The sequence below is a fragment of the Streptomyces sp. NPDC057963 genome (assembly GCF_042887155.1).
In the GTDB taxonomy this organism is placed as follows: domain Bacteria; phylum Actinomycetota; class Actinomycetes; order Streptomycetales; family Streptomycetaceae; genus Streptomyces.
The window spans coordinates 352,043-409,713 of the sequence record NZ_JBHVPX010000003.1; the positions used below are offsets into that span (position 1 = coordinate 352,043).

Sequence of the window (57,671 nt, forward strand, 5' to 3'; positions counted from 1 at the left end):
GCTGCCGCGTACCCCCAACGGAAAACTGGACCGAGCCGCCCTGCCGCTGCCGGAGGCCGCTCCACGGCCGAGCGGGCGGGCGCCGCGCACCCCGGACGAGGAACTGCTGTGCGAGCTGTTCGCGGAGGTGCTGGGGGTTGCCGAGGTCACGGCGGAGAGCGACTTCTTCGATCTGGGCGGGCACTCACTGCTGGTCGCCGGGCTCCTCGGCCGGCTCCGTTCCCGGCTCGGCATCGTTCTGAACATGCGTGCCGTGTTCGACGCGCCCACCCCTGCCGCACTGGCCCGGCTGCTCACCGCTCCCCGTACCGGTGACGCAGTGCGGGAGATACCGCGGCGCGACGCCGACGCACCGGCCCCGCTCTCCCCGCAGCAGACCCGGCTCTGGTTCACCGACCGGCTCTACCCGGACGCCGCCAACTATCTCGTCCCGGTCGCGCTGCGCCTGGTCGGGCCGCTGGACGGGAGAGCCCTCGATTCGGCGCTGCGTACGCTCGTCGAACGGCACGAGGTCCTGCGCACCCGGTTCGTGGAGACCGACGACGGCCCCCTGCAGGAGGTGCTCCCCGCCGACGTGCGGCCGTTGGCCGTCACGGCTCTGCACGGCGAACAGGACGTCGCGCGCTTCGTGGCGGAGCAGATCTCGGCTCCGATGGATCTGTCCGCGGGCGAGGTCTTCCGTCAGGCCCTGGGCCGGACCGGTGCCGAGGAGCACGTTCTGGTGCTGTGTCTGCATCACATCGTCGCCGACGACTGGTCGCTGGCCGTACTCGCCGACGAACTGACCCGGCTGTACCGCGCAGCGCACCGTTCGGCAGGGGTCTCGCCGCCGCCGTTGCGCGTGCAGTACGCGGACGTGGCCGCCTGGCAGAGCGCCCAGGACACGCGGGACGATCTCGCGTTCTGGCGTGCGGAGTTGGCGGGCATGCCCCAGGTGCTGGAGCTGCCGACCGACCGTCCGCGGCCCGAGCGGATCGACGTCCGGGGCGCTCGTCACGCGTTTCGGCTGGCACCGGAGCTGGTGGGCCGGGTGGCGCGGGTGGGCCGCACCTGCGGAGCCAGTCTCTTCATGTCCCTGCTGGCGGGCTTCGAGGTGCTGGTGGCGCGGTACACGGGCGAGCGCGACTTCGCCGTCGCCACACCGGTGGCCGGCCGGGACCATCCGGACACGGAGGAGCTGATCGGCTTCTTCGTCAACACTCTCGTGCTGCGGGCGACGCTGGACGACGACATGACGTTCGCCGATCTGCTGCGCGGGGTGCGCGAGCGGGCCCTCGCCGCGTTCGAACACCAGCAGGCGCCCTTCGACCAGGTGGTGGAGGCCCTTCAGCCGGAACGGGACCTCTCCCGCAACCCGCTGGCGCAGATCGTCTTCGCGCACCAGAGCGCCGCCACCGCTTCCTGGCGGCTGGACGGGCTGACGGTGCGCGAACTGCCCGCCGACACCCGTACCAGCAAGTTCGATCTCTTCGTCTCCCTGGAGGACCGGCCGGACGGCGGCATGGAGGGATGGATCGAGTATCCCCGGGCACTGTTCGATCCGGCGACCATCGACCTCCTGGCGCGCCACTACGTGGCTCTGCTCGACGAGTTGACGGACCGCCCCGGTCTGCCGCTGATGACACGCCCGCTGCCCGAGCAGCCCGTGGAGCACCGACTGCGCGGGACCGTCAACGACACGGCGTTCGACCTGGGGCACTGGACCGTCTCGGATCTGGTGGCCCGGCAGGCCACCGACCGGCCCCGGGCCGTCGCCCTGCGCACCGAGGCCGGCGAGGTCACCTACGGGGAACTGGATGCCCGTGCCAACCAGGTGGCACATCTTCTGCGGGCACGGGGCGTGCGCGCGGAGACCCCGGTCGCCGTCTGCTTCGAGCGCGGCACGGACCTCGTGGTGGCGCTGCTGGGCGTCCTGAAGGCCGGCGGCTGCTACGTCCCGTTGGACTCGGCCTATCCCGCGGACCGGATCGGCTTCATGCTCGACGACACCGGCGCGACGCTGGTACTCGCCGAGCGGGACCTCGCACCCCGGCTGCCCCGCCCCGTGCTCGTGTGGGAGAACATCCAGGAGCAGGTGGCACGGATGCCGGTGACGCCGCCCGGCACCGGTCCGGCGCCCGACCAGCTGGCGTACATCATGTACACCTCGGGCTCCACCGGGCGCCCCAAGGGCGTGGAGGTCAGCCATCGGGCCGTGGTGCGGCTGGTGCACGGCGCACGGTACGCGGAACTGACGCACGATCATGTCCTCGCGCTGCTGGCCCCGTTGTCCTTCGACGCGTCCACGTGGGAGCTGTGGGGAGCCCTGTGCAACGGCGCGGGACTGGCGGTGCACCCGCCGGCTCTGCCCGACGCCGGCACACTGCGCGCGCTGATCCGGCGTCACGGGGTGACCACCATGTGGCTGACTGCCGGACTCTTCCACTCCCTGGTGGAGAGCGACCCGTCCTGCCTGGACGGGCTGCGGCACCTGCTCACCGGCGGCGACGTGGTGTCCGCCGCCCATGTGCGCACACTGGTGGCGGCCACCGGCGTCGAGGTGAGCGACGGCTACGGCCCCACCGAGTGCACCACCTTCACCTGTGTGAAACGCAACATCACCACCGCCGACGGACCCGTTCCCATCGGCCCGCCGATCACCAACACGCGTGTCTACGTCGTCGACCGCCATCTCCACCAGGTCCCCACGGGAGTGACGGGCGAACTCATGGTGACGGGGCCGGGGCTGGCGCGCGGCTACCGGGGCCGGCCCGCGCCGACCGCCGAGCGGTTCGTCGCCTGCCCCTTCGAGCCGGGACAGCGGATGTACCGCACGGGTGACCTGGTGCGGCTGCGGGCCGACGGCGACGTGGAGTTCGTGGGCCGGGCCGACCACCAGGTGAAGATCCGCGGCTTCCGGATCGAGCCGGGCGAGGTCGAGGCCCGCCTCGGCGCCCACCCCGGTGTCGAGCGCTGTGTCGTCGTCGCCCGTGCGGACGGCGCGGGCGGCAAGCGCCTCGTCGCGTACGTGGTGGGCGCGGCCGCGGGAGACCGGCACGGACTGGCGGCGTTCTGTCGCGCGGCCCTGCCGGAGCACCTTGTTCCGTCGGCCTTCGTCGAGCTGGACTCCTTCCCGCTGGACCCGAACGGCAAGGTGCACCGCGCCGCGTTGCCGGACCCCGGTCACACGGTGTCCGAACGCCCCTACCGGGCGCCGTCGACACCGCAGGAGAAGGCGGTCGCGGAGATCTGGACCGAGGTGCTGGGTGTGGAGCGGCCGGGGCTCGACGACGACTTCTTCGATCTCGGCGGGCACTCGCTCCTCGCCACGAAGGTCGTCGCGAGGCTGGGCCGGCGGCTCGGCACCGCACTCGGTGTTCAGACCCTCTTCCGCTCCCCCACGCTCGGCGCCCTCGCCGCCGAGGCCGCCGCGCCGGCCGTGGCCGCGGCGCACATCCCGGCCTTCTGCGGCCCCGCGCCGCTGTCCCCCGCGCAGTTGGGCCTGTGGTTCGCCGACCGGCTGGCCCCCGGCAGCCCCGAGTACCTGATCACGCGGGCACTGCGGCTGACCGGACCGCTGGACGTGGCCGCGCTGCGGGCGGCGCTCGACACGGTGGTGGCACGCCACGAACCGCTGCGCACACGCTTCCAGGAGCACGACGGCAGCCCCGTGCAGGTCGTCTCCGAACCCGCGCCGGTCCCGTTCCCGCTGACCGACGTCACCGATACCGAGGCGTTCCTGCGCGCCGAGGCCGCCCGCCCGTTCGACCTGGCGCGGGGGCCGGTGTTCCGCGCGTCCCTGGGCCGTCTCGGTGCCACGGAGCACGTGCTCGCGCTGAGCGTCCACCACATCGCCGCGGACGGCTGGTCACTGGGGCTGCTGGCCCAGGAGGTCAGCGCGGCGTACGGCGCCTTCCTGGCCGGCCGGACCCCCGATCTGCCACCGCTGCCCGTGCGCTACGGCGCTCACGCGGCCTGGCGGGCGGACCACCCCGGCGACCTGGACCACTGGCGTACGGCACTGGCCGCCATGCCGCAGGTGGCGGAGCTGCCCACCGACCGCCCCCGCCCGCCCGTCCGGGACCGCACGGGCGCCCTGCACACCTTCACGGTGCCCGGCCACCTCGCGCGGCAGGTGGACCACCTGGCCCGCGCCCACCGGGTGACCCCGTTCATGGTGCTGATGGCCGCGTTCCACGTACTGGCCGGGCGGTACACCGGACTCAGCGACTTCGCGGTGGGCACTCCCGTGGCGGGTCGGGAACACCCCGACACCGGCCGGCTGATCGGGCACTTCGTCAACACGGTCGTGCTGCGCGCGGACCTCGGCGGCGACCCCGACTTCGCCACCGTACTGGGGCGGGTCCGCGAGTCGACCGTGGCGGCCCTCGCCCACCAGGACGTCTCCTTCGACCGTGTCGTGGAGGAGCTCCAGCCCGTACGGGACCTGTCCCGCAACCCGCTGGTACAGCTGGTCTTCGCCCTGCAGAGCGGCATGGACGAGCTGTGGGAACTGAAGGGCCTGACCTGCGATCCGCTGCCGGTGCACTCCCGGACCAGCAAGTTCGACCTCTTCCTGGCGCTGCGCGAACTGCCGGACGGCTCCCTGGCCGGCAGCGTCGAGTACCCGGTGGCGCTGTTCGACGCGGCGACCGTGGAGCGGCTGGCCGGTCACTACACGGCGCTGCTGGCCGAACTGGTGGCGCGTCCCGGCGAACCGGTGGACGCGGCGTCGATGCTCGGCCCGGCCGAGGAACATCATCTGGTGCGGGGCGTCAACGACACGGCCGTCGCACGTCCGGCCCATGAGACGCTGCACGAACTCATCGCCCGTCAGAGCGCCCGTACCCCCGGGGCGGTCGCGGTCGAGTACGGCAACCGGCGGCTGCGCTACGCGGAGCTGGAGGAGTGGGCCAACGGCCTGGCGCTGCGGCTGCGGGCACTGGGCGTGGGCCGGGACGTTCCCGTCGGCGTACGGATGGACCGCTCGGTGGAGCTCATCGTCGCGCTGCTGGCGGTGCTGAAGGCGGGCGGCTGCTTCGTACCCATCGAGGCCGACGCGCCGGACGCCCGGGTTCTGGACGTCCTCGGCGACGCGGGCGCACCGGTGTGCCTGATCAACGACGGGGCGGCGACGCCCGCGGGCTACGACGGCGCCTTCGTTCCGGTGCGGCCGGCGAGCGCGCCCCATCCGCCGCGGACCGACGCTTCGGCCGACGACCTGATCTCCGTGTACTACACCTCGGGTTCCACCGGGCGTCCCAAGGGAGTGGCCAGCACGCACCGCGGCTGGGTCAACCGGATGCGGTGGATGCAGGACACCTACCGGCTCCGCGCGGACGAGGCGGTGCTCCAGAAGACCACGCTGGTCTTCGACGACGCGGCCGTCGAGTGCTTCTGGCCGCTGATGGTCGGTGCCCGCGTCGTCCTGCTGGAGCCGGGCCTGCACCGCGACCCGGTCGCCATCCGGGACGCGGCCGTGCGGCACCGCGTCGCCGTCCTCCAGTTCGTGCCGAGCATGCTCGCGCTGTTCCTGGAGAGCGTGCGGCCCGAGGACCGGGCGGGGCTGGGCGCGCTGCGCCACGTCGTCTCCAGCGGCGAGGCCCTCACCCCGGAGCTGCTGAAGGTGTTCACCCGGACGCTCGACGGGGCCGTCCTGCACAACCAGTGGGGCGCGACAGAGGTGTCGATCGATTCCACGGCCCGGCACTGCTCCGTCGAGGACTGCGACGTACCGGGTTCCGTCAGCGTCGGCTCGCCCATCGCCAACAACGAGGTGCACGTCCTGGACCGGTATCTGCGTCCGGTGCCGGTGGGTGTGCCCGGAGACCTGTACATCGGTGGCATCGGCCTGGCCCGCGGCTATCACGCGGACCCCGTCAAGACGGCCGCGGCCTTCCTGCCGAGCCCCTTCACGGCCGGTGCACGGCTCTACCGCACGGGCGACCGGGGGATCCGGCGCGCGGACGGAGCGCTGACCTTCCTCGGCAGGCAGGACGACCAGGTCAAGATCCGGGGCATCCGGGTCGAGCCGGGCGAGGTCGAGCAGGCGGTACGGGAGCTGCCGGGCGTCCGCGACGCGGCGGTGACCGTGTGGGCGGCCGACGCCGGCGACAAACGGCTGGCGGGCTACGTGGTGCCGCAGGAGGGCTGCGACCTGACGGTGGCCGAGCTCCGGGCCCGGCTGCGGGAACGCCTGCCCGGCTACCTGGTGCCGGCGGCGCTGGCGATACTGCCCCGCCTGCCCACCACGGCGAGCGGGAAGACGGACCGCAAGGCGCTGCCGCCGCCGGACCCGACGGCCATGGAGGGCGTCGCGTACCGCGCTCCGCAGGGTGCGGTGGCGGAACTCGCCGCCGAGATCTGGGCGGAGGTGCTCGGCGTGCCCCGGGTCTCCGCGGACGACAACTTCTTCGATCTGGGCGGCCACTCCCTGCTGGCCACGCGCGCCGTCGCCCGGCTGAGGGCGGCTCTGGACGCCGAGATACCGCTCAGCCTGATCTTCGAAGCGAGGACCTTGCAGACCACCGCGGAGGCGGTGGAGCGGCTTCTGCTCGCGGAACTGGACGCCGTCGAGGCGGACGAACGGGAGACATCATGAGCACCGCACCCTCACCCCAGCACGCTCCCGCTCTGTCGGACCGGCAGCGCTCGCTGCTGGCCGACCGGGTCGGGGCCGCGCGTCGCGCCCCCGCCAGGCGGATACCGTCGCTGCCCGCGGACAGTCCGGCACCCGCGTCGTTCGCGCAGGAGCGGATGTGGCTCATCGACCGGCTGAACGCCGACACCCACGCGTACAACGTCTACCACGCCCTGCGGATCCGCGGCGCCCTGGACGCGGCGGCGTTGCAGCGCGCCCTCACCGGTCTGACGGAACGTCATGCCGTGCTGCGCACCGCCCTGGTGGCCGGTGAGACCCTCCCGCTCCAGACCGTGGCCGATCCGGCCGCCGTGGCCCTGCCCGTCGTCGACCTCGGCGAACTGGACGGCACGGCACGGGAGACGGCGCTGACGGACCGTCTGCTGCGAGTCAGCCGTGCCCCGTTCGACCTGTCCTGCGCGGAGGTTCTGCGCGCGGAACTGATCAGGATGAACCCCGCCGAGCACGTCCTCGTGCTGGCGCTGCCGCACACCGCCACCGACGGCTGGTCGACCACGGTGCTGGCCAGGGACCTCGCCGCGCTCTACGCGGGCGGCGACCCCGCCCGTGGCGAGGTGACCTACCGGGACTACGCGGCCTGGCAGCGGCAGCGGGTGGCCCAGGTGGAGGAGGCGGAGCTCGGCTTCTGGCGTACCGCACTGGCGGACCAGTCGCAGGTACTGGACCTGCCCACGGACCGGGCGCGGCCCCCGGTGTCCGACTTCGCCGGCGCCAACCGCAGGCGCCGGCTGGACACGGAGCTCTCACGGCGGCTGCGCGAGCTCGCCACCGCGTGCGACGCCAGTCTGTACGCGTTGCTGGTGGCGGGCGTACGGGTCCTGCTGCAGGCGCACAGCGGACAGGACCGGTTCGTGCTCGCCTCGACGATCACCGGGCGGGACCGCCCGGAACTGGAGGACGTCGTCGGCTGCTTCATCAACACGCTGGCGCTGGGCGGCGATCTGTCGGGCGATCCCTCGTTCGCCGAGGCGGTCCGGCGCGAACGCACCACTGTGCTGGACGCGTTCGCCCACTGCGAGCTGCCGTTCGACGTGCTGGTGCGTGAACTGGCCGCCGGACGCGACACCTCGCGCAATCCGATCGCCCAGGCCTTCGTACAGCTCGACCGGGGTACGGGTGAGGGCTGGTCGCTGCCCGGACTGGACGTCGCGGAGATCGCCGTCCCGGGTGACGTGGCCAAGTTCGACCTGTCGTTCTTCTTCCGCGACCGGGGCCGGGCGCTGGAACTCAACCTGGAGTACGCGACCGCGCTGTTCGACGAGGCGACCGCCGACCGCTTCGCGGACCGCCTGCTGGAACTGCTGGCGTCCGCGGCGGCCCGCCCCGACGCGCCGATCAGCGAGCTGTCGCTACTGCCGAGCGCCGAGCGCCGGCTGCTCACGGTCGAGTGCAACGACACCGCGGCCGGTCTGCCGGGCACGCTCCTGCCCGGTCTGATCACCGCCCGCGCCGCCGAGTGCGGTGACCGTACGGCCGTCGTCTTCGGCGGCCAGGAGCTCGGCTACGCAGCTCTGGAGGCCCGTGCCAACCGGCTGGCCCACCATCTGCGCGCCCTGGGCGTCGGTACCGGCGACCGGGTGGCCGTCTTCCTCGAACGGGGCCTGGACCTGCCGGTCGCCCTGCTCGCCGTCCTGAAGGCGGGCGCCGCCTATGTGCCGCTCAACCCGGGGGAGCCGGCCGACCGCGTCGAACTGATCCTGCGGGACGCACAGCCCGCGCTGGTGGTCACCGAGCGGTCCCTGTCCCGGCAGTTGCCGCCGGCGACGGCGCCGGTGCTGGCGCTCGACGGCCTCGGGCCGGCACTCGACCGGCTGCCGGCCACACCGCCGGTGGAGGTCACCGATCCGGCCTCGCTCGCCTACACGATCTTCACCAGTGGTTCCACGGGCCGCCCGAAGGGGGTCGCGGTGCCCCACGGGGCACTCGTCAACTTCCTGGCCTCCATGGGCCGTGAGCCGGGCATGAACGCGGGCGACGTGCTGATCGCCGTGACGACGCCGTCCTTCGACATCGCCGCACTCGAACTCTTCCTCCCGCTGACGGCGGGCGCCCGGCTGGTCATCGCCGACCGGGACACGACCGTGGACGGCGGCCGGCTGCGCGCCCTGATCGCCACGAGCGGCGCGACGGTGCTGCAGGCCACCCCGGCCACCTGGCGGCTGCTCCAGGACGCCCCTGAACTCGCCGGTCTCACGGCGCTGGTCGGCGGTGAGGCCCTGACCCCGGACGTGGCCGCCCCGCTGGTCGCGGCCGCCGGCCAGGTGTGGAACATGTACGGGCCGACCGAGACCACCATCTGGTCGACCGCGCGCCGGATCCGCGCCGAGGACCTGCGCGGAAAGGGGGCGCTGCCCATCGGCCGTCCCATCGCGAACACCAGCTGCCACGTCCTGGACCGCCACGGCAGGCCCGCCCCCCTCGGTGTTCCCGGCGAGCTGCTGATCGGCGGCCTCGGGGTGGCGCACGGGTACCACGGCCGGCCCGGAATGACCGCGGAGCGTTTCGTCCCCGACCCGTACGGCCCGCCCGGGGCCCGCCTGTACCGCACCGGGGACATGGCGCGCCGGCTGCCCGACGGGGAGCTGGAGTTCCTGGGCCGCAACGACCACCAGGTGAAGATCCGGGGCTACCGCGTGGAGACCGGCGAGATCGAGGCCCGGCTGACCGAACACCCCGCCGTCGGCCAGGCGGCCGTCACGGTGCACGAGTTCGGCCCCGGCGACCGGCGCCTGGTCGCCTACCTCACCCCGGCGCCGGAGGCCACCGAGGACGACCTCGCGCCGGCCGCGCTCCGCGCCCACCTCGCCGGGAAGCTCCCCGCCTACATGGTGCCCGGCTTCTTCATGACGCTGGACCGGTTCCCCCTGACGCCCAACCGGAAGGTCGACCGCAAGGCGCTGCCCTCGCCGGGTGCCCAGCCGCACGAGCCGGGCGGGCAGGCTCCCCGCACCCGCCAGGAGGAGCGGGTGGCGCGGGTGTGGACCGAGGTGCTCGGCACGCCCGTCCGCGACGTGGAGGCGGACTTCTTCGCGCTGGGAGGACACAGTCTGCTGGCCGTCCACACCGTGAACCGGCTGAACTCCGAGCTGGGCACGGCGCTCGACGTCCGCGCGGTCTTCGACGCGCCGACCGTGGCGGCCCTGGCCCGGCGTGCCGACGCGGCCGTCCGGGAGCCGGGGGGCGGTACGGGGAGCACCGTCATCCCACGGGCACCGTACGGTGCGGTGGCACCGCCCTCCCCCGCGCAGGAACGCATGTGGTTCCTGGAGCAGATGAATCCGGGCAGCCCCGAATACCACATTCCGCTGGAGCTGCGGATCTCCGGGCCGCTGGACCTCGCGGCCCTCCGCGCCGCGCTGGGTGCGATCGTCCATCGCCACGAGGCGCTGCGCACCCGGCTGCGCACCACGAGCGACGGCGGGCTGGAGGCCGTAGTGGAGCCCGCCGGGGAGGAGTTCGCGCTCCCGGTGGAGGATCTGGGCGGGGTCCCGGACGCGCGGGCCCGTGCCGGTGACCTGGTGGCCGCGGAAGCCTCACGCCCCTTCGGCCTCGCCGCCGATCCGCTGCTGCGGGGCCGCCTCGTGCGGCTCGCCCCCGACGAGCACGTGCTGGCCCTCACGCTGCATCACGCGGGCGCCGACGGCGCCTCGCTCGACATCCTGCGCCGGGAACTGGCCGCCGGCTACCGCCGCGCCCGGCAGGGCCTCGGGCCCGACCCGACCCCGCCGTCCCTGCGGTACGCGGACGTGGCCCACTGGCAGCGCGAGCGGCTCCGCAGCGCGGAGGCGGCGGCGGACCTCGCCTACTGGCGCGCCCGGCTGACCGGTCTCGAACCTCTGGACACACCGGTCGACCGGCCGCGGCCGCCGGTGCGGCGCACGGACGGCGCGGCACACCGCTTCGTCTTCTCCCCCGCCGTCGCCACCGGGGTGGAAGCGCTCGCGCGCCGCCACTCGACGACCCCGTTCACCGTGCTGATGGCCGCGTTCCAGGCGACCGTGGCGGGGTGGGCCGGTGCACGGGACGTCGCCGTCGCCACGCCGGTGTCCAACCGGGTCACCGACCGGGCCCAGGAGTTGATCGGCATGTTCGTCAACGTACTGGTGCTGCGGGCGGACCTCGGTGCCGGCCGCACCTTCGACGCCCTCGTGGAGGGTGCGAAGGAACAGGTCGCCGGGGCCCTGGCCCATCAGCACCTGCCGTTCGAGACAGTCGTGGACGAGCTGGCCGCGGGCCGTGACCCCGCCCGCCCGGCACTGACCCCGGTCTACTTCGCGCTGGACCACACCCCCGAGGAGTCCTGGACGCTGGACGGCCTGGACGTCGAGCGCGGTCCCGAACGCATCCTGGCCGCACGCTACGAACTCGCGCTGGGGCTGTCCCGTACCGCCGACGGCTACCGCGGGCTGGTGGAGTACTCCCCGGTTCTCTTCGACGCCGCCACCGCCGAGGAGTTCGTGACCCGGTTCGAGCGACTGCTGACGGCGGTGATCGCGGACTCCGCGCACATTCCCACGGGTCCGCTCCCGCCGGCCCCGCCCAGTCCTTCGGCCCCCCTCCCGCGCGCCGCGCCGAGCGGGCCGGGCAGACCCCCGGAGCCGGGGGCGGAGGAGGCCGTCGCCCGCATCTGGGCCGACATCCTGAGCGTTCCGGTCACCGACGCCTCGGAGGACTTCTTCGCGCTCGGCGGGCACAGTCTGCTCGCGGCCCGCGTCCGGATGCGTCTGCAGACCGACTTCGGGGTGGATCTGCCCATGCACCGCTTCTTCACGGACACCACGGTCGCCGCACTGGCCGGTTCGGTGGTCCAGGAGATCGAGGCCCAGGTGGCCGCCATGTCCGAGCAGGAGCTCGTCCACTCACTGGAGGACCTGTCATGAGCACCGTAAGCCCGTCCGCGCGCGACGAGTTGCGCCGCGAGTTGCTGCAGCGCCGACTGCGCGGCCCGGCCGGCCCCCGGACGCAGCCGGCCGGCATCCCGACCGCCGACCGCACCCGGCCGCTGGCGCTCTCTGACGGCCAGCAGCGGCTGTGGTTCCTGAGCCGGATGGATCCGGACAGCGCGGAGTACGCCGTCCCCCTGGCGCTGCGGCTGACCGGCCCGCTCGACGAGGCGCTCCTGCGACGCTGCCTCGGCCTGCTCGTCGCCCGGCACGAGGCGCTGCGGACCACGTACACCGCCGACGGCGGCGACCCCGTCCAGCACATCGGTCCGCCGTCCGCCGTGGACCTGCCGACGGTGACACTCGGCCCGCCGGGCGAAGGCCCGGAACTCGAAGCCGTTCTCCGGGAGTTCGTCGGCCGCCCCTTCGACCTGACCACCGGGCCGATGCTCCGCGCCCTGCTGATCCGCGAGGACTTCGAGCGTCACGTCCTGGTGCTCAATGTCCACCACATCGCCTGCGACGGCTGGTCCTACGGTGTCCTGCTGCGTGAACTCACCGCGCTGTACGCGGAATCCGGGCAGGCGGCGCTCGCGGCACCCGGCCTCCAGTACGCCGACTTCGCCCTGTGGCAGCGGTCGAGCCCCCCGTCCGGGGCGGACCTGGCGTACTGGCGCGAGCGGCTGGCCGGCCTGGAGACGCTGGAGCTGCCGACCGACCGGCCCCGGCCCGCCGCCCGCGACACCCGCGGGGCGAGCCTGTCCTTCGAGGTGCCCGCCGGCATCGCCCGCGCGGTCACGGAGGCGGGCCGCTCCGCCGGGGCCACGCCCTTCATGACGCTCCTCGCCGTGGTGCAGGTGGTCCTCGGCCGTCACACCGGCCGCGACGACCTCGCCGTGGGCACTCCGGTCGCCGGACGCACCCGCGGTGAGTTCGAGGACGTGGTGGGGTTCTTCACCAACACGATGGTGGCCCGGGGCGATCTGTCCGGTGATCCGACCTTCGAAGAGCTTCTGCGGCGGACCCGCCTGTCGGTGCTGCGCGACTACGCCCACCAGGACTTCCCCTTCGCCCATCTGGTCCGCGAACTCGCCCCCGAGCGCGACCTCGCCCACACCCCCCTCTACCAGGTGATGTTCGCGCTCTACGAGGGAAGCGGCACACCCGGGCGGCTCGGAGCCCTGTCGGCCGAGGAGGTGCCCGTGCCCTCCGAGAGGGCCAAGTGCGATCTGACCGTCTCCTTCGTCCAGCATCCCGACGGCTCGCTCACCGGTTGCCTCGACTACGCCGTCGCGCTCTTCGACCGGGCCCGCATCGCGCGCATGGCCACGCACTTCACCACGCTGCTCTCCCGCCTCGCCGAGGCACCGCGGGCGCCGCTGAGCTCTCTGGAGATCCTGGCGCCCGACGAACGCGAGCGGCTGCTGAACACGCACAACGACACCGCCCACCCGTACACCCCCGGTCTGCTGCACGAACGGATCACCGCGAGCGCGGCCCGCAACCCCGATGCCGTGGCCGTTCGCTGCGGGGACGAGGAACTGACCTACGCGGAGCTGGAGCGCCGGGCCAACCACGTGGCGGCGGCGCTGATGGCCCGGGGCGTCACGGTGGAGACCCCGGTCGGGGTGCTCTGCGAGCGCGGCACGATCCTGCTCCCGGTGCTGCTCGGCATCCTCAGGACCGGCGCCCACTACGTTCCCCTGGACCCCGGCTACCCTTCCCAGCGCCAGGAGTTCATGCTCCGGGAGGCCGGCGCCCGGGTGCTGGTGACCACGTCCCGGTACCGGGGGCAACTGCCGCCCTGCGACGCCGAGGCGCTCTACGCGGACGAGCTCGGCCACGAGGGCCCGTGCCCGGCTCCGCGGGTCGACGTCGCGCCCGACGACCTCGCCTACGTCATCTACACCTCGGGCTCCACGGGGCGGCCCAAGGGCGTCATGATCACGCACCGCGGGGTGCTGCACTATCTCGACTGGTGCCACCAGGCGTACCGGGCCTGGGAGGGCGAAGGCGCCCCGGTGCACTCCTCGCTCTCCTTCGACCTGACCGTGACCGGCCTGTTCCTGCCCCTGCTCGCCGGAACCACGGTCACCCTGGTCCCCGAGGACCGGCATCCCGTGGCCGGACTGGCCGAACTGCTGTCCAGCGGGCGCCGGTTCAGCTTCGTCAAGCTCACTCCGGCGCACCTGGAGCCCCTCAAGCGGTGTCTGCCCGCGTCAGCCGCGCGGGCGGCCGGGCATCTCGTGGTGGGTGGCGAGCAGCTCACTCCCCAGGCACTGTCGTTCTGGCGCGAACTGGCGCCGGAGGTACGGGTCGCCAATGAGTACGGGCACACCGAGACGTCCGTGGCCAATGTCATCAACGTGCTGGCGGCCGGGGACGCCGTCGACACGCCGGTATCGGTGGGCCGGCCCATCTGGAACACCGAGATCTATCTCCTCGACGACGACATGCGCCCGGTACCGGACGGCGCGACCGGTGAGCTGTACGCCGGCGGGGCCGGGGTCGCGCGCGGCTTCGTCTCCCGCCCCGCTCTGACCGCCGAACGGTATGTGCCCAACCCCTACGGCCCCGGCCGCTTGTACCGCAGCGGCGATCTGGCGCGCTATCTCCCCGACGGGCGACTGGAGTTCGTCGGACGCACCGACCATCAGGTGAAGGTGCGCGGCTACCGCATCGAGCTGGGCGAGATCGAGTCCGCGATCATCGCGCACCCCGGCGTGCGGGAAGCCGTCGTCGTCGTGCGCGACGGCGGGCTGGCCGGCTACGTCTCCCCCGCGGGTACGGACGTGGCCGGACTCCGCTCCCGGCTCGCCGAACTGCTGCCCGACCACATGGTGCCCGGCTCGCTGACGGCCCTGGAGACGCTGCCGCTGACCGCCAACGGGAAGATCGACCGGGCCGCTCTGCCCGCCCCGGACCGCGCGGCGTCCGCCGCGGAGCGCGTCGAGCCGGGCGACGAGCTGGAGCTGGCCGTGCTGCGGCTGTGGGAAGACGTGCTGGACGCCCGTATCGGTGTCACGGACAACTTCTTCGCCCGGGGCGGGCATTCGCTCCTGGCCGTCAGCATGGTCGACCGGATGAAGACCCTGCTGGGGCAGGACGTGGCGCTGACGGACGTCTTCCGCGCCCCGACCGTACGCGAGCTGTGCGCCCGGCTGCGGAACAACGGTCCCGGCGCGGCCGGCTGCGTCGTCCCGCTGTCCCCGGGGTCGGCAGGCGTTCCGCCGCTCTTCCTCGTACCGCCGACCGCAGGCACCCCGTTCCCGTATCTCCCGCTCGTCCAGGAACTGGAGCCCGAACGGCCCGTCCTCGGGCTCCAGGCGGTCGGCTACGGCCCGGACGAGCAGCCCCTGTTCACCATCGAGGAGATCGCCGCCCGCTACCTCGCCGAGATCGACGAGGTGTACCCCGAGGGGCCGTTGTTCCTGGCGGGATGGTCGATGGGCGGGTCGGTGGCCTACGAGATGGCCCGCCAGGCCGAACGGTCCGGCCGGCCCGTCGGGCATCTCGCCGTCATCGACTCCACCGTTCTCGGGGTGGACGCGATCAACAGCCATCTGCCCGAGGTGCGGAGCACGCAACCGCTGGAGTGGTTCAGCCGGGCGGTACTGCGCCTCGAACCCGACGACCTGGCGGCCCTGTCGCCCCAGCACGCTATGAAGGAGCTGCTTCACCAGGCCCGCGACCAGGGCATGGTCTCCGGGCTGGCGCAGGCCGACGCCGTCAATCGGATGGCGGGTGTCTACCTGGCCAACAAGGAGGCGATCAACGCCTATCGCTGCACGGCGGTCATCGACTGCGACATCCACCTGATCCGCTCGCGCGACGAGCACCCGGAGAACGGCCGCCCCGAAGTCCGCCCGGAGAGCTGGCGGATGCGCACCCGCGGGCAGCTCCACGACACCGTGATCGACGGCGACCACTGGAGCATCGCCACACCCCCGTACGTGACCGGCCTGGCCCGAGCGCTCGGTCACGGCCTGCGCACCGGCTGAGCCCTCCCTCTTCCCGACAGGAGTCCCCTGTGTCAACGAAGCGATACCTCGTCGTGGTCAACAGCGAGGAGCAGTACTCCATCTGGCCCGCGACCCTGGACATCCCGCGCGACTGGAGCGCGGTGGGCAGCCCCGCGGCGAAGGAGGACTGCCTGACCGAGATCGAACGCCTCTGGACGGACATGCGCCCGCTCAGCCTGCGCACCCGCACCCGCACCCGGACCACCGGATGCGCGACACAAGGAGCCACACGATGACACTTCTTCTCGACGGCCACGCGCACGACGCCCGGAGCAGCACGGCCGCCCCGCACCGGCCGGTGGAACTGCGCAGCGACACCTTCACACTGCCGACCCAGCGCATGCTGACGGCGGCGGTACGCGCACCCCTGGGGGACGACGTCTACGGCGAGGACCCGACCGTGGCCGAACTGGAGGCACTGGCGGCCGACATCCTCGGCAAGGAGGCCGGCTGCCTGATGCCGAGCGGCACCATGGCCAACCTCACCGCGCTGCTGACCCACTGCCAACGCGGCCGCAAGGCCGTCGTGGGCCGGGAGTCCGACATCTACGTCTACGAGGCCGGCGGTGCCGCCGTGTGCGGGGGCATCTCCTACGAGCCGCTCGACAACCGCCCCGACGGCACCATCGATCCCGAGGCACTTGCCGAGGCCCTGGACGTGGACGGCGACGACCCCCAGTTCGCCCTGGCGGGGGTCATCTGCCTGGAGACGCCGCACAACAGGCGCGGGGGCATTCCCCTGACGGTGGACTACCTCGGCCAGGTGTCCGAGATGGCCCGCGCGCGCCAGGTCGCGCTGCACCTGGACGGTGCCCGGCTGTTCAACGCCGCCCTGGCCCTGGGCGTGTCACCCGCACGGCTCGCCGCCCACGGTGACACGGTTCAGATATGCCTGTCCAAGGGTCTGAGCGCACCGATCGGATCCGTTCTGGTGGGTGACCGGGCGTCCGTCGCGAGCGCGCGCCGGGCCCGCAAGATGCTCGGCGGGGGCATGCGCCAGGCAGGCATGGTCGCCGCCTGCGGCATCGTCGCTCTCACCGACATGGTCGACCGGCTGAGCGAGGACCACGCCCACGCGGCCCGTCTCGCGCGCGGCTTGGCGGCCCTGCCGGGCCTGCGGCTCCGTCCGGGCACTCCCGCGACCAACATGGTCTTCTTCTCCGTCGACGAACGGATCGGCGACACCAGGCAGCTGATCCGCGCGCTCGCCCGCCGGGGGGTGAACGTCGAGGAGCTGGGGCCGGGCCAGATCCGGGCGGTCACGCACGCGGGCGTCACCACGGCCGACGTCGACCGCGCCGTGGCGGTCTTCGCCGAACTGCTCGCGAAGCCGCCCGCGGCCGGCTGACCGGCCCCTCCGTGCGGGGCACCCGCCCCCGACAACACGCCCCCGCAGGCTTCGAAGGAAGGCCGCAGAGATGACAGGCGAAACGGCGACGGGCACCAGGCGGGCCACCGCCGCACCTCCCGCCCACCGCGACCCGAACGTGCTGCGCTGGCTGGGCGCGTACACCGCCTCGCTGCTCGGTGACAGCGTGTACTTCCTGGCGCTCGCCTGGGCCGCGGCCCGGGTGACCGGTCCGGCGCAGGTGGGCGTGGTGCTGGCCCTGGGAGCAGTCCCCCGGGCCGTACTGATGCTGGGCGGCGGGGTGATCGCCGACCGGCTGGGGCCCCGGCGCGTGGTGATCACCGCCGACGCCGTCCGGGCGGGGGTCGTCCTGGCGGTGGCCCTCGCCCTGGGCCTGGCCTCACCGGGGGTCTGGCTGCTGGCCGCGGTGGCGCTCGTCTTCGGCGTCGTCGACGCCGTGTTCATGCCTGCGGTGGGGGCCCTGCCCCCGCGGATCACGACACGGGACCAGCTCGTCAGGGTGCAGGGCCTGCGGACGCTCGCCACCCGGCTGGCCGTGATCGTCGGACCCTTCGTCGGCGGGACGGCGATGTCGCTGGGCGGCCCGGCAGCCGCCTTCGCCGCCGCCGGGCTGGTCTTCGCCCTGTCCCTCGTCCTGCTGCTGAATCTCCGCGTGGCCGCTTCCCCGCCGGCGCACCTCGCGGACGCCTCCGAAGCCGCCACCCCGTCCACGCCGTCCGCCCTGTCTACCCCTTCTATCCCGTCCACACCGTCCGCCTCGCCCGCCTCGCCCGCCTCGCCCGCCTCGCCCGCCTCGCCCGCCTCGCCCGCCTCGCCCTGGCATGATCTGGCCGAGGGCCTCCGGTACGTCAAGCGCCACCGGATGCTCCTCGCGCTGATCACGGTCGCGTGGCTGGTGGAGCTCGGGTTCTCCGGACCGCTCAACATCGGTCTGGTGCTGCTGGTCGAGGACCGGGGCTGGGGCCCCGGAGGCATGGGCCTGATCATCTCCTCCTTCGGAGCCGGAGCGGGCGCCAGTGCGCTCGCCCTGGCCCTGGGCGGCCGCATCCCACGAGCCGTGCCGCTCAGCGGCTGGTGCCTGCTGCTGGGGTCCCTGGCCGTCGGCGCACTGGGCACCACATCCGCCCTCCCCCTCGCCGCCGCGGCGGCGGCGGTGGCCGGACTGGCAGCCGGGTTCACGGGCGCGGTCTTCGCCGCCCTGCTCCAGACTTCGACCGACCCCGCCTACCTGGGACGTGTCACCGCGACGACGACCCTCCTCACCGTGGGCGTCGTTCCCCTCAGCTACCCCCTGACCGGGGCGCTCGCTCCGCACGTCGGACTGCCCGCGGTCTTCCTCGGCTACGCGTGCGTCTGCGCGCTGGCGGCAGCTCTCGTACCGGCCTGCGCAACACTGCGCGGGGCATCCCTGCCCCCGCGCAACTGACCGCTGGACAGCGACTTCAGCGAAATCCACTCACCGCGTGCGGGGCGGCATCACGGTCTCGATCAGCAGCGCAGAAGGGCGTCGAAGGAATCGTCCGGGAAGGCACTCGGGTCACGCGCGCCAGCCTCCGCGACGGCTTCCACGTGCGCGGCGCGCTGCTGTGAAGACCGCGCGAATTCGAAGCATCACAGAACGGCCGTGTGAATGAGTGTGCTGGGCGAGGTCGCCCGCGTCGATCCTCTTGGTGTGCTGTCCGGGTTTCGACGGGACCTCTATGACTTTTTGGAAGCGCGGGGCGACGAGTTGTTCGAGCTGGTCGACGCTCTGCTGTGCACCGAGGGTCCGGTGAAGACGCTGGTCGAGTTGTCACCGGCTCCTGAGCACCGGCGTGGTCATGGCGCTCTGTATGGCGGGTTGAACTGCGGGCGGCTGGATGTGGCGCGGCTGCGCAGGGCTTTGACCGGACTGGCCTTGCCCCGGGCTGCGGACGGGCGGATCGTCCTGGCCATCGATGTCAGCAACTGGCTGCGGCCGGACGCGAACACCAGCCCGGACAGGCTGTTCTGCCACACCTATGGCCGGGGCAAGGGCTCGTCCCAGATGATCCCTGGCTGGCCCTGCTCCTTCGTAGCTGCCCTGGAACCCGGGCGGACCTCGTGGACCGCCATCCTGGATGTGATCCGACTCCGTCCCTACGACGACGTGATCGCCGTCACTGCGGCCCAGATCCGTGAGGTGGTCCAGCGATATGTGCGGCAAGGCAGTGGACGGACGGTGCCTCTCCCGTCCCGGTCGTCGTGGAAGCCGGCTACGACGTCACCCGTCCGGCCTTCCTGCTCACCGACCTGCCCGTCGAACTGTTGGGGCGGATGCGCTCGGACCGCGTCCTGTACTTCCCGCCAACGCCCCGGCCGCCTGGCAAGCGCGGGCGCAAGCCCAAGCGCGGACCGGAATTCAAGTTCGAGGACGCCATCACCTGGCCCGCCCCGGCGATTACCACGGTCATCGAAACCACCCGCTACGGGCTGGCCCTCGCCAGCGCCTGGTGTCAGCTGCACCCGCTGCTGGTCCGCCGCTCGGTGTGGGCCGACTACCCCGAAGGTGAACTACCGGTCATCGCAGGCACAGTGGTCCACCTCCGGGTCGACCACCTGCCCGGGGACCGGGATCCCAAGCCGGTGTGGCTGTGGTGGTCACGTTGCGATGCCACCGCTGCCGATGTGGACCGGCTCTGGCAATCGTTTCTGCGGCGATTCGATCTTGAACATACCTTCAGAATGATCAAGCAGACCCTTGGCTGGACCGCTCCGCAATTCCGCTACCCGGCCGCGGCGGACCGCTGGACCTGGCTGGTCATCGCCCAATGCCGCGAAGTTAAGGGCTCGGAGACGGCGTCAAGGTGTCCGTCGGGGTGATCTTGTAGGTGCTCGGTGCGGTGCGTGTCAGCAGGCTGTGGCGGGTCCGAAGACAGAGCTGGGAGGTGAGGTTCCGGAAGGATTGGCGCGCAGTGAGTCCCAGGCGGTGGGCCAGGTCGCGGGGGCCTGGCCGGACTGGACGAACACCAGGTCAGACGGTGGATCTCCTGGCATCGGTGGGTCACCCTCGCCATGCTCGCGCACGCCTTCCTCGCCGTCGTCCGCGCCGACGAACACGCCCAGCATCCAGCACCAGACCAGCTGATCCCGCTGAGCTGCAACGAGATCCAGCACCTGTTCACCGCCCTGGCAGTCCAACCCATTCACGACTCAGCCCACCGAATCCGCTGGTCCTACTGGCGGCGGCGCCACCAGGCCCGAGCCCGCGATGGTCATTACCGACGGCAAACCACCCAAGAGCCATGAAACTGAGCATCCATGGCGAAGTCCGAAGGTCATTTCCCACCCGGCTCACGCCTCGAAATCGTGATCCCCGTACTCGGCCCAGCCCCGGTCGATCAGCTCATCCGCCAACTCGTCCTCGTCGAGGTCATCAAGGCCGGAAAGGTCATCGAGGGCGCCATCGCCAAGCTTGACGTAGTCACCGTGCTCCGCGATGTCGCCCACGAGCGGTGGGACGAGGATGCTGTCCCAGTCCACAGTGACCTCGATCCTGCCGTCGAGGTCGCCTTCGAACATCGCGTCGGCAAGCACCATCCTCACCTTCTCTGGATCATCCGCGCCAACGGCGTAGCCGGTCGGCTTGCCTGGTCCGCAGAAGGTGATGTCCGGGTAGCCGTCGACTCGGATCGTGATGAACGGGTGAAGATCGATCGAACGCACTCGTTCGCCCTGCTGGTACACGTCCAGGACCAGTTCAGTACTGGGGCCGTAGTCGAACAGCAGCCATACGTTGATGTAGTCCTCGAGTTCGGAGTCCAGAGCACGCATGGCTTCGTCGAGACTGCCGCAAATGTGGTGCGCGTCCTTCCTGGCCCCGCCGGGAGACACACCAAACCTCAAGTCGTAGAAACTCTTAAGCACCATGCCGCGGAACCCTACCCAGGGGGACCGACAACCGGCTTCCGCCGGGGTCCCCAACACCGTGGCCACAACGCCCACCATGGCCACTGCCGACGACACATACTCCAGCAACCAGCCAGATCATCATCTACGGCTGGAGTACTAGACGGAACCTGTGGTGCCGGTCGGCAGAGCCTGCTGATAGAGCGTCACCAGTACGCCGTGCAGGGGCTGATCCACCGACTCCTCCTCGGCCTCGTCGACCAACCGGGCGAGGGTCTCGCCGAGTTCCCTTGCCTTCGCGGGGCTGAGACGCAAGTGGCGCAGCGTCAGGTGAGTCTCGGCGGGCGAGCGGTCCAGCTCCTGGGCGACTGCGGAGAGCATCGCGGCGGTGCCCGCCGCTCGGGGTTCGGCGACGACCATGCGGCGGGCCGTGCGCTGGTAGTACTGCTCGGTGCCGCCGCGGACCTGGCGGGTTTCGGCGACGTGGACGAGTCCGGCTTCGCGGAGCACTTTGAGGTGGTGGGCCACGTTGCCCTTCTTCGCGTCGAGTTGCGTCGCGAGCTGGCTGATGGTGGCGGGCCGACGGCCCAGAGCGAAGAGCAGTCGCTGACGCAAGGGGTGGGCGAGCGCCGCGAACTGCTCAGGCGCACCGATCTCCTGGACGTCCTCAGGAGGCGGCGGAGAGGGAGGCTGATCATGCATACGGAAAGTGTCCAACTATCTTGACGCTTTCGCAAGGGCGGTGCTCTACTTCCCTGCCATGACGACTCCGACGACGTTTCGGCCTGCCCCGGTCATCGACGAGACGGCCCGGCTCCTGATCGAGCACTACGTATTCCCCGAGACAGCCGAACAGCTCACAGACCTGCTGCAACGGCGCCTCGCCGAGGGCGCCTACGACGTCGACAGTGCCGAGGAGCTCGGTCGGCTCGTCACCGCGGACCTGCAGTCCGTCAACGGCGACCGCCACCTGAGACTGAAGTACCACGCCGCCCCGGTACCTCCGGAACAAGGGGCGGCCACCCTGACCGCCATGCGCCGGGACTTCGACATCTCGCTGGGCGGTGCGCCCCGGGTGGAGCTGCTCGACGGAGGGGTCGCCGTGGTGGAGCTGGCACCGGCGCTCTTTCCGCTGGAGTGGGCCGCCGAACCGCTGAGTGCCGCGCTCACCCTGGCCTCCCGCGCCCGGGCGCTGATCGTGGACCTTCGCGCCAACCGGGGCGGCGACCCGGACACGGTCGCCTTCGTCTGCAGCTATCTGCTGGATGAGCGCACCCACCTCAACACCATGCACTGGCGCGACGGGAAGCGCCGCGAGCAGTCCTGGAGCCTGCCGCACGTCCCCGGTGCGCGCTTCGGCGGCAGCAAGCCGTTGTACGTACTGTCCAGCGGCGTCACCTTCTCCGGCGCCGAGGAGCTGACGTACAACCTGCAGCAGCTCGGCCGCGCCGTTGTCGTCGGCGAGCGCACCGGCGGCGGTGCACATCCTCGGGAGGGCTGGACGGTACACCCGCACCTGGAAGCCACCATCCCGCTCGGCCGCCCCGTCAACCCCGTCTCCGGCACCAACTGGGAGGGCACCGGCGTGCGACCGGACATCCCCTGCGCCGCCGCCGGCTCCCTCGACCGCGCCCACGAACTGGCCCTCGCCCGGCTGGCAGGCTGACCCGCCTCGGTTCCGCCGGCGGCACGGCGCGCAGCGCCTACGCCCCGGATCGCGCCGGAGGCCTACGCGCGGTCGGGCGGGACGGCGGCGGGCCGGGTCCGGGCCTGCCTGGACCGGTTCGGGGCACCCGCGCGGCACCGGAACCCTTCCAGTAAAAATTTTGCACGCCACGCAAACTTGCATAGCATGCATTTCATGTGTGCCGACGACATGCCCCTCGGACTGCGTGAACGCAAGAAGCGTGCCACGCGTGACGCCCTCGCGGACGTGGCGCTGCGCATGGCCGCGGACCGCGGAATCGAGAACATGACCGTAGAAGCGGTCACCGACGCGGTCGGTGTCTCGGTGCGCACTTTCTTCAACTACTTCCCGTGCCTGGAAGACGCGATCACCCGGCCGGACCAGGACAGCGCCGAGCGGGCCCGCCGCGCGGTGCTGAACGCACCGGAGGAATTCACGGCACTCCATGCTCTCCGCGAGGCGATCGGCCAGGAACTCGCCCACATCGAGGAGGATCACGAACGCTGGGAGCTCCAGATGGCCGCGCTCAGGACGAGTCCTTCGCTGCTGTCCGGATTCCTGGCCGCCCAGGGCGCGGACGAACGCGCACTGGTCGCCGTCGTGGCCGAGCGCCTCGGCCAGGATCCGGAGTCCGATCTCTACCCTCGGCTTCTCACGCACGTGACGATCGCTGCCGTGCGCGCCGCCGTCGAGCTCTGGGCGGCCTCCGGCCGTACCCGTACGTTCCAGAGCATCTATCGTGAGGCGTTCGCCTCGCTGGCCGACGGTCTGAGCGGCTGAAGCACATCCGAAGCCCCTACCAGGGCAATTCACCAGAGAATGAGGAAACGTCAGCAAATGACCGCTGCCGTCACACCCGAAACCGGTACGGCCGGTGCGCCCGAGGGGGCCGCACCAGCCATGACGCGTCGTCACATACTCCAGGCCATGTCGGGCCTGATGGCCGGCATGTTCGTGGCCATTCTGGCCTCAACCGTGGTCTCCAACGCGCTCCCCAGGATCATTGCCGATCTGCACGGCAGCCAGTCCTCGTACACGTGGGTGGTCACCGCCGAGCTCCTGGCGATGACAGCGACCGTCCCGATCTGGGGCAAGCTGTCCGACCTCTACGACAAGAAGCTGCTCATCCAGCTCTCTCTTTCGATGTTCATCGTCGGCTCACTCGTCGCGGGCTTCTCGCACAGCGTCGGCCTGCTCATCGTGAGCCGTGTGGTGCAGGGCATCGGCGCGGGCGGTCTCACCGCTCTCGCCCAGGTCGTGATGGCGGCGATCATCCCGCCTCGTGAACTCGGCCGCTACTCCGGCATCTTCGGCGCCGTCTTCGCCGTCGGCACGGTCGCAGGACCGCTCATCGGCGGCGTGCTCGTGGACACCTCCTGGCTGGGGTGGCGCTGGTGCTTCTTCATCGGTGTGCCGTTCGCCCTGCTCGCGATCGTGCTGCTCCAGCTGACGCTGAAGCTGCCCACGGTCCGCAGGAAGGTGAAGATCGACTACCTCGGTGCCGTCCTCATCATGAGCGGGGTCAGCGCACTGCTGCTGTGGGTGACACTCGCAGGCAACCGGTTCGACTGGGCGTCATGGCAGACCGCCGCTCTGGTCAGCACCGGTCTGGTACTTCTGATCACAGCGGTCCTGGTCGAATCCAGGGTCCAGGAACCGATCATCCCGCTGGACATCTTCCGCAACCGCACCGTGGCGCTGACGACGGTGGCGAGCCTGCTGGTCGGCGTGGCCATGTTCGGCGGCACGGTGTTCCTCTCCCAGTACTTCCAGATCTCCCTCGGCAAGTCGCCGACCATCGCAGGGCTGATGAGCCTGCCGATGATCCTCGGCCTGATGGTGTCCACGACCATCGCCGGGCAGATCATCTCCGCCCGGGGCAAGTGGAAGGGCTTCCTGATCGCGGGCGGCGTCATCATGACCGCGGGCATGGGCCTGCTGTCCACGATCAGCGCGGACTCCTCGTTCGTCCTGCTCAGCGTCTACATGGTGGTGCTCGGCGTCGGTGTCGGCATGCTGATGCAGAACCTCGTGCTGGCAGCTCAGAACGACGTGCCCGCGTCGGAGCTCGGCGCAGCGACCTCGGTGCTGTCGTTCTTCCGCAGCCTCGGTGGGGCGATCGGCACGAGCGCGCTGGGCGCCGTGCTCAGCCACCGGGTGGCGAGCGAGATGGCGAAGGGCTTCGGCGGGGCGACGGACAACGGCGGCGCCGGGCACGCTGTCCCCGACCTCAGCACCCTTCCCGAACCGGCCCGGCAGGTGGTCGAGCACGCCTACGGGGTCGCGACCGCCGATGTCTTCCTGATCGGGGCCCCCTTCGCGTTTCTCGCCCTGATCGCGGTGCTCTTCATCAAGGAGAAGCCGCTCAAGACGCAGAGCGGCATGGAGCGGCTCGCGGAGGAGAACGCCGCCGCCTCGAAGGCACCGGCTGCTCCGACGCACTGAGCACGGCGGGCCCGAGGAGGCCGGACGCCGTGCCCGGACAGAATCCGCGGACGCGCACGACGCGGCGGACGCGTGAGGACGTGCCGAGCACGGCGGCCGGGCTCCTTCTCGCCAAGAGGCGAACGGTCGGCGCAGGGCGTATCAGTTCCGTGATGGTCGTCGGCTCCCGGCCACCGGTGGGCCGGGAGCCGGGAGCCGGGAGCGTGCGGACATGGGCGCGGACGATTCAGAGACCGACGTCGCGGCCGTTGATGTCGGCGAGGGATTCGCGGCGGACCAATAGCCGCGCACGGCCGTCATGGACGGCGACCACCGGCGGGCGGCCGACCGCATTGTAACTGGACGCCATGGAGAGGTGGTACGCGCCCGCGACAGGGACGGCCACCAGGTCACCCGGGCGGATGTCGCCCGGCATGGCCACGTCGGCGGCGAGCACATCGCCCGCCTCGCAATGGCGGCCGACGACGGTCGCCGTGCAGGGCTCGGCCGTCGAGGGGCGGCCGATGAGCCGGGGTGCGTAGCGGACTCCGTACAGCGCGGGCCGCGGGTTGTCGCTCATCCCGCCGTCCACGGCGACGAAGACCCGGTCGCCGGTCCTCTTGACGGCGAGCACGCGGTAGAGCGCCACGCCCGCCGGCCCGACCAGCGCGCGGCCCGGCTCGATGGTGAGCCGGGGCACGGGGATGCCGGCCGCCGCGCAGCTCGTGGCCAGTTCACGGCGGATGCGGGCGCCGAGCGACGGTATGTCGAGCGCGTTCTCCCCCGGTCGGTAGGCGACCGCGTGCCCACCCCCCAGGTCCAGCTCCGGCAGGACGGTCCCGTGCTGGTGGCGGACCTGGGCAAGCAGCCCGACCACCCGTCGGAGCGCAGTCAGGTAGGGCTTGGCCGTGGTGATCTGCGAGCCGATGTGGCAGTGCAGTCCGACCAGTTCGAGCCGCGGCTGGTCGAGGATCCGGGCAATGGCGTGCTGAGCGCTCCCGTCGGTGATCGGCAGCCCGAACTTCTGGTCGTCCGTGCCGGTGCGGATCGCGGCGTGGCTGCCCGCGCTCACGCCCGGAACCACGCGCACCAACACCTTCTGTCGGGCACCGTCCGGGATGAGCGCGGACAGCCGGGCGATCTCCCACGCGCTGTCGATGACGATCCGTCCGACACCCAGGCGCAGCGCGGCGCCCAGGTCCTCCGGGCTCTTGGCGTTGCCGTGCAGCACGATGCGCTCGGGCGGGAAGCCGGTGGTGACGGCGAGTTCCAGCTCGCCCGCGGAGCAGACGTCCAGGCCGAGACCCTCCTCCCGCACCCAGCGCAGCAGGGCGCGACAGAGGAATGCCTTCGCCGCGTAGACGACATCGGTGTCCGGGAAGGCCCGCAGATAGGTGCGGCAGCGTTCCCGCACCTCGCCCTCGTCCAGGAGGTAGACCGGCGTACCGAACCGCTCGGCCGCCTCGACGAGGGAGACTCCGCCCACCGCGACATCGCCGCGGGGGGCGGGCCGCGCCGAAGCGGGCCAGACGGACAGACTTGCGGCGTTGCCCGGCGGCGCGGGGACCGCGTGCGGCATGTCCGGCGCCGGAACCGACTGTCCTGGCAGTGATGTGGTCATGGTGTTCCCCCGGCCGATCAAGAGGTTGATGCAGGAGACAACGACTGTGTGCCGGTCGTGCGGGTCCCATCGGCCGCTCCCGGTTCCCAGCCCTGCCGGCGCTTCCGCCGCGGCGCGGGGGTTGTAGGGCGAGCGGGCTTCACAGCGGCCGCGGCACCGGGCCCGGGGGCAACGAGGAGGGGGTCGACGACGAGGTCGACCACACCCAAGGGCGCGACGAGGGCACGTACCGCCGGCTCGGCAAGGCGGATCCAGGTCTGCCGCTCCCCCAGCGTGAGGATGAGTTGTCGCTCGTTGGTGAAGGCAACCGCGGTGCGGATGCCCAGGGGCGTCCGGAAGAGGCGGGCGCAGCAGCCCGCGGGCCCCGGCCGGACCGGAACGAACAGCGCCCCGGTCCGGTCCGGTTGAAGGGGGTCGGGGTCCTCGGCGCGCTGGTTGTCGATCATGGCACTCCTCGTGAAGACGGGCACATCAACCCGGACTACTGGCAAGCCGGGGCACAGCAGTGACGGTATGCCCGCCCCGCCTGGGCCGGACTTCTCCGTTAGCGGAGCCTTGACCCCGCACCGCCGACCCTTGACGCGGGATTGACGACGGCCAGTCGTGCGGCCTCGTTCGGAGCTGCGCCGAGCATCGTCGGCGCCCGGCGCGGGCCCGGAAACTGAAGGTGATCGCCCTCACCGACCACGACTACCTGGCGCAGATCCACCACACCGCCCGGCTGGCCGAGACCGCCACCAGCCCGTACACCGTGATCGACCATGTGTGCCGGCAGCTCGTGGGACTGCTCGGCCTGAACGGCTGCCGCTTCGAATACGGCACCCTCATCGGGCGTCCGCCCCGTCTGGAGGAAGACGGCAGCATTGCCTGGGACCGCCACCGGCGCTGGGACGCCGACCGCGACGGTCTGCCGGGCGAGGAAGTGGAACTGCGGGTCTTCCACAACGGACACTTCCACGGCCGGTTCATGCTCCGGCCCGCACCCGGGGCGGCGCCCCCGCTCGCCGCGCGGCTGGTCGCGGTGACTCTCGCCGACCAGGTAGGGGCGGCACTCGACACGGCCGGCCGCACCGGCGTCTGACGGCCCGGACCGCGTCGGCCGAGCCGTTGTCCCGGCTGCCGGCCGGCCCGCACTGCCGACGCCCGGCCACCACTCGTAGGGCCCCCCGCAACTCGCAGGCCCCCTGCGAGAGGCGACGACGAGAAGCTCTCCGGGGCTGTCACCGACCCGCGATCGCGACAACGAGCACGGTCGCCGGGAGCAGTGCGACGAGGGCGCCCCCGGCGATGAACACACGGTCGGAACCCACGTGTTCCCGCCCATGGACGACGACGCTTCGCGGGTCGGCCGGATCGTAGGAGACAAGCACGTCGTCGCCGTCGTCGAGCGGCTTCCGCCGGGTGGGGGGGGAACGGGACAGACGACCTCCATCACCCTGTCGTCCTCCGTCACGAACTGGAGCAGCGGGCGCGGTGGGGCCGAGTCCTCACGGACCTCTGCCGGGCGCCGCTTGACCAGCGCCTGGACGCGCACGCCCGTTTCGCTCACACGCCGTGCCTGGCGCAGGCCGTAGGTCCCGACGAGGACGGCGAGCAGGCCGCCGAACGCGGCGATCCCCGCAAGTACGGCCACGGCTCCCGCATCCATGTCATGCCCCACGCCGGTGTATGTCCGCACTGCGGCCGCCGTCGCATCGGCGCCCCCACATTCTGGTCACATCAGCCGGGTCAGATCGTGGTTGAGTTCGACGACATTGACGCGTTCCTGACCCAGAAAGCCGAGAACACGTCCCTGGACGTGGTGGGCGACCAGCTTCCTGACCTCGGCGGGGGCGAGGTGGCGGGCCTTCGCGACGCGGTCGACCTGTTCGTAGGCGTACGCCGGGGAGATCGCCGGGTCGAGCCCGGAGCCGCCGGCGGTGACGGCGTCCGCCGGAACGGACGCGGGCGGGACCCCGTCGAAGGCGGCGACGGCGGCGCGGCGGCCCCTGACGGTCTCGATCAGGTCGGTGTTGTTCGGCCCCAGGTTGGAGGCGCCGGAGGCGGTGGGATCGTAGCCCCCCGCGGACGGGCGGGGCTGGAACCACTTGGGGTCGGGGCGCAGCGGCTCCTTGGCGTCCCGGGGGTTCTTCTTCGGCAGGGCGAAGTTCTGGCCGATCAGGCTGGAGGCCACCGGCGTGCCGTCCGTCGTCAGCAGGGAGCCGTTGGCCTGGTGGGAGAGGCCGGCCTGGGCGATGCCGGTGACGAGCAGCGGATAGGCGATGCCGGTGATCACGGTGAACGCCAGCAGCATCCGCAGGGCGGCCAGATGGTGCTGGAGTACGGGGGGAAGGTGGGTGCGCACCGCGGGATCGCCTTCTTCTCTCGTCGGGCCGTCCGTCAGCGCAGGCCGGGGATGAACTGGATCAGGAGGTCGAGCAGCTTGATGCCCACGAAGGGCAGTACCAGCCCGCCGAGCCCGTACATCCAGATGTTGCGGCGAAGCAGTGTCGCGGCGGAGGACGGCCGGTAGCGCACGCCGCGCAGCGCGAGTGGGATCAGCGCGATGATGATCAGCGCGTTGAAGACGATCGCGGAGGCGATCGCCGAGGTCGGGCTGTGCAGGCGCATGATGTTGAGCTTGTCCAGGCCCGGGTAGACCATCGCGAACATCGCCGGGATGATCGCGAAGTATTTCGCGACGTCGTTGGCGATCGAGAAGGTCGTCAACGCACCGCGAGTCATCAGCAGTTGCTTGCCGATCTCGACGATCTCGATCAGTTTGGTCGGGTTGGAGTCCAGGTCCACCATGTTCCCGGCCTCCTTGGCGGCCGAGGTTCCGGTGTTCATGGCCACGCCGACGTCCGCCTGGGCCAGCGCGGGCGCGTCGTTCGTACCGTCGCCGGTCATCGCGACGAGCTTGCCGCCCGCCTGCTCCCGCTTGATGAGGGCCATCTTGTCCTCGGGGGTGGCCTCGGCGAGGAAGTCGTCCACCCCCGCCTCCTGGGCGATGGCGCGCGCGGTCAGCGGGTTGTCGCCGGTGATCATGACGGTTCTGATGCCCATGCGGCGGAGTTCGTCGAAGCGTTCGCGCATGCCTTCCTTGACGACGTCCTTGAGGTGGATGACGCCCAGGACGCGGGCGCCGGGCGCGTCACCGTTCCGGGTCACCTCGCCGACGACCAGTGGGGTGCCACCGCTCGCGGAGATGCCGTCGACGATGGCGCCGACCCCTGCCGAGGGGTGGCCGCCGTTGTCACGGACCCAGCGCATCACTGCCGTCGCCGCTCCCTTGCGCAGAGACACGTTCCGCTGAGGATCGTTGAGGTCGACACCGCTCATCCGGCTCTGCGCGGTGAAGGGGACGAACGTCGCCCGGTCCAGTTCGCCCTCGCTCCGGCCGCGTAGCGCGTACTGCTGCTTGGCCAGGACGACGATCGAGCGGCCCTCGGGCGTCTCGTCGGCCATCGACGACAGTTGGGAGGCGTCGGCGAGTTCCCCGACGCTCACCCCGTCCACCGGCAGGAACTCGGCGGCCCGGCGATTACCGAGGGTGATGGTGCCGGTCTTGTCGAGCAGAAGGGTGTTGACGTCGCCCGCTGCCTCCACCGCGCGCCCGGACATCGCCAGCACGTTGCGCTGGACGAGCCGGTCCATGCCCGCGATGCCGATCGCCGAAAGCAGCGCGCCGATCGTCGTGGGGATCAGGGCCACGACGAGGGCGACGAGGATGACGATGGTCTGCTCGGCCCCTGCGAAGATGGCGAAGGGCTGGAGGGTCGCCACCGCGATCAGGAAGATGACCGTCAGGGATGCCAGCAGGATATTGAGTGCGATCTCGTTGGGCGTCCGCTGCCGCGCGGCCCCCTCCACGAGTGCGATCATCCGGTCGATGAAGGTCTCCCCCGGCTTCGAGGTGATCTTCACGACGATGCGGTCCGAGAGCACCTTGGTGCCGCCCGTGACGGCCGACCGGTCGCCGCCCGACTCGCGGATCACCGGCGCCGACTCGCCCGTGATGGCCGATTCGTCGACGCTCGCGATGCCCTCGACCACATCGCCGTCGCCGGGGATGGTCTGCCCGGCCTCGACGACGACGTGATCGTCCAGACGGAGCGCGACGCCCGGAACCTCCTCCTCCGCGGCGTCGGCCGCGCCGGGCCGCCAGTCCGTCAGGCGGCGGGCCGTCGTCGTCGTCCTGGTACGGCGCAGAGTCTCCGCCTGGGCCTTGCCGCGCCCCTCGGCCACGGCTTCGGCAAGGTTGGCGAAGACGGACGTCAGCCAGAGCCATGCCGTGATCACCCACGCGAATACGCTGGGCGTCCTGATGGCCGACAGCGTGGTCAGGACCGCCCCGACCTCCACGACGAACATGACGGGGTTGTGGACCATCGAGCGCGGATCCAGTTTGCGCAGGGCGTCGGGGAAGGACGTCAGAAGCTGTTGGGGATCGAGCAGTCCGCCCGAGACCCGGCGGCGCTGATGCCCGGCGCCCGGCGGGACGGGAGCGGGAGTGGTGGTCGTGGACATCAGTGGAGACCCTCCGCAAGGGGTCCGAGCGCGAGCGCGGGAAAGTATGTCAGTCCGACGACGATGAGGATCACTCCGGTCAACAGCCCGATGAACTGGGGCCGGTGTGTGGGCAGGGTGCCCGCGGTGACCGGAACGGGCTGCTGCCCGGCGAGCGAGCCGGCGAGCGCCAGGACGAACACCATCGGCAGGTACCGGCCGACCAGCATGACCACGCCGAGCACGGTGTTGTACCAGACGGTGTTGGCGCTCAGCCCGGCGAACGCCGAGCCGTTGTTGTTCGCGGCCGACGCGAAGGCGTAGAGGACCTCGGAGAAGCCGTGCGGTCCGGAATTGAGCATCGCGGCCCTCTCGCCCGCGAATGCCATCGCCAGCCCCGCACCGACGAGGGCGAGCGCGGGTGTGGTCAGGATGTAGAGGGAGGCGAATTTCATCTCCCGGCCCCGGATCTTCTTGCCCAGGTACTCGGGCGTGCGGCCGACCATGAGTCCGGCAACGAAGACGGCGACGATCGCGAGGATCAGGATCCCGTAGAGCCCGGATCCGGTACCGCCGGGCGCGATCTCCCCCAGCATCATGTTGAAGATCGTCATTCCGCCGCCGCCCGGCGTGTACGAGTCGTGGGACGAGCCGGCCGCTCCGCACGACGTGAGGGTGGTGGACACGGCGAACAGGGCCGAGGCCCAGATCCCGAACCGCGTCTCCTTGCCCTCCATCATTCCGCCGGCCGCGTGACCGGCCGTACTGCTGACACTGTGCAGTTCGTTGGCGGTCACGATGGCGACCGACGCGGCCCAGATCAACGCCATCACGCTGACGATGGCGTAGCCCTGCCGGTTGTCGCCGACCATGGTCCCGAAGGTGCGCGGCAGCGAGAACGCGATGACCAGCATGAGGTAGATCTCGATCAGGTTGGTGAAGGCGTTGGGGTTCTCGAAGGGGTGCGCGGAGTTCGCGTTGTAGAAACCACCGCCGTTGGTGCCCAGTTCCTTGATGGCCTCCTGAGAGGCGACGGGGCCCCCGGTCAGACGCTGGTGCCCGCCCGCGACGGTGGTGATGTCATGGATTCCGTGGAAGTTCTGGATGGTGCCCGCGGCTACCAGGACGAGCGCGAAGACGAACGCAAGGGGCAACAGGACGCGAACGACGATCCGCGTCAGGTCCACCCAGAAATTTCCGACGCGATCGGTCTTCTTCCGGGTGAAGCCGCGGATCAGTGCGGCGACGACGGCGATGCCGACGGCTGCGGAGACGAAGTTCTGCACCGCGAGGCCCGCCATCTGGACCAGATGGCCCATGGTCGACTCACCCGAGTACGACTGCCAGTTGGTGTTGGTGGCGAAGGATGCCGCGGTGTTGAACGACTGGTCCGTGGTGACCGGCTTCATTCCCAGGGACAGCAGGAGATGGTTCTGCAGGCGCAGGAATGCGTACAGGAACAGTACCGACACGGCGGAGAAGGCCAGGACGCTGCGCAGGTAGGTCGTCCACTTCTGGTCCGCGTCACCGTTCACTCCGCCTGCCCGATAGATCAGGCATTCGACTCGTCCATGATGGCCGGCGACCAGGACGCGGGCCATGTAACCGCCCAGCGGGCGAAACGAGAGACCCAGCGCGACCACCAGGGCGAGTACCTGGAGCCACCCCGCGAGGGTGTCGTTCATCCGGGCTCTCCCTAGAACTTCTCGGGAAAGATCAGGCAGATGACCAGATAGATCACGAGGCACGCGGCAACGATCAAGCCGACGAGGTTCTCCACGCTCACAGGCGTCCGACCCCCTTGGCGGCCAGGCCGATCAGGGCGAACACCGCCACCGTGAGGCCGATGTACACAACGTCCGACATGTGCGAGGCACCCCGCAGAGTCATGAGGGCGGGGCTGTTCGGCCCTCCCGGCTGGAATGTGGAATCGATCCCGCATGCGAGGCCGATTCATTTCTGACGCTATATCAGTTGAGCTCGCGCGTGCCCTGCCGCCCTGTGAGCCGATGGGATGACGATGCGGTGCGCGCACTCACTCGGCGCCGCCGGATGTTCCGCTGCCGCCGGACGCGGAACCCGGAAGGGTGAGCATCACCGAGAAGGCGGACCCCTCGGCGGTCGTCTCCAGGGTCCCGTCCATGGCCTCGGTCAAGTCACGCGACAGCCGCAGAGCCAGGCTGCCCGCTCTGGTACCCGGAGGCCGGGAGGCCCCGGGGCCCGCTTCCGGCCCCGGGTCGGACACGCCGTCCTCCACCAGAATCGTCACGCGGCCGGCCCGGACCTCGGCGGTGAAGGCGGGGGGCCGTTCCGGCGGGCTGTGCCGCAACGCGTCGGCCCCCAGGGCGGTCAGGGCCCTGGTGAGAAGAGCGGCGTCGGCGATCACGTCGGGCAGCCGCTCCGGCATGCGCAGAACGATCGAGTGACCGCCGGGCCCGAGGTCGTCCAGAGCAGCGCCCAGCACCTCGTTGAGGTCGACCGGGCGGAGGTACAGAGCGAGCGCCCCGGCGTGCAGACGGCTCACGTCGTCGAGATCGGTGACCAGCTGCGCCGCACGGCGCACCGCCGCGCGGGCGGTGTCCAGCAGCTGCGCCTCCTGCGGGCCGGACACCGCGGCACCTCGACGCCGCAAGCGCACGAGCGCCGCTTCGGCGGTGTGCAACGGGGCACGCAGATCGCGGCCTGCCGCGAGAAGCAGGGATGCCCGGGTGCGTTCGGCGTCGGCGAAGGCGTCCGCGGCGCCGGAACACCCCGCGACCCGCTCCCGGGCGTGGGCCAGTCCCAGTTGGGCGGCGCATGCGGCGAGGACACGTCGGTCCTCCGTGCTCAGCCCCGAGCCGCGAGCGGCCAGGACGAGGTTGTCGTCGACGGGGCTCTCCACATCTGCCTCGTAGGGCTTTTCCGGCGGCCGCTCCCCGGCACTGGCGACCACGTACCAGCGGGGTACGGGCGATGCCTCCGGATCCCTTTCGAGCAGGCTGACCGCACGGAGGCCGAAGTTCTCCCGGATCTGCTCCGCCAGTGCCGTCAGATCCTGGCCACGCATCATGGCGGCGGCCAGACGGCTCAACGTCCTCGCCTCCGACGTCGCGCGTACCGCCTGGTGCGTACGCCGCGCAGCCGTGCCCGCTGCCGTGCCGACGAGAACGGCCGTGGCGACGAAGACCACGAGTGCGGTGATCTCGTCGGAGCGCTCCATGGCCAGCGTGTGCACCGGTGCGGTGAAGTAGTAGTCGGCAAGCAGTGCTCCGGCGACGGCGGCGAACAGCGCGGGGCAGACCCCGCCGACCAGAGCGACCACGACGACCGCGAGCAGATAGATCACGAGGTCGCTGGAGAGGCCGAGGCTGCCACGCAGCGCGGTCAGCAGAAGCGTCAGTACGGGCAGCAGCAGCACGGCGCCGGCCAGCGCGGACCAGTACCGTCTCGGGCCCGTGCCGCGGCTCGGACGCGGAAGCCTCAGCGCAGCCGGCCCTGCCGCCTCCTCGTGGGTGACGATGTGCACGTCGATCGGGCCGGACCCCCTGATCGCCCGCTCTCCCACACCCGCTCTCAGCAGGGAGGCGAGACGGCCGTGCCGGCTCGCGCCCAGCACGATCTGGGTGACGTTCTCCGCCTCGGCGAACTGGAACAGGGCATCGACGACGTCCTCGCCGGTGGTCTGGTGGTAGCTGCCGCCGAGCGACTCCAGAAGGGTGCGCTGGGCTTCCAGTACCGTCGGGTCGAAGCCGGGGAGTCCGTCCTCCGGGACCACGTGGAGGGCCAGCAACTCGGTGCCGGGGGTACGGGTGCTGATCCGCGCGGCACGACGGATGAGGGTCTCGCCCTCCGGCCCGCCGCTCAGGGACACCAGGATGCGCTCCCGGGTTTCCCAGGGAGCGACGATGCCGTGTTCCGCGCGGTAGCGCTGCAGCCCCTCCTCCACCCGGTCGGCGAGCCACAGCAGGGCGATCTCGCGCAGGGCGGTGAGGTTGCCGACCCGGAAGTAGTGGGTGAGGGCGGACTCGATGCGATCCGGCGGATAGATGTCGCCGTGGACCATGCGGCGGCGGAGCACCTCCGGTGGCAGGTCGACCAGTTCGATCTGGTCCGCCCGGCGGGCCACCTCGTCGGGCAGGGTCTCCCGCTGTACGACCCCCGTGATCTGCCGTACCACGTCGTTGAGGGATTCCAGGTGCTGGACGTTGAGCGTGGTGACGACGTCGATGCCGGCGGCCAGGAGCTCCTCCACGTCCTGCCACCGCTTGGAGTTGCGGGCCCCCGGAACGTTGGAGTGGGCCAGCTCGTCGACCAGGGCGACCTGGGGACGGCGGGCCAGCACCGCGTCGAGATCCATCTCGGTGAAGAGCGCGCCGCGGTGGCTCAGCGTACGGCGGGCCATCGTCTCCAGCCCCTCGGCCATGGCCGCGGTGGGCCGACGCCCGTGCGGCTCGACGAAGCCGACGACCACCTCCGCGCCCCGTGAACGCAGCCGCTGCCCCTCGGCGAGCATGGCGTACGTCTTCCCGACCCCGGGGGCGGCCCCGAGGTAGATCCGCAACCGTCCACGTGCCACCGGCGGACTCCTGCCCAGGTCACCCCCATGACGTGCTCGCGCCCTTCCATGGTGCGCCCCTCGTAACCGTTCCACCCGACGACACCGGTCCGGAGCCCTCACGAGCACCCCGGCGCCCCGCCGCCCGGCCCGGTCGGGCGAAAGCACGGTGCGCCCGACCCGTCGAAGGACGGCGCCGCATGTACTCGGATACGGTCCGGCCGGCATGCCGTCGGCGGCAACGGTCATGTCCGACTGCACCTGGCTGAGCGCACCGGGCTTCAGCCGGCTCCGGGAGGCGACGGTGGACGCCGGACTGGCGTATGCCGAGCGGGTGGTGGCCCGCATTCTCGACGCGCCGTGACCGGGAGATCGCCACGACCCGAGTCACGGGTACGGGCGTCCGAGTCCGCAGTCGCTACTCGTGGCTCCGGGGCTCTTCGGCTCTTGGGCTCTTGGGGTGCAATCATGGTGCCGGCCGTGATCACTGGAAGAAAAGGGACGAATCCACAACCGGCGGACCAGGCGTGCAGGACTTCGAAGGCCCCAGGCACACTCTGTGTGTCGCATTCCCGTCGTCAAAAGGATGATTCACGCATGATTACGCTCAAGAAGGAAGACGGCCCGGCTGATCTGGACGGAGTGACCCATCTGTCCATCGGAGTGTCCTGGGATCCGACTGCCGGCAGCAGCGGCGGGGTGATGGGAATGCTCCGCCGCAAGTCCGGTACCGACCTCGACCTGATCGCCATCGCGATGCAGGGCGGAGACCCGGTGCGCCTGGCGGGACTCGATTCCCTCGATCCCATGGGGAACAGCTCCTTGGTTCACAGCGGTGACAACCAGACCGGGCGCGGGGACGGCGACGACGAGACGGTGACGGTCGAGTTCGCGCGGATACCGCCCAACATCACGTCGATAGTGTTCGTCGCCGCCGCTTACAAGAAGGGCAGTTCCTTCCAGAAGGCGCGCAACATCAGCTTCAAGGTGTACGACGCGACCGGGGGCAGCTCCCAGCAGGTCGCCGACATCTGGCCGAGCCTGCTCTCGCAGGACAACGGCTGTGCCGTGGCCAAGGCCGTACGCGTCAGCGACAGTTGGAAGCTCGAAGTGATCAATACGACGGGGAAGATCAAGCAGGGCAATGAGCATGCCCTGATGCGCTTCGCCGTCAGCAAGTAGCACGCAATGACCGGCCCGGCCCCATCCGCGTCTGCTCGGTGGACCGCCGGGCGGTCTCGCGTTCTCCGGGGCCGACCAACTGCGCCTCGTAGGCATCCGCGACGGCTTGGACTCGGACACGGGGTCCGAGTTGGCAGCCGTCGGACTTCCCGGACGTGCCCGCGTACCACCACCCCGCTCCGCCCCCGGCGATGTGGCGCCCTTCCGGTGAACCCGGTGTCGTCGGTGATCAGCACACCGCCGGGGCCAAGCCGTTCACCGACCCGCGCAATGGCCGTTTCACCATGAGGCCGCGGAGAGGGCGCGGACGACGACCATGACTGCCTGATGCTCAAGTGGGTGATCAGTGCGATCGTGCTCGGCGAGACGGCGTCTGATCTCCGAGCGAAGCTGGTGGAGTTGACGCGCCAGAAGTCGGGCTCTGCTGATGCACCGGCCGGGGTCATTCAGCACAGCGCCTTGGGGCTGCGCTCGGATCCCTGACTGATCGTGCAGTGGCGTGACTTGCCGAAACCGTTCGGTCCTGGAAGACGGTCCATGAAGGGCACCGGCTGTGGTCGGCCGACGAAACCTGGGAACGGTTGCTTCAGGAAGTTCAAGCCCGTGCTGGACAGGATCCGCGTTCCGAGGCCCGGACCCGGCAGGCTGCGCAAGAAGCCGACGGCCTCACGACCGACAAGGCGCACAGCAACCGGCCGTGCTCGCCGGGAGCACAGCCGACTGCCCCGCCGCCGTCCGGCACCGGGTGGCACCTTGAATCCAACCGGAACTCCAAATAGCCCTAAAACCATCTATAGCACTTTTTATATAGACGATCTATATAAAAAGTGCTATGTGTGGAGGTATGGATGAGACGCTCGAAGAGGGCCCCACGAAGGTGGCGGCGGCGCTGCACGAGCTGGTCACCGGGATGGTCAGGCTCCTCCTGCTGAACCGGCAGGGCATGAGTCTGACCACCGCCGCGGTGCTGGACAGACTGGAGCGGGAGAGTCCGATCCGGTTGACCGTGCTGGCTGCGGCGGAGGGAGTGACCCAGCCGTCGATGACCGTGCTGGTGCAGCGGCTGGAAGCCCAGGGCGTGGCATCGCGAGTGGCCGATCCGGGAGACGGGCGGGTCCGCCTCGTCGCCATCACGGATACCGGTCGCGAGCTGCTGGCCCAGCGCCGCCGGGCGGGAGATGCCCAGGTGGCCGGCCTGCTGGCCGCGCTGCCCGAGCAGGACGTGCAGGCACTGGGAGAAGCCATGCGCACGGTCACGCCCATCGTCCGGCGCATGCTCGGGACAGCCCCGCGGCTCGGCGCCAAGGCCGGCGGACCGGCTTCCTGACCTTCCGGGCGGCGCTCTTCGGCACCTCCTCCTGCAGGCCGGACCCAGCCCGGTCCGACGCGTGCGCCGGGCCCCCGGTCCTGGCGCCTGCCCCCATATCGAACATCCGGAGAGGGCGGAGAACCATGAGCATCATCTCGGCACCCGGCACTGATGCACCGTCGGCGGAGGTACCGGACTACCCCATGGTCCGGGCGGCCGGCTGCCCGTTCGACCCGCCGCCGGCCCTGCGCACCCTGCAGACCCAGGCTCCGATCGGCCGGATACGGCTTTGGGACGGCAGCACCCCGTGGCTGGTCACTCGCTACGAGGACATGCGGGCGCTGCTGGCCGATTCTCGGATCAGCTCGGACAGCACCCACCCGCACTACCCCCATCAGTCCCCGGCCTCTTTCGAGCGCCGGAGACAGTCGCGGAGCTTCATCGTGATGGACGATCCGGAGCACGCTCGACTGCGCCGGATGGTCACCGCAGCCTTTTCCATCAAGCGCGTGGAGGCGCTGCGGCCGATGATCCAGAAGATCGTCGACGGGCTGATCGACGCGATGCTCGCCGGACCGAAGCCGGTGGACCTGGTCCAGGCGTTCGCGTTGCCGGTGCCGTCATTGGTGATCTGCGAGCTGCTCGGCGTCCCGTATGCCGACCACGACTTCTTCCAGTCCAACAGCAGGATGCTGATCAAGCGCACGGCCACGCCGGAGCAGACGCGGGCGGCCGTCCAGCGGCTCACCGACTACCTGGACGGGGTGATCGGAGGCAAGCTCGCCCACCCGGCCGCCGACCTGCTCTCCACGCTGGCCGCGCGGGTCGAATCCGGTGAGCTCTCCCGTCGCGAAGCGGCCAACATGGGTGTGCTGCTGCTGATCGCCGGGCACGAGACGACGGCGAACATGATCGCGCTGGGCACATTGACCCTGTTGCACCACCCGGACCAGTTGGCTCGGCTGCGCGAGAGCGACGATCCGAAGCTGATCGCCTCGGCCGTCGAGGAACTCCTGCGCTATCTGAACATCGTGCACAGCGGACGGCGCCGGGTGGCCCTGGAGGACATCGAGATCGGCGGCGTGACCATCCGCGCCGGCGAAGGCGTCGTCGTGGCCAACGACATCGGCAACCGGGATCCTGATGCCTTCCCCGACCCCGACCGGCTCGACATCGGCCGCAACCCCCGCCACCACGTGGCCTTCGGCTTCGGCGTCCACCAGTGCCTGGGCCAGCCGCTGGCCCGGGTCGAGCTGCAAGTCGTCTACAGCACCCTGTTCCGCCGCATCCCGACCCTGCGGCCGGCGGCGGACCTCGACGAGATCCCGTTCAAGCACGACGGGCTCGTCTACGGCGTCTACGGACTGCCCATCACCTGGTGACCGCGGCCGAGTACCGTGCAGGAAAAGGAGGATCCGATGAAGGTGATCGTCGACAAGAACAAGTGTGTTGCCTCCGGCCAGTGCGTGCTGACCACGCCGGAGGTGTTCGACCAGGACGAGGAGGACGGCACCGTCGTCCTGCTCACCGAGAATCCGCCTGAGCACCTGGCCGGCGGCGTCCGGCAGGCCGCCGCTCTCTGCCCGGCCCGGGCGATCCGGGTACAGGAACAGGAGAAGAAGGAGTGAAACGGCAAGGGCCGCCACCAGCGCATGAGTGGACCGGAGCGCACCCCGGCGTCGGCATACCCGCGCACCGCCGGCCGCAGCGGGCGTGGGGGGCGGGAACGGCTCGCACCGTTCCCGCTGGTGAGCAGCCCATGACCACCGCCCTGCGGACGGCCGGACGCGCGATCTGATCGTCTGAGTACGTCCGGCGCGAGAACGACTCGGTACCTGCCCGCCAGGCGTCCGACGCGGCGGACCGAGGTCCCTGGCGCTACCGCCGCCGTATCTCTACCTCGGCGCGGATCGCCCGCATGATCGGGGCGACGTCGACGGCGGTGAAGCCGAGCTTGGTGCTGGTGCCGTCGGCCTTTGAGACGAGGGTGATGCCGGCGGCGGTGGTCGGGGTGAACCAGGAGCACGTGGAGACCGCTGTGGCGAGCAACTCGGTCTGGACCAGGACGGTGTTGCAGATGGCCCGGCCGCCGTGCTCGCCGGGCTTGGCATCGATGGCGCTGGTGGTGGTCCGGTCACCGGCGCCGTCGTTGTTGACCGCCGGGAGCTGGTCGAGGACGTCGTGCATACGGTCGGGGTCGAAGCCTCTGCCGGTGACCCCCGTGTAGAAGATCCACGCACCGTCCGCCCGGTCGTCGTAATAGGCGTGTACCGGTGCGCCGGACACGCCGAGACGCGCGGCGTTCTGCCGGGTATCGGCGTTGAACCTCCGCACCATGTCCGCCGGTGGCCGGCCCTGCGGGTAGCCGGCCGCGACCTGCGGGGCGGTGAGCGCCCACGAGGTGCCGCCGTTGCCGTCAGAGGTTCCTCCACCGGACGCGCTCCCGGCTGCGGCTGGGTCGGTGGCACCGCCCTTGGCGATGGTGCCGCCGACGCCAGTCGCCGCGGGGTCGGTTGCACCGCTCTGAGCGGCGGGACGGACGGGTCCGTTGGCCGCGCCGGTGGAAGGGCCGCAGGCCGACACCAGGGGCAGCCCCAGCAGGGTGCAGACCACGGCCAGCGCGGCAGTGGACCGGCCGGAACGCAGAGCGGAAGACGCTCGGACACGCTTGGAAACGAAACTGGCCACGTGCTGCCTCCTTGTGAACGGGACATGACTGGGCTTCGGGCATGCCTGTGCCAGGGTGGATGCCGGCTGATGCCCTCGGGATGTGGGGCAAGTTTCGCAGCTGCACGGCCGCGAGGCAGCCCCGTTGCACAGCAGTGCTTGCCCCCCTCGACAGCAGAGCTGGCGGTGCGCCGGTACAGTCCGTGGCACGGCTTCCCCCGACGCAGAGGAGCGCGGCGCGCATGGACCTGGACCCCAGGCGCTTGCTGGTCCTGAGCGCAATCGCGCAGAGCGGCGGCCTCGCTCCGGCGGCGCGCGCGCTCGGCCATACGCGTTCGGCGGTCTCACAGCAACTGGCCCGCCTGGAGAAGGAAGTGGGCCTGCCACTGGTCGACCGTTCGGGTGCACGACTGGAACTCACGGCGGCCGGACGGCTGCTCGCCGCCACCGGGGAGCGCATCGGCAAGGAACTCGGCCTAGCGGTAGAGCAGTTGGGATCCGTGAACCAACAGGTCATTCAGGGGCCGGTGGCGATCGGGGCGACGTCGTGGGTGCTTGCCCGGGTCGCGGTCCGGGCGCTGCGGTCGCTCGCCCTGTTGCACCCGAAGGTCGAGCCGAGGTTCGTGGAGGCCGGGTTGCCGGACGGCCTGCGGCAGCTGCGGCTGGGCGAGCTGGACGTCCTGGTCATCACCGACGACCGGGAGACCGCACTGCCACTGCCGCCCTCGGTGCAGGCGCAGGTACTGAGCGAGGACGACTACCGTGTGGTCGTCCCGGCCACCTGGGACGTTCCGACCGCCGCCGCCGAACTCTCCGGCCGTCCTTGGATCGGCGCCCCTGCGCACTCTGCTCGCGGTCGCGCCTTCGCCCGGTTCGCGAACGCCCACGAGGTCGTGCCGTCGGTCGAGCACCTGGCCGACCACTTGATGGCCGTCCAGGCACTGCTCGCCGGGCAGGTCGGTGCTGCGGTCCTGCCCGCGTATCTCGCGGCCCAGTTGGAGAACGTGACGGTGACGACGCTTCCCGTCACCGGCAGCCAGATCACGCGGACGCTCTTCCGTACCGGCCACGGCGGCAGCGCCGCGGCTGCCCGGGTGGTGGCCGAGGCGTTGAAGCAGGCGGCCCGTGACTACGCCGAGGCGGCAACCGTCGCCGGACGCACGAGGGGCGACATCGTCATCCGTCCGCTGCACGACCCATCCGAGGCCCCTCCGGCCTCACCCCCTCGTCGCACACCGGGCAGTTCGCGAAGCCGCTGACAGCGTCGGCTCCTCGGGGCGTCGCTCGGACTGCCCAGGAGCCCCCTTCACCGGTCGGCCAAGTCTCCGGCATCCGCAAGAGCGTCCTCATTCCCGTACCGCACCGCACGCGGAACGCACGAGTACCCTCTGATCGGTACCGGTGGGGCGGGCACGGCGACACCACACCCGCCCCACCGGACTCAAACGAAGAGCAACCCGCACCTGCGACCGCCATGCCCGCGTACGCGGGCCGCAACTCCGCGGCGTGCCGCGACTGCGCCACGAGAGGCGCCCTCCGCCGACTGATCCGTCGCCCCGTCGGCGCGTAGGACCCAAGTGCCGTGATTCCGCCACCCGTAGGGCCCTGAACCCGCGTCACATCGAAGGGTGCGGGACACCTCGGCGCGCCCCCGGTCACCGTCGCCAGAAGAAGTGATGCACCACCCCACTCGGGCTCGGGATCTGCTCCAGATGAAAACGGTCGACAAGGGTGTCGGGACTGGTCCACAACCTCTCGCCGTGACCGATCTCGACCGGGGCGACGGCGAAATGCATCGTGTCGATGAGATCGGCGTCGAGAAACTCCCGGACCGTGGCAACACCGCCGCCGATTCGCACGTCCTTGCCTTCCGCGGCGTCGAAGGCCCGCGCCAGCGCGTCCTTCGGGGACGCGTCGAGGAAGTGGAACGTGGTGTCCCCCAGAGTGATCGAGGGCCGCTCATGATGAGTGAGGACGAACACCGGTGTGTGGAAGGGGGGTTCTTCCCCCCACCACCCTTGCCAGTCGTAGTTCTCCCATGGCCCCCGCTGCGGACCGAATTTGTTGCGCCCCATGATCTCGGCGCCGATGTTGTTGGTGAAGTCGCGAGTGCAGTAGTCGTCGAGACCGTAGGTGCCGCCCGGTTCGGTCCGGGTGGCGCAGTGAGCGGTGGCACCCGACCAGGAGAAGAGCGGACCCGGATCGGCGTCGCCGAACGGGCGCTCAAGGCTTTGCCCCTCCCCGGAACCGTAGCCGTCACTGGATAAGTTGAAGTTCTGAACGCGTACCAACTGAGCCACTGAAATCCCTTCCGGTTGCAATATGCAACCGGTTAACAACCTACCTAGACTGATCTCATGACGCAACCAGTTCCTCACGAGAAGCTCCCGGTACCCCCGGGCAAGTCCGGCTGCCCGATCAATATGACGGTCGAGCTCCTCGGGGACCGGTGGAGCCTGATCGTCCTGCGCGACATCATGTTCGGCGGCAGCACCCACTTCCGCGAGCTGCTCACCGCGTCCATCGAGGGCATCGCGTCGAACATCCTGGCCGCCCGCCTCGCGAAACTCGTCGCCGCGGGCCTGCTCACCCGCGACGACGACCCGAGCCACCGTCAGAAGGTCGAATACCATCTCACCGAGGCGGCGATCCAGCTCCTCCCGGTGATGGCCCAGCTGGGCGCGTGGGGTGCCTACTGGTTGGACACGGCGCCGGAGCTGACGGTGCGAGCCGAACTGCTGGCCGCCGGAGGTCCTCCGCTGTGGGAGCGGTTCATGGCCGAACTCCGCGCCACGCACCTGGCCGGAGCGTCGGCACCCGCAGATGGAGTGCTTGCGGAACTGACCGCCGCGTATCACGAAGCTGTCGCCGAGCGTGGACACGAAACAGCTGGATAGTCCGCGTGCCGCCCCATCCGCAGACCGGTGCCCCTGGCGGTCCTTGAAGACCGGCCTCAGATGGCCGTGCCGGGCTTCGTCCCCCACACGTAGACGGCGTCGTCGATGCCGAGGAGGTTCCACAGGGAGGCCGCGTCGTGGACGGTGAGGTTGACGCAGCCGGCGGAGCCGCCGCCGTCGAAGAGGTTGCCCGGGTGCCCGTGCAGGGCCTGCCCTCCGTCGAAGAACTGCGCGTACGGCATGGGGGCGTTGTCGTACAGGGTGGAGACATGGTCCTTGTCGCGCCAATAGACGGCGTGCCAGCCGGGCCGGGTCTCCTGTGCGTCGCGGCCCGTGCGGATCGGCACCGGGCGGAAGTCGATCCGCTCGCCGGTCTGCACCCACAGCAGTTGCCGGTCCATGTCGACGCAGGTGACCCGGTAGGTACGGACCGGGCAGTGTCCGGCTGCGTTGGGGTCCGCGGCAGCCTTCACCGCAAGCATGAAGCGGTAGGTGGCCAGGTCCGCGTACCCGTCGGTACGAGGTACCGCGTGCTTCGCCTGGAAGGCGCGGACGGCCTCACAGTCCGCCTCCGACTGGATCCCGTCCACGGGTCGGCCGAGGTACTGCTCCATCGGCCGCTGGTAGGGGCCGGTCGACGCGGTGCAGCCGGCGCCGGCCGGGGCAGCAATGGCGTCCGGGGCGACGATCACCGTGGACACGAGGGCTGCTGCCGCCGAAGCGGCGGCCACGACACCGGATATGAGGGCAGGGCGCACGGCGTGAACCTCCTGGCGCGCGGGGGACGATCCCTGCCAGTGAATCAGCTCACCGGTCCCGGAGCGGGGCGGGGTGTACGCCGAATCACTTGTTCTTGCAGTCCTTGCCCTTGCACGGCTCGCCGCGCTTGTTGGAGAGCTTGACGATCACTCCGGTGGAGCTGTTGCGCTCGGTCACCGCGTAGGGCCCGGAGACCGGGTTCTCGGGCAGGACATAGCCCTCGGGCACGGCCGTCTCACGCAGGTAGTACTCGCCGAGCGGCAGGTGGTCGAAGGTGCACAGCCCGGCACCGTCGGTGGCGCAGCCCGGGCCGACCCGGGTGTCGGGGGTCGCGCCGGTGGTCTGCAGTCCGGCGAAGCCGTTGGTCTCACGCCAGGTCTCGAACACGGCTCCCGCCAAGGGGCGGCCGTTCTTCCGGTCGGTCTTGGTCAGGTGGATCGAGCCGGTCGTGGGCGGTACGGGGGTGCGGGTGTCGCGGGCCACGGCCTCGACTCCGTGGTCCGCGTTGTCGTCGGTGAGGGTCAGCGGACCGAACACGGCGGGGTCGGGCAGGTCGTAGCCGGCGGGGGCCGAGGTCTCGCGCCAGTAGTAGGTGCCCGTCGTGGTGGTGACGGCGCAGCGCCCGTCGGCGGCGGTGGTGCAAGTGGTCACGCGGGTGTCGGGGCTCGTTCCGGTGGTCTGCAGTCCCGGCGTTCCGTTGGTCTCGCGCCACAGTTCGAACCTGGCGCCCGGGAGTGCGTCTCCGGTCTCGGCGTCGGTCTTGAGGACCCGCACCTCGCCGGTGACCGGGGTCGTCCCCGAGCAGTCGGGCAGGTCGCCGTTGAAGGGGTAGGCGTGGAACTCCTGGCCGCCGCCGCCCGTCGCGGAGCTGGTGTGGGTCAGGGAACCGGTGGTGAAGAAGCGGCCGTTGATGCCGGGCAGGGTCACGGTCGTCATGGACGACTGGTCACCCATCAGGAAGCTGCCCTGCATCTGTCCGGTGCCGTTCAGGTGGACGGAGGTCGCGTCCGGGATGTTCCACAGCAGTCGCTCGCGGTAGGAGTTCAGCGGGTCGGTGCTGTCGTCGATGCCGCCGCTGTAGGTGTTGATGGTGCGATTGCCGCCCAGGATGTTGACCAGGATCGTGGCGCCGTCGGGGATGTCCTGGAAGACGATTCCCTGCTGGCGGCCGCCCGGCGCGGTCAGGTCGAAGTCCACGTTGAAGACCTGGAGCGAGGACGTTCCGTCGCCGCGGAACACGGTCTGCGTGCCCTGGTTGACCGCTGTGCCCGTGGCGTGCCGGGGCCGGCCGTCGACCCGGGCATAGCATCGGCTGGCCGTGGTCAGCCGGTTCCGCAGGCCCGTGTAGGGCTGAGCGGCGTCGGGGTCGTGGACGAGTCGTCCGGTCACCGTGCCGGACTCGGTCCCCGCGTACCGTACGACGCCCTGTTCGCCGATCAGCCCGCCGGTGGTGTCGAGGCGCTGGCCACTCGCGATCGTCACGTTCCTGCCGGTGGTCAGGAAGTCCGCCCCGTTCGGCGGCGGCACGCGCGAGCCCACGCCGACGATTCCGAGGTTGTACAGGCCGCTGGCCGCCGCGTCCTTGTTCTGGTCGAAGCTGTCGAGCACGACCACGCGGCCCTCGGCCTCCGCCGCCCGGCCGCGCACCAGGAAGTCGTTCCCGACGAAGATGTTGATGGCGTTGTCGCGGCCGGCGATCGGCCCGTTGTTGATTCCGGGGAACGGGTTCGGGCAGGAGCCGGGAACACATGGTCCGAGGCCGCCCGGAAGCGGGGCCGCGTAGGCGGGAACCGCTCCGAGGCCAAGGGTGAGGGCGGGCACGGTCGCCGCCGCTACGGCCAAGGCCGTTCCGGTGGCGCCGACACGGGCACGCAGCGCGCCGAAGTGCTGGGAGATGGGTCTCATGAGGGGAATGGTCGATGGCTCCCCCGTACAAACCGACCGCATGACACGTACTGGTGATCGGATCTCGCGACCTATCTCATGCGAACGGAGTATGCCGGTGGATCCCGGGCCGATCGGACGGGTGCCATGCGTACCGGGCTTCGCCGGCCGACGCTGCCATGCCCCACGGCAAGCGTCGTGCGACCGTCGACCGGTGCGGTTGAGCAGGGCCGATGGCCGGGCGCCCTCTCGGCGTGCCAGCTTCCAGGTGTCGGACCTGGACCCCGGACAATCCACGTCATCAGCAGCCACCAGGAACTATCAGGAGTGATCGGGAGTGATCGGGAGCCATCCAGGATCGCCGTGGATTCATCGGGGAGCAGATGTTGCTCGAAAGAACGTGGAAGAACCCGTCGTCGGTCGCTTTCTCGTTGTGATCGAGCCTATGGCTGAGGCATCGCGCTGTCCTCGCGCTGTCCTCGCACTGCGTGATGGTCGCCGTGTCGAACCGGAGGCAGAGAACGCGTTGGGGCCGTCCACCGTCCGAGGTGCACACCGCCGCTCCGCACCGCCGTTTCCGTCTCTCCGCAGGCGGGCCGGGAGTCCGGCCCGCGCAAGTCGGGTGGCGCCCCCGCACAGTCCCTGCGACTCTCCCGGCTACGCTCGCACGGGAGCGCCCCGCGGCGCGTGGCTGCGGGGCGCCTTGTGAGGTTTAGTCGACCTCCTGGCCGTCGTATTTACCGCCCATACAGGGGTTGCCCGGCAAGTCGATCCGGGGCTCTCCGCCGCCCTGCCTGCACTCAGAAGGGCTGACGACGGATGGGGCACCCTTTGCTGTGGCGGCGGTGGCGGTGGCGGCGCCTGTGAGGCCGAGTCCGGCGAGGGCTGCCGTGGCGATGACGGCGGCGAGGATTCGTCGAATGTGCATTTGGTTCCCCTTTCACGGATTGCCTCGGTGGGGCACTAGCCAGCTTGAGCTCCGCCCATGTGGGTGGCACATCATGTTGCGCCATTCAGGTGGCATGGCTGTCGGGAGCGGGGCCGCTGCCCCGGCCCGCCCAAGGCCTTCGCGGCCGACTGGGAAGGCGGGACGGACGGCGGAGCGATGGCAGCTCCGGGGGTGGGGACGGTCTGCATGACGCGACCCGTCAGACACGCTCTAGTCCCTGACAGCCGTGCCGGGCCAGAGACACCGCGTTGATCCCGGTGCCGCAACCGATTTCGAGGACCTGGCCCGGCATCGGCGCGCCGGGCCTCTTTACCGGGGCCACGAGCTCGGGCGGCGTGATGCCGCTTTCCCACGGCGGCTCGCCGTCCCGGTAGAAGTCTTCCAGCGCGCGGCGCACAGCCGCCTCTTGGCCGAGCTCCGCAGCCGTCCGAGTCTCACTCGTCGCTCCCCCAAGAAACTGGAGTCTGCCTCCAGTGACTGGCTCTGGGATCCGCGGCCGGCTGCGGCCACGGCCTGACCGGTCGCGAACGGTTCGTCCTCACCCTGGTCGCGTCCGGACTCGTCAACGCGAAGAGTGCCGAGAACTCGGCATCGCCGTCGGCACCCTGAGGTCCCATGGGAACGCGCTGCTGCGCAAGCTCTGGCTGCGCGACCGGCCCCCGCACCATGACCGCCATGTCGGACATGGCCGGGGCGCAGCGCATACGACTGAGTTCCGAGCCGACTGCGTGCGGCTACCGCTCACCGGCCGCGGCGGCGAGCTCCTTGAGCAGCACGGCGGCGGCGGTCTCGGTCATCCGGTACCCCTCGGCCGTCTCGACGATGTCGCCCGCAGCGACACGGGAGGTCCACCAGTCTTCCAGGAAGCCGCGGGCGTATCCGCCGGTGTGGAAGCCGAACGGGTCGGACACCAGGCAGAAGACAATCATGAGCTCGTAGTCCGGCTGGGCATAGGAGCGCTCCTTCGAATGCGGCGCCCTGATGTACCCCTCGAAGGAATCGACCTGGTTGCCACTCGTGAACAGCCAGAACAGGTAGTCGTACATCAGCGTCGAGCGTGCGTCGGCGTGCAGGGCGAAGAACCCCTTCTCCCGCACGACGGCCTCAGCCAGCCCCCTCATCGACCCGTCCGCGTCGGGCAGGAGGTCCGCGACTTCACGGAAGGCCCGCAGCAGGATGGGCGAGAAGCTGCCCTCGCGGACCGTGGCGAGAGCAGCCAGCCGGTCCTCCTCCGACGTGTCGTAGACGGAATCGTCGACCAGACCCTCGATGAACGCCTCGAAGTTCTCCGCGACCGGGGTGATCGCGAAGTCGGCCTCCTGATCGACATGCACCACCGAAGGCTCACCGCCCTTGCCGCACGCGCGGTAGTCGAGGGCCAGCATGTCGTGGCCTGCCGAGGGCGTGTCAGCGAAGTAGACGCCGATGTCGGGGTATTCCCACATGTCGATCCAGAACCGGCTGCCGAATTCGCCGCCGAGCGAGTGCGGCTTCGTCCGACCGATGCCCAGGATTCCGGTGATGGCGATGTGGTCCTCGGCCCAGGACGTCGGCTCATCCATGGGGAAGCAGTCCCGGGCCGGGATGCCGCCGTTGTGTGCGCGCATCAGGGCGACGTAGGAGCCGGGCAGACGGTATCCGCCGAGTTCCTCCTCCAGCGAGGCGATCAGTTCCTGCGAGGGCGGGGCCTCGACATAGCTCTCCAGCGCGTACGACGAATCCTCCCAGAACCCGGTGCCGTCGAAGCCCTCGAAGTGCCCCACCACGTCCTCCTTCGAACATTCGCCGGCAATCCTACGAGGCACCGTGTCGTCGCTGCGGTCCGACCCCCTCCGGCGGCGCGGCAGCCCGGCGGGGGCGGGGACGCGCAGAGGGGTTCCCGTACACGCCGTCGTCTCTCCCTTTCTCCTCTCCGGCGTCCGCGTACGGCTCTGCGGAAAATCCCCGGGGCGGCGAAACACCAGTCGGCCGGCGCCTGGCAGCTGTTGGTCGCCACTCCTCTGCCGCGGGCGGCGGAGGCGGAGGCGGAGGCGGTCCAGCGCATCGGAGAGTTCCCATGGACGCAGGCCCGGCCCGGTCCGACGCGCGCCAGGCCGTGAACACCGGCTCCCGACAGAAGCCTCGTCAAAGTGACTGCATGGGCGATCGGTTGGGGGGATCTGCGGACTGACGAGGCTTCCGACCGCACCCGCGGAGAAACCATCACGGCGGTGGGGGCCGACGCCGGCTGGCTATGGTGGTGGGTCTGTGCTGTGGCTCGTTGTGCCTCCACGGGGCGCGTCGTCCCGCGCCGCGAGGTGGGCGGATGCTGTTCGCGACCTCGCGGCGCGGGCACCCGCCTTCGGAGAAGGTACTGGGTCGGCCGCAGCGTGCACGCCACGGCAGGAGGTTTTCGGTATGACGTCGGCTGTGTGGGCGAATGAGCCCAGCGGGCAGGGGTGGACGCAGGTCATCGAGTTCGTCGTGGCACTGATGCTGTCGGGAATGATCGGGGTGGAGCGGCAGATCCGGCAGAAGGCGGCCGGGTTGCGGACGTACACCACGGTCGGCGCGGGTGCGGCGCTGTTCACGCTGGTGAGCAAGTACGGGTTCGTCGATGTGCTGCATGCGGGCTCGGTCGTGCTGGATCCCTCGCGGATGGCGGCACAGATCGTGTCGGGACTGGGCTTCATCGGCGCCGGTGTGATCTTCGTGAACCGCGGTTCGGTTCAGGGACTGACCACGGCGGCCACCATCTGGCTCACCGCCGCGGTGGGCTCGGCTGCCGCCGCCGGGCTCCCGCTGCTGGCGGTGCTGGCCGTCGCGGGGTACTTCGGCGTCTCGTACGGGGTACGGCCTCTGCTGGACCGCCTGCCCGCGCTGCGAAGCATGACGACGGGGTACCGCATCGTCTATCTGCAGGGCACGGGACTGCTGCGGGAGCTGCTGGACCAGTGCACGCAGGCCGGCTTCTCCGTGCGCGAACTGCGCACCATCACCGGGCCGGCCCCGCAGGGGGACGAGGAGGCCGGACGGACGGTGGAGATCGCTCTGGCGGTGGAAGGGCACGGCGACGCCGACGCGCTCACCGCGCGACTGGCCGCGGTTTCCGGGGTACTGGCGTGCAGCCGCAATGGTCCGCGCGAGGAGTGAACGCCTGCCCGGGGCCGGTACGCGGCTCCTGTGTCCCGCCACCGGTCATGCCCGCGCGCGCCGTTCGCACTGCCGGGTGCGGAAGGTCGTCATGTCCCGTCGGACGGCGGTACAAAGGCCGGTCGCGTCGATCAGGGGCCACCGCCCCGCTCGTTCCCCGGCGCCCGCACCAAGCACCTTCACCACACGCCCCGGCGGGACTTGGCCGGCGTCCCGCAGCGGCAGCCCCTCATGGTACGGAGCACCACTCGCCGGGCGCCGCGCCCGCGCCCGCCTCGCCGGCCGGTCGAGCCTCGCCGCACCGGAGCGCCGCGATGCCCTTGCGGCCGGGCGTCTCCGTTGCGGCACGAGCCTCGGGGCTCCGCGCTATCCGTCGGCCCTGGACCGCCACAGCAGCCAGCCGAAGTAGGGGGCACCGATCACCGCGGTGACGACCCCGACGGGAATCTGAGCGGGCGCGATGACCGTCCGGCCGAGCGTGTCGGCGACCACCACCAGCAGGGAGCCCATCAGCGCGGCCACCGGGAGCACCCGGGCATGGCGCCGGCCCACCAGAGCGCGCGCCGCATGCGGTGCCACGAGTCCGACGAAGCCGATGACGCCGACCGCCGCGACCGCCGCCGCGGTGAGCAGGACGGCGACGCCGAGCAGCACCAGACGCGTGGTGCCGAGGCGGATCCCGAGCAGTCTCGGTGTGTCGCCGTCCAGGCCGACGAGGTCGAGGTCGCGGCGCATCACGGCGAGGACCGGCAGGGACACGGCGAGAGCGGCGAGTACCGGGAGGACCTCGGGGAACGTGCGTCCGTAGGTCGAACCGGAGAGCCACACGAGGGCTTTCGTCCCGTTGTGCGGATCGGTCAGCACGATCAGCAGGCTGACCAGCGCCGCCGCACCGGCGGAGACACCGATACCGATCAGCACCAGCCGGTTCTGCTCCAGTCCCTGCCGGGCCGCGAGCCCGAAGACCAGCGCGGCGGCGGCCGCGGCTCCGGCGAGCGCGGATCCGCCGATCAGCCAGAAGCTCGCGAGCGGGACGACCGTCAGCGTGATGACGGCGCCGACCCCCGCTCCCCCGACCACTCCGAGGATGCCCGGTTCGGCGAGCGGGTTGCGCGAGACCGCCTGCACCACCGCGCCCGCCGTCGCGAGCGCGGCACCGGCGAGCAGCGCTGCGGCGATCCGCGGCATCCGGGTGTCGAGCACGAAGGTGACGAGTTGCCCCGACCGTCCCGTGAGCCAGTTCCCCACGTCGCCGAGCAACAGGCGGGCATCGCCGAGGAGGGTCGCCGCGACCACCGCGGCGACGAGAGCGACGGTCACCACCGAGAGGGTGAGGACGAAGGCACGGCGGCTGCGCAGCCGGGCGAAGGCCGCCTCGGGGCTGCCGGAGCTCGCGTCCCGGGACCGGTGGGCCAGGACGACGAGCACCACGGCGCCGAAGAAGCTCGTCACGATGCCGGTCGGTACGGCCGCGCCGGCCTGGGCCCCGAAGAGGGCGCGCAGGAGGACGTCGGCGCCGAGCACGACGAGTACGCCTGCCAGCGCCGAGGCGGGGATGAACACCCGGTGGCGCAGCAGTGCGGGTGTGCAGGCACCGACCAGCCGGACGATCGCGGGCGCGCAGAGCCCGACGAAGCCGATGGGTCCGGCGATGGTGACGGAGACGGCGGAGAGGACCACGGCGAGGACGACGGCGACGGCCCGCGTGATGCGGGGGCCGACCCCGACCACCGCGGCTTCGTCGTCACCGAGTCCGAGGATGTCGAGCCGCCTGCCGAGCGCCACCAGCCCGGTCAGCGCCAGGAGTGCGACCGGGGCGAGCGGGCCGATCGTCTGCATGCCGATCTGCGCGAGAGAGCCATTGCCCCACGCGTAGAGGCCGGTTGTCTGCTGGGCGCGCAGGAGGAGGAGCATCTGGCTCAGGCCGCTGAGCCCGAGGGTGAGGGCCGAGCCCGCCAGGACGAGCCGGGTGGGGCCCGCCCCGGCACGGGCGAGGCCCAGCACGGTACCGGCGGCGAGCAGGCCGCCGACCAGGGCCGTGCCGCCGGCCGGGAGTGCGGGCAGGGTGATGCCGAACGCGGCGACGGCGACGACCGCGAGGTAGGCGCCGGCGTTCACGGCGAGCGTGTCGGGCGAGGCCAGGACGTTGCGTGCCACCGATTGCAGTACGGCTCCGGCCGCGCCCAGTGTGCAGCCGACGACCAGCCCGGCGGCGAGCCGCGGCAGCCGCGAGGCCACGAGGACGGCGTCCGCCGAGCCCGAACCGTCGCCGTCGGTCCACAGGGTGGTGAAGGCGCGCCAGAGGGCCTGCGGTCCGACGGCCGCCGTGCCCTGGCCGATGTGCACGACCGCGAGGGCGAGCAACGCGAGGAGCGCCCCGAGTGCGAGAAGGGCAAGAGAGCCGCGGCGGGCCGGCCGGCCGGCCCCGGCGGAGGGAGTTTCCTCTGCCGGGGTGCTCGACGGCGCGGCTGCGGCCTTCGTCGTGTGGATGCTCACGTTCACTTGGTCAGTGCGTCCACAAGTGCGTCGATGTACTGCGTCATCGATGCCGTGCCACCGAACATCCAGATGCCGTCCGGGAGTCGGTGGACGTTGTCCTTCTTGACGAAGGGCAGCGACTTCCACACCGCGTTGTCCTTGAGTCCGTCGGCGAACGGGTCCCCGTTGTCGGCGGTGTTGGTGATGTAGACGAACTGGGCGTCGCCGACCTTGGTGAGACCCTCCACGTCCGTCGCCGCCAGGCCGTAGCCCCTGTCGCCCTTCATGGTCCAGGGGCTGACCAGGCCGAGTTCGGTGTTGATGTCGGTGATCAGCGAGCCCTTCACGAAGGGGCGCACCGAGACCTGGCTTCCTTCCTTCCATCCGTCGGCGAAGGCGACCTCTTCGCCGTCGAGTCCGGCGGCGGCGAGTTCCTTCCTGCCGTCGGCGATCTTCTCGCGGAAGGCGGCGATCTCGGTCCTGGCCTTGTCCTCGGTTCCGGTGGCCTTGGCGATGAGGTTCACGTTGTCGGTCATCTGGTCGATCTGCCGACTGGCGTCCGCCGCCCGCGCCACGATGAGGGGGGCCACCTTGGAGAGCTGCTTGATGGCGGAGGCCGGCAGGTCGTCCGTCGCGACGATGAGGTCGGGCTTGAGGGCGGCGACCGTGTCGACGCTGGGCTCGCCGCGGGTGCCTATGTCCTTGACACCGCCGGTCAGCGGCACCGCGGTGTCGTAGGCCTTGTAGCCCTTCACGTCGGCGACGCCGACCGGGTCGACGCCCAGGGTCACGAGCGATTCGACGACGTTCCATTCGGTGCCCACCACGCGCTTGGCCGGCCCGTCGAGCGTCACCTTCTTGCCGCGTGCGTCGGTGACCGTCAGCGCGGAGGCCGAGGCGGAGTCCTTCTTGGGCGCCTCGGAGGTGCCGCAGCCGACAAGGGTGATCGCGGCGGTCCCGGCAATCACGGGCCATGCCCAGTGCTTGGTCGTCATGAGGTGTTTCAGGGCCTTTCGAGCCGAAGGTGGTGTCTTCCCACCGCGCGGGTGCGGGGGGTGCCCGTAGCGGGGTCGGGTTCGACCTCGATACGGATGCCGTAGGTATCGGTCAGCAGTTGAGGGTCGTACACCTGGGCCGGAGTCCCGGCGGCGGCGACGCGCCCCGAGGACAGCAGGACGACCTGGTCCGCCACCGCGGCGGCCTGGTCCAGGTCGTGCAGGACGACGCCGATGGTCACGCCGTGTGTGTCGGCGAGTTCCCGGACGAGGTCCAGGATCTCCACCTGGTAGCGCAGGTCGAGGTAGGTCGTCGGTTCGTCGAGGAGCAGCACTTCGGTGTCCTGTGCCAGGCAGCAGGCGAACCAGACGCGTTGGAGCTGGCCTCCGGAGAGGCTCTCGACGCCGCGGTCGGCGAGTTCGGCGACGTTCGTGACGGCCAGGGCGTGCTCGACGAACCGCGCACCATTCGGGTCGCTCCCTCTCAGCCGGCTGCGGTACGGGTGCCTCCCGAAGCCGACCACCTCGCGGACGCTGAGACCGGCCGGAGTCGTGCGGCTCTGCGCGAGCAGTGTGATGCGCCGGGCGAAATCCGTACGGGAGAGAGCGAGGGCGTCGATCGGGTCCTCGCCCTCGACGGCGACGGTCACCCTGCCGGCGCGGGCCCGGTGCAGGCGGGCGACGGCACGCAACAGGGTGGACTTTCCGCTGCCGTTCGGGCCGATGAGTGCGGTGACCCGCCCTCGCGGAAGACGGAGGTCCGCCCCGTGTACGACGTCGACGCCGTCGTAGGCGACCGTGATGCCCGTCGCGGCGAGGCCGGGCGGAACATCGGTGCCCTCGGCGGACGCGCCGGGGTCGTCGGCCACGGTGCGGGGAGGCCGTGGGGTGTCTTCTCGGTCGGGTGCAGTCACGATCACCCGAGCGAGGTTAGCCTAACCTAATTAATAGTCGAAAATCGGCCCCCTTCTCGGATGGGTTGGCTGGAAATAAACCTTGGTGATGTCGAGGGTCGCCCTTCCCGCAGGGGGTGTGATCAGCTCCTGATGGCCCGTAAGACGGAAACGCGCGCCCGAGACGGCCTCCAGCTCGAACGGCCCGACGGGCGGCCCCTCGGCTGAGCCGGACCCGCAACAGGACTGCGGAACAGCGGCTCGCGGACCGCGAGCCGCAGACCGCGGGCCGCAGACCGCGTGCTCGATGTCAGTGCCCTGCGATAGACACTCCGGCAGTAACGCAAGCGCGACACCACGGAAGAGGGACCCACCATGGCAGACAGCGGAACGTCAGCGGGCACACCGGGAGATGACGTGGCGGATCCGGCCCACGGGCTGCCCGGCCGCATCGCCGTCGTCGGCGGTATCGAGTCGCTGGTCCTCGACGGCCGCCGCCTGTGGTTCGGCTTCGATTTCACCTCCGACCAGGTGCTCTCCCCCCTGATCGACGACGCAGGGGCCATGGCACGGTACGCCGCGCAACACATGCGCCAGCGCACAGGTGCCCATGACGAGCACTACTGGGCCCAACTCGTCCAAGCCGCTGTGGAAAGCTCGGACCTGGTGTCGCGTGACGAGCAGCGCACCTTCACCACGCAAACGCTGGAAGCAGGGGACGCAGGCTCCGCACACGGACACCTGCTGTACCTGCTCGACGCGGCAACGGAGGAACCGGCCCACAGCGGCCCCGACCGCACTCGGACCGGATCCCGAGAGCCCGCCACGCAGACCGGACCGACCGGACTCCGGCCCGACGAAGCGACCCCCGATGACGAGGATGGGACGCTGCGCAGGCAGGGGGCGGTACAAGCCCGGACCGCGGTCGGCAACTGGTCGCTGCTGTTCACGCCGTACGCCCGCAGCACACAGACCGGCTGACCGCCGGGCCGGGCGCGCCGGTGCGCCGGCCTGCGGATCTCCGTGGAGGCTGCAACGGCGTTCGGCGCATCTCCACCAGATGGCCGCCCGGCGCGCGTCCGGCGCCGGGCGGACCGGTCCCACCGAGCCAATGGATGGACGGGACGGCCGCTCGGCATGCGTCGCGCGTCGTGCCGGAGCACGCTGAACCTGAAGCTGCCTGTCCTCGACCGGCAGCCGGCCAGGAAGGGGTGACAGCGATGTTCGCGAGGCTGAGCACCTATGAGGGATCACCGGTTCCCGCGCAGGGAGCCCTGAGCGCGAACTGGGAAGCCACGCTCCAGCAGGTCCAGGAGGTTCCCGGCTTCCGGGGCGTGTACTACCTCATCGACCGGGCCTCCGGGAAGGCCACCTCACTGACCTTGTGGGATGACGAGCAGACCATGCGGGCCGGAGAGGCAAGGACAACCCGGCTCCGCGAGGAAGTCGCGCACAGGGAAGGCCAACGGGTTGTCTCGGTCGAGCGCTTCGAAGTGGGATTCAGTCATCTGGAGCCGTAGCAGTCGCCGCTCCGCATGCTGACGGCACCGCAGAGTCGGCGGGCCGAAGACACGGCCGCAGGCACCGGAGGCATTGTACGAGCGCCTGGCCCCGGGCGCGATCGGAGCGGGCCCGGGGGTCCCTGTCGTGCCGACTCTTCCGGGGAGCGGTGCTGAGCCATTCGTGTTGTGATCGATGACGGAGGGCACAAAGCTGTCGAGAACGGGAGGACATCATGGCTGAGAAGCTGCGAGCACGAGACATCATGTCCGGTGGCGTGCAGTGCGTCGGTGCGCACCAGTCGCTGTTCGACGTGGCGAAGATGATGCGCGATCTGGGCGTCGGTTGCCTGCCCATCTGCGGCGACAACAACAAGCTCACAGGCTTGATCACCGACCGTGACATCGTCGTCAAATGCTGCGCCGAGGGAGTCGACCCGGCAACCGTGCAGGCCGGATCGCTCAACGCCAAGGTGCACTGGATCGACGCCGAAGCGGACGCCTCCGACGTCCTGACGTCCATGGAGGAGCACCAGATCAAGCGGTTGCCGGTGATCGACGTCCAGAGCGGCCACCGTCTGGTCGGCATGATCACAGAGGCCGATCTTGCGAAGAATCTGAGCGACGAACAGATCGCCGAGTTCGCGAGCCGCGTATACGCGAGTGCCGGGATGTCGGGTCGGTCCGCCGGCTGAGGCGTCGCGAGGGCCTGTGTGTCCCGACCTGGACGCCGTGGCCACCCTGACGCACCGCAAGGGCCTGCGTGTCCCGGCCTGGACGCCGTGGCCGCCTTGGCGCGCCACGGCCTGCGCGTCCCCGTCTGGCCTGCACCACCGCGCACGGCTCCACACCGGCGCGCAGGGCGACCGCGTCCACCTCGCAGGAAACGAAGTCACGGTCCTGCGCCGAGTCGTCGTGGGTCTTCGTCCGGGTCGCCCTCCCGACCGGCGCCGGCCCCGGGCTGTTCTTCGGCCGTCACCTTCCTGCCCGCCGTTCGGCGAGCCCCGCGAGGAGCCGACGGCGCTGTTCGGCGGACGCGGCGAGGTCGGCGCCCACCAGGGCGAGGGCGGTCGCGCCGTCGAGCACCGCCCGGTCGGCGCCGGGGCTCTTGCCGTGGGCGGTGAACTCGGGGGTGTGCTGCCGGGCGCCTGCGGTGTCGTACCCGATCGTGGGGTGGATCGCGGGCAGGAGACGGGAGACGTTGCCCATGTCCGTCGAGGCCAGGGTCTCGCCCTGCCGGGACGTCACGGTGCGGCCGAGCCCACGGGCCGCCCTGACGTACGCCTCCGTCATGTACGGGTCCTGTCGCAGCTCGGCGAAATCCTGCCCGTGCGGGCGTAGTTCGAGCGCGGCACCCGTGGCCAGAGCGCCCGCTTCGAAGCAGGCCCGCACCCGCTCACGCACCTCGGAGAGCAGTTCCAGGGAAGGGGCCCGGACCTCGTAGCGGGCGCGGGTGCGTGCGGGGATGACGTTCACGGCCTGGCCGCCCTCC

General features: G+C 70.8%; 43 protein-coding genes and 2 pseudogenes (2 of these 45 running past the window's edge). 24 read left to right on the forward strand and 21 right to left on the reverse strand.

Annotated elements, in window-relative coordinates; translation table 11 throughout:
- From ACFVT1_RS08635 to ACFVT1_RS08670, 8 genes and pseudogenes are all read left to right on the forward strand, one after another.
- Positions 1 to 6,580, forward strand: partial view of an amino acid adenylation domain-containing protein gene (locus ACFVT1_RS08635; protein ID WP_389793639.1) — the 3' portion only. The gene continues 1,427 nt to the left of window position 1, outside the view; only the last 6,580 of its 8,007 coding nucleotides appear in the window; the start codon falls outside the window, past its left edge; its stop codon occupies positions 6,578 to 6,580.
- Positions 6,577 to 11,520 carry an amino acid adenylation domain-containing protein gene (locus ACFVT1_RS08640; RefSeq protein ID WP_389793641.1) on the forward strand — a complete coding sequence of 1,648 codons (4,944 nt, stop codon included), beginning with the start codon at positions 6,577 to 6,579 and terminating at the stop codon, positions 11,518 to 11,520. The genes ACFVT1_RS08635 and ACFVT1_RS08640 overlap by 4 nt, the downstream gene beginning before the upstream one ends.
- Positions 11,517 to 15,524 carry an amino acid adenylation domain-containing protein gene (locus ACFVT1_RS08645; protein ID WP_389793642.1) on the forward strand — a complete coding sequence of 1,336 codons (4,008 nt, stop codon included), beginning with the start codon at positions 11,517 to 11,519 and terminating at the stop codon, positions 15,522 to 15,524. Before ACFVT1_RS08640 ends, ACFVT1_RS08645 begins: the two co-directional genes overlap by 4 nt.
- A 29-nt stretch (positions 15,525 to 15,553) precedes the next feature.
- Positions 15,554 to 15,781 carry an MbtH family protein gene (locus tag ACFVT1_RS08650; protein WP_389793643.1) on the forward strand — a complete coding sequence of 76 codons (228 nt, stop codon included), beginning with the start codon at positions 15,554 to 15,556 and terminating at the stop codon, positions 15,779 to 15,781.
- A complete protein-coding gene (locus tag ACFVT1_RS08655) occupies positions 15,778 to 16,893 on the forward strand; it encodes a GntG family PLP-dependent aldolase (RefSeq protein ID WP_389793644.1) in 1,116 nt (371 codons plus the stop codon). The genes ACFVT1_RS08650 and ACFVT1_RS08655 overlap by 4 nt, the downstream gene beginning before the upstream one ends.
- Before the next feature lie 70 nt (positions 16,894 to 16,963).
- The gene (locus tag ACFVT1_RS08660; RefSeq protein ID WP_389793645.1) at positions 16,964 to 18,340 is read left to right on the forward strand and encodes an MFS transporter; all 1,377 of its coding nucleotides are present in this window, start codon (positions 16,964 to 16,966) and stop codon (positions 18,338 to 18,340) included.
- A 204-nt stretch (positions 18,341 to 18,544) separates the two neighbouring features.
- Positions 18,545 to 19,701 (forward strand): annotated as a pseudogene (locus ACFVT1_RS08665) (transposase); the annotation flags it as partial.
- Between the two features lie 177 nt (positions 19,702 to 19,878).
- Positions 19,879 to 20,181, forward strand: a pseudogene (locus ACFVT1_RS08670) (IS701 family transposase); the annotation flags it as partial.
- Positions 20,182 to 20,226: 45 nt separating this feature from the next.
- Here ACFVT1_RS08670 and ACFVT1_RS08675 read toward each other — a convergent pair.
- Positions 20,227 to 20,802 carry a hypothetical protein gene (locus ACFVT1_RS08675; protein WP_389793646.1) on the reverse strand — a complete coding sequence of 192 codons (576 nt, stop codon included), beginning with the start codon at positions 20,800 to 20,802 and terminating at the stop codon, positions 20,227 to 20,229.
- Between the two features lie 138 nt (positions 20,803 to 20,940).
- The gene (locus ACFVT1_RS08680; protein ID WP_389793647.1) at positions 20,941 to 21,483 is read right to left on the reverse strand and encodes an ArsR/SmtB family transcription factor; all 543 of its coding nucleotides are present in this window, start codon (positions 21,481 to 21,483) and stop codon (positions 20,941 to 20,943) included.
- Between the two features lie 58 nt (positions 21,484 to 21,541).
- Between ACFVT1_RS08680 and ACFVT1_RS08685 the strand changes: the two genes are divergently transcribed.
- The 3 genes from ACFVT1_RS08685 (at position 21,542) to ACFVT1_RS08695 (ending at position 24,913) form a co-directional block, all read left to right on the forward strand.
- Positions 21,542 to 22,447, forward strand: coding sequence for a S41 family peptidase (locus tag ACFVT1_RS08685; RefSeq protein ID WP_389793648.1), 906 nt, complete (start codon positions 21,542 to 21,544; stop codon positions 22,445 to 22,447).
- A 195-nt stretch (positions 22,448 to 22,642) separates the two neighbouring features.
- The gene (locus ACFVT1_RS08690) at positions 22,643 to 23,248 is read left to right on the forward strand and encodes a TetR family transcriptional regulator (protein ID WP_389793649.1); all 606 of its coding nucleotides are present in this window, start codon (positions 22,643 to 22,645) and stop codon (positions 23,246 to 23,248) included.
- Between the two features lie 57 nt (positions 23,249 to 23,305).
- Positions 23,306 to 24,913 carry an MDR family MFS transporter gene (locus tag ACFVT1_RS08695; protein WP_389793650.1) on the forward strand — a complete coding sequence of 536 codons (1,608 nt, stop codon included), beginning with the start codon at positions 23,306 to 23,308 and terminating at the stop codon, positions 24,911 to 24,913.
- A 226-nt stretch (positions 24,914 to 25,139) separates the two neighbouring features.
- Here ACFVT1_RS08695 and lysA read toward each other — a convergent pair whose 3' ends face one another.
- Both lysA and ACFVT1_RS08705 read right to left on the reverse strand, forming a co-directional pair.
- Complete coding sequence (lysA, locus tag ACFVT1_RS08700; RefSeq protein ID WP_389794068.1) at positions 25,140 to 26,471, reverse strand: diaminopimelate decarboxylase; 1,332 nt, start codon at positions 26,469 to 26,471, stop codon at positions 25,140 to 25,142.
- Between the two features lie 59 nt (positions 26,472 to 26,530).
- Positions 26,531 to 26,959 (reverse strand): SAV_915 family protein, encoded by a 429-nt coding sequence (locus tag ACFVT1_RS08705; RefSeq protein WP_389793651.1) that lies wholly within the window; start codon positions 26,957 to 26,959, stop codon positions 26,531 to 26,533.
- 221 nt (positions 26,960 to 27,180) lie between these two features.
- Here ACFVT1_RS08705 and ACFVT1_RS08710 point away from each other — a divergent pair, with 221 nt between their 5' ends.
- On the forward strand, positions 27,181 to 27,594 hold the full coding sequence (locus ACFVT1_RS08710) for a hypothetical protein (RefSeq protein ID WP_389793652.1): 414 nt from the start codon (positions 27,181 to 27,183) through the stop codon (positions 27,592 to 27,594).
- A gap of 139 nt (positions 27,595 to 27,733) precedes the next feature.
- Here ACFVT1_RS08710 and ACFVT1_RS08715 read toward each other — a convergent pair whose 3' ends face one another.
- The 6 genes from ACFVT1_RS08715 to ACFVT1_RS08740 form a co-directional block, all read right to left on the reverse strand.
- A complete protein-coding gene (locus ACFVT1_RS08715) occupies positions 27,734 to 27,883 on the reverse strand; it encodes a hypothetical protein (protein WP_389793653.1) in 150 nt (49 codons plus the stop codon).
- 344 nt (positions 27,884 to 28,227) lie between these two features.
- The gene (gene kdpC / locus ACFVT1_RS08720) at positions 28,228 to 28,857 is read right to left on the reverse strand and encodes a potassium-transporting ATPase subunit KdpC (RefSeq protein ID WP_389793654.1); all 630 of its coding nucleotides are present in this window, start codon (positions 28,855 to 28,857) and stop codon (positions 28,228 to 28,230) included.
- Positions 28,858 to 28,892: 35 nt separating this feature from the next.
- A complete protein-coding gene (gene kdpB / locus ACFVT1_RS08725) occupies positions 28,893 to 31,022 on the reverse strand; it encodes a potassium-transporting ATPase subunit KdpB (protein WP_389793655.1) in 2,130 nt (709 codons plus the stop codon).
- Positions 31,022 to 32,686, reverse strand: coding sequence for a potassium-transporting ATPase subunit KdpA (gene kdpA / locus ACFVT1_RS08730; protein ID WP_389793656.1), 1,665 nt, complete (start codon positions 32,684 to 32,686; stop codon positions 31,022 to 31,024). The genes kdpB and kdpA overlap by 1 nt, the downstream gene beginning before the upstream one ends.
- A gap of 11 nt (positions 32,687 to 32,697) precedes the next feature.
- Positions 32,698 to 32,787 (reverse strand): K(+)-transporting ATPase subunit F, encoded by a 90-nt coding sequence (gene kdpF / locus ACFVT1_RS08735; RefSeq protein ID WP_362206544.1) that lies wholly within the window; start codon positions 32,785 to 32,787, stop codon positions 32,698 to 32,700.
- Positions 32,788 to 33,036: 249 nt separating this feature from the next.
- Complete coding sequence (locus ACFVT1_RS08740; RefSeq protein WP_389793657.1) at positions 33,037 to 35,556, reverse strand: DUF4118 domain-containing protein; 2,520 nt, start codon at positions 35,554 to 35,556, stop codon at positions 33,037 to 33,039.
- Between the two features lie 205 nt (positions 35,557 to 35,761).
- On the opposite strand from ACFVT1_RS08740, the gene ACFVT1_RS08745 reads away from it, so the two are divergent.
- From ACFVT1_RS08745 to ACFVT1_RS08770, 6 genes are all read left to right on the forward strand, one after another.
- Complete coding sequence (locus ACFVT1_RS08745; RefSeq protein ID WP_389793659.1) at positions 35,762 to 35,899, forward strand: hypothetical protein; 138 nt, start codon at positions 35,762 to 35,764, stop codon at positions 35,897 to 35,899.
- A 233-nt stretch (positions 35,900 to 36,132) separates the two neighbouring features.
- Positions 36,133 to 36,717 carry a TerD family protein gene (locus tag ACFVT1_RS08750; RefSeq protein ID WP_389793660.1) on the forward strand — a complete coding sequence of 195 codons (585 nt, stop codon included), beginning with the start codon at positions 36,133 to 36,135 and terminating at the stop codon, positions 36,715 to 36,717.
- Between the two features lie 339 nt (positions 36,718 to 37,056).
- Positions 37,057 to 37,200 carry a hypothetical protein gene (locus ACFVT1_RS08755; RefSeq protein ID WP_389793661.1) on the forward strand — a complete coding sequence of 48 codons (144 nt, stop codon included), beginning with the start codon at positions 37,057 to 37,059 and terminating at the stop codon, positions 37,198 to 37,200.
- Between the two features lie 361 nt (positions 37,201 to 37,561).
- Complete coding sequence (locus ACFVT1_RS08760; protein ID WP_389793662.1) at positions 37,562 to 38,044, forward strand: MarR family winged helix-turn-helix transcriptional regulator; 483 nt, start codon at positions 37,562 to 37,564, stop codon at positions 38,042 to 38,044.
- A gap of 125 nt (positions 38,045 to 38,169) precedes the next feature.
- On the forward strand, positions 38,170 to 39,408 hold the full coding sequence (locus ACFVT1_RS08765; RefSeq protein ID WP_389793663.1) for a cytochrome P450: 1,239 nt from the start codon (positions 38,170 to 38,172) through the stop codon (positions 39,406 to 39,408).
- Positions 39,409 to 39,444: 36 nt separating this feature from the next.
- Positions 39,445 to 39,654 (forward strand): ferredoxin, encoded by a 210-nt coding sequence (locus tag ACFVT1_RS08770; RefSeq protein ID WP_389793664.1) that lies wholly within the window; start codon positions 39,445 to 39,447, stop codon positions 39,652 to 39,654.
- A 250-nt stretch (positions 39,655 to 39,904) separates the two neighbouring features.
- On the opposite strand, the gene ACFVT1_RS08775 is transcribed toward ACFVT1_RS08770, so the two are convergent.
- Positions 39,905 to 40,714, reverse strand: coding sequence for a hypothetical protein (locus ACFVT1_RS08775; RefSeq protein ID WP_389793665.1), 810 nt, complete (start codon positions 40,712 to 40,714; stop codon positions 39,905 to 39,907).
- Positions 40,715 to 40,935: 221 nt separating this feature from the next.
- Here ACFVT1_RS08775 and ACFVT1_RS08780 point away from each other — a divergent pair, with 221 nt between their 5' ends.
- Positions 40,936 to 41,952, forward strand: coding sequence for a LysR family transcriptional regulator (locus ACFVT1_RS08780; RefSeq protein ID WP_389793666.1), 1,017 nt, complete (start codon positions 40,936 to 40,938; stop codon positions 41,950 to 41,952).
- 396 nt (positions 41,953 to 42,348) lie between these two features.
- Here the strand turns inward: ACFVT1_RS08780 and ACFVT1_RS08785 are convergent, their stop codons facing one another.
- Entirely contained in the window at positions 42,349 to 42,993 is a 645-nt protein-coding gene (locus ACFVT1_RS08785; protein ID WP_389794070.1) for a dihydrofolate reductase family protein, read from the reverse strand.
- Between the two features lie 57 nt (positions 42,994 to 43,050).
- Here ACFVT1_RS08785 and ACFVT1_RS08790 point away from each other — a divergent pair, with 57 nt between their 5' ends.
- On the forward strand, positions 43,051 to 43,590 hold the full coding sequence (locus tag ACFVT1_RS08790) for a winged helix-turn-helix transcriptional regulator (RefSeq protein ID WP_389793667.1): 540 nt from the start codon (positions 43,051 to 43,053) through the stop codon (positions 43,588 to 43,590).
- A gap of 56 nt (positions 43,591 to 43,646) precedes the next feature.
- On the opposite strand, the gene ACFVT1_RS08795 is transcribed toward ACFVT1_RS08790, so the two are convergent.
- The 5 genes from ACFVT1_RS08795 to ACFVT1_RS08815 form a co-directional block, all read right to left on the reverse strand.
- Positions 43,647 to 44,348, reverse strand: coding sequence for a L,D-transpeptidase family protein (locus ACFVT1_RS08795; RefSeq protein WP_389793668.1), 702 nt, complete (start codon positions 44,346 to 44,348; stop codon positions 43,647 to 43,649).
- An 85-nt stretch (positions 44,349 to 44,433) separates the two neighbouring features.
- Positions 44,434 to 46,254 carry a choice-of-anchor A family protein gene (locus ACFVT1_RS08800; protein ID WP_389793669.1) on the reverse strand — a complete coding sequence of 607 codons (1,821 nt, stop codon included), beginning with the start codon at positions 46,252 to 46,254 and terminating at the stop codon, positions 44,434 to 44,436.
- A gap of 691 nt (positions 46,255 to 46,945) precedes the next feature.
- Positions 46,946 to 47,161 (reverse strand): hypothetical protein, encoded by a 216-nt coding sequence (locus tag ACFVT1_RS08805; protein ID WP_389793670.1) that lies wholly within the window; start codon positions 47,159 to 47,161, stop codon positions 46,946 to 46,948.
- A 220-nt stretch (positions 47,162 to 47,381) separates the two neighbouring features.
- Positions 47,382 to 47,579 (reverse strand): hypothetical protein, encoded by a 198-nt coding sequence (locus tag ACFVT1_RS08810; protein ID WP_389793671.1) that lies wholly within the window; start codon positions 47,577 to 47,579, stop codon positions 47,382 to 47,384.
- Positions 47,580 to 47,916: 337 nt separating this feature from the next.
- Positions 47,917 to 48,945, reverse strand: coding sequence for an SMI1/KNR4 family protein (locus ACFVT1_RS08815; RefSeq protein ID WP_389793672.1), 1,029 nt, complete (start codon positions 48,943 to 48,945; stop codon positions 47,917 to 47,919).
- A gap of 634 nt (positions 48,946 to 49,579) precedes the next feature.
- Here ACFVT1_RS08815 and ACFVT1_RS08820 point away from each other — a divergent pair.
- Positions 49,580 to 50,314, forward strand: a complete 735-nt coding sequence (locus ACFVT1_RS08820) for an MgtC/SapB family protein (RefSeq protein WP_389793673.1) — start codon at positions 49,580 to 49,582, stop codon at positions 50,312 to 50,314.
- Positions 50,315 to 50,680: 366 nt separating this feature from the next.
- Here the strand turns inward: ACFVT1_RS08820 and ACFVT1_RS08825 are convergent, their stop codons facing one another.
- Genes ACFVT1_RS08825 through ACFVT1_RS08835 form a run of 3 tightly spaced genes read right to left on the reverse strand, consistent with a single transcriptional unit; the run spans position 50,681 to position 54,707 of the window.
- Positions 50,681 to 52,816 (reverse strand): iron ABC transporter permease, encoded by a 2,136-nt coding sequence (locus ACFVT1_RS08825; RefSeq protein ID WP_389793674.1) that lies wholly within the window; start codon positions 52,814 to 52,816, stop codon positions 50,681 to 50,683.
- Complete coding sequence (locus tag ACFVT1_RS08830; protein WP_389793675.1) at positions 52,813 to 53,787, reverse strand: ABC transporter substrate-binding protein; 975 nt, start codon at positions 53,785 to 53,787, stop codon at positions 52,813 to 52,815. The genes ACFVT1_RS08825 and ACFVT1_RS08830 overlap by 4 nt, the downstream gene beginning before the upstream one ends.
- 8 nt (positions 53,788 to 53,795) lie before the next feature.
- Positions 53,796 to 54,707 (reverse strand): ABC transporter ATP-binding protein, encoded by a 912-nt coding sequence (locus tag ACFVT1_RS08835; protein WP_389793676.1) that lies wholly within the window; start codon positions 54,705 to 54,707, stop codon positions 53,796 to 53,798.
- Positions 54,708 to 55,097: 390 nt separating this feature from the next.
- Between ACFVT1_RS08835 and ACFVT1_RS08840 the strand changes: the two genes are divergently transcribed.
- From ACFVT1_RS08840 to ACFVT1_RS08850, 3 genes are all read left to right on the forward strand, one after another.
- Positions 55,098 to 55,661 carry a hypothetical protein gene (locus ACFVT1_RS08840; RefSeq protein WP_389793677.1) on the forward strand — a complete coding sequence of 188 codons (564 nt, stop codon included), beginning with the start codon at positions 55,098 to 55,100 and terminating at the stop codon, positions 55,659 to 55,661.
- 239 nt (positions 55,662 to 55,900) lie between these two features.
- On the forward strand, positions 55,901 to 56,200 hold the full coding sequence (locus tag ACFVT1_RS08845) for a hypothetical protein (protein WP_389793678.1): 300 nt from the start codon (positions 55,901 to 55,903) through the stop codon (positions 56,198 to 56,200).
- Positions 56,201 to 56,415: 215 nt separating this feature from the next.
- Complete coding sequence (locus tag ACFVT1_RS08850; protein ID WP_389793679.1) at positions 56,416 to 56,874, forward strand: CBS domain-containing protein; 459 nt, start codon at positions 56,416 to 56,418, stop codon at positions 56,872 to 56,874.
- Between the two features lie 280 nt (positions 56,875 to 57,154).
- Here the strand turns inward: ACFVT1_RS08850 and ACFVT1_RS08855 are convergent, their stop codons facing one another.
- A protein-coding gene (locus tag ACFVT1_RS08855; protein WP_389793681.1) for an amidohydrolase crosses the window boundary here: on the reverse strand, positions 57,155 to 57,671 show its 3' portion. Its footprint extends 680 nt past the window's final position; 517 of the gene's 1,197 nt are visible here — the last part of the coding sequence; the start codon falls outside the window, past its right edge — the gene reads right to left on this strand; it ends in the stop codon at positions 57,155 to 57,157.

What these genes read in the sequence shown, in the direction of transcription:
- ACFVT1_RS08790 (WP_389793667.1), top strand. Translation starts at nt 43,051, where the DNA reads ATGACGCAACCAGTTCCTCACGAGAAGCTCCCGGTACCCCCGGGCAAG.
- ACFVT1_RS08780 (WP_389793666.1), top strand. Translation starts at nt 40,936, where the DNA reads ATGGACCTGGACCCCAGGCGCTTGCTGGTCCTGAGCGCAATCGCGCAG.
- ACFVT1_RS08765 (WP_389793663.1), top strand. Translation starts at nt 38,170, where the DNA reads ATGAGCATCATCTCGGCACCCGGCACTGATGCACCGTCGGCGGAGGTA.
- ACFVT1_RS08655 (WP_389793644.1), top strand. Translation starts at nt 15,778, where the DNA reads ATGACACTTCTTCTCGACGGCCACGCGCACGACGCCCGGAGCAGCACG.
- ACFVT1_RS08685 (WP_389793648.1), top strand. Translation starts at nt 21,542, where the DNA reads ATGACGACTCCGACGACGTTTCGGCCTGCCCCGGTCATCGACGAGACG.
- ACFVT1_RS08675 (WP_389793646.1), bottom strand. Translation starts at nt 20,802, where the DNA reads ATGGTGCTTAAGAGTTTCTACGACTTGAGGTTTGGTGTGTCTCCCGGC.
- ACFVT1_RS08645 (WP_389793642.1), top strand. Translation starts at nt 11,517, where the DNA reads ATGAGCACCGTAAGCCCGTCCGCGCGCGACGAGTTGCGCCGCGAGTTG.
- ACFVT1_RS08830 (WP_389793675.1), bottom strand. Translation starts at nt 53,787, where the DNA reads ATGACGACCAAGCACTGGGCATGGCCCGTGATTGCCGGGACCGCCGCG.
- ACFVT1_RS08850 (WP_389793679.1), top strand. Translation starts at nt 56,416, where the DNA reads ATGGCTGAGAAGCTGCGAGCACGAGACATCATGTCCGGTGGCGTGCAG.
- ACFVT1_RS08805 (WP_389793670.1), bottom strand. Translation starts at nt 47,161, where the DNA reads ATGCACATTCGACGAATCCTCGCCGCCGTCATCGCCACGGCAGCCCTC.
- ACFVT1_RS08745 (WP_389793659.1), top strand. Translation starts at nt 35,762, where the DNA reads ATGCCGTCGGCGGCAACGGTCATGTCCGACTGCACCTGGCTGAGCGCA.
- ACFVT1_RS08705 (WP_389793651.1), bottom strand. Translation starts at nt 26,959, where the DNA reads ATGATCGACAACCAGCGCGCCGAGGACCCCGACCCCCTTCAACCGGAC.
- ACFVT1_RS08690 (WP_389793649.1), top strand. Translation starts at nt 22,643, where the DNA reads ATGTGTGCCGACGACATGCCCCTCGGACTGCGTGAACGCAAGAAGCGT.
- ACFVT1_RS08680 (WP_389793647.1), bottom strand. Translation starts at nt 21,483, where the DNA reads ATGCATGATCAGCCTCCCTCTCCGCCGCCTCCTGAGGACGTCCAGGAG.
- ACFVT1_RS08640 (WP_389793641.1), top strand. Translation starts at nt 6,577, where the DNA reads ATGAGCACCGCACCCTCACCCCAGCACGCTCCCGCTCTGTCGGACCGG.
- ACFVT1_RS08800 (WP_389793669.1), bottom strand. Translation starts at nt 46,254, where the DNA reads ATGAGACCCATCTCCCAGCACTTCGGCGCGCTGCGTGCCCGTGTCGGC.
- ACFVT1_RS08845 (WP_389793678.1), top strand. Translation starts at nt 55,901, where the DNA reads ATGTTCGCGAGGCTGAGCACCTATGAGGGATCACCGGTTCCCGCGCAG.
- kdpA (WP_389793656.1), bottom strand. Translation starts at nt 32,686, where the DNA reads ATGAACGACACCCTCGCGGGGTGGCTCCAGGTACTCGCCCTGGTGGTC.
- ACFVT1_RS08820 (WP_389793673.1), top strand. Translation starts at nt 49,580, where the DNA reads ATGACGTCGGCTGTGTGGGCGAATGAGCCCAGCGGGCAGGGGTGGACG.
- kdpB (WP_389793655.1), bottom strand. Translation starts at nt 31,022, where the DNA reads ATGTCCACGACCACCACTCCCGCTCCCGTCCCGCCGGGCGCCGGGCAT.
- ACFVT1_RS08760 (WP_389793662.1), top strand. Translation starts at nt 37,562, where the DNA reads ATGGATGAGACGCTCGAAGAGGGCCCCACGAAGGTGGCGGCGGCGCTG.
- lysA (WP_389794068.1), bottom strand. Translation starts at nt 26,471, where the DNA reads ATGCCGCACGCGGTCCCCGCGCCGCCGGGCAACGCCGCAAGTCTGTCC.
- ACFVT1_RS08770 (WP_389793664.1), top strand. Translation starts at nt 39,445, where the DNA reads ATGAAGGTGATCGTCGACAAGAACAAGTGTGTTGCCTCCGGCCAGTGC.
- ACFVT1_RS08750 (WP_389793660.1), top strand. Translation starts at nt 36,133, where the DNA reads ATGATTACGCTCAAGAAGGAAGACGGCCCGGCTGATCTGGACGGAGTG.
- ACFVT1_RS08660 (WP_389793645.1), top strand. Translation starts at nt 16,964, where the DNA reads ATGACAGGCGAAACGGCGACGGGCACCAGGCGGGCCACCGCCGCACCT.
- ACFVT1_RS08695 (WP_389793650.1), top strand. Translation starts at nt 23,306, where the DNA reads ATGACCGCTGCCGTCACACCCGAAACCGGTACGGCCGGTGCGCCCGAG.